A 57671-nucleotide genomic window follows, 5' to 3' on the forward strand; every position below is an offset into this window, starting at 1 on the left:
TCCTTATCAATCTAGGAAAGGTAGGCCAGGAGAGGAAGCCCGACGAAAGCAGCGTATCAGCGGGCGCCGAAGATCGCGGAGCCTACGCGAACGCTGGTCGCCCCGAATGCGATGGCCGTTTCATAGTCCCCGGACATTCCCATCGACAGTTTCTCGACGCCGCAAACCTTTGCGAGCTTGGCAAGCAACGCGAAATGTGGGCCGGGATTTTCGTCTGCTGGCGGGATGCACATCAATCCCTCGATTGCGAGGCCGAGTTCGTCGCGACAGAAAGCGACAAACAGCGCGACGTCATTCGGCGCGATCCCCGCTTTCTGCGGCTCAAGCCCCGTATTGACCTGGACATAGAGGCGAGGAATCTTCGTTTGGCGCCTCATCTCGTCAGCCAGCACACGGGCGATCTTCTCTCGATCGATGGTTTCAATGACATCAAATAGCGCGACTGCCTCTGCCGCCTTGTTTGACTGCAGCGGGCCGATGAGATGAAGTTCGATGCCAGGCGTTTCGGATTTCAGTTCGGGCCATTTTACCTGGCTTTCCTGAACCCTGTTTTCGCCAAAGATCCGTTGACCGGCCTGAAGCGCTGGACCGATTGCGTCTGCGTCGAATGTCTTTGAGACGGCGACAAGCTGAACCGAACCCGCCGATCGCCCGCCCTGCTGCTCGGCTGCAGCGATACGCGAGCGCACATCGTTCAATCGCTCTTGAAGTTCCATCACTTGCCTCGACATGACCGCATGAGAAGATTGCAATGCACTAAACGCCCGGGCTGTGCTTGCCAAGGCCCACACGTCTGAAATCGTGGCCAGCAGACCGAGATCGGACGCTTGCTGCGCCCGTAAAACTTGACGCTACGGTGGTTTCATGGTGAAGGTCACCACCAACTTCCCCTGATTTTTCGGAAATACGAATACCATGGCTACCGAACGTTATAACCCGCGCGATGCTGAACCTCGCTGGCAGCACAAATGGAACGAGGCGAAGGTCTTCGAGGCCGATAACAACGATCCGCGCGACAAGTATTACGTCCTCGAAATGTTTCCGTATCCATCCGGTCGCATCCACATGGGCCATGTGCGAAACTACGCGATGGGTGACGTCGTCGCCCGCTATAAGCGCGCCCGTGGCTATAACGTGCTGCATCCCATGGGGTGGGACGCCTTTGGCATGCCGGCCGAGAATGCAGCAATGGAGCGCGGTGTACATCCGGCATCCTGGACCTACCAGAATATCGCGTCGATGAAGTCCCAGTTGAAGGCGATGGGCCTCTCACTGGATTGGAGCCGAGAATTCGCGACCTGCGATGTCGCCTACTACCAGCACCAACAGCATCTTTTCCTGGATTTCCTCGAGAAGGGGCTCGTCTATCGCAAGCAGTCGAAGGTGAATTGGGATCCGGTCGACAATACGGTCCTGGCCAACGAGCAGGTTATCGACGGACGCGGCTGGCGTTCGGGCGCACTCGTCGAGCAACGCGAATTGACGCAGTGGTTCTTCAAGATCACCGACTTCAGCCAGGACCTGCTCGAGGCGTTGGACACGCTTGACCAGTGGCCTGAGAAGGTCCGACTGATGCAGAAGAACTGGATCGGCCGCTCCGAAGGTATGATGCTGCGCTGGGAGATTGTTGAAGAGACAGCTCCAGCCGGGGAAACCGAAATTACGGTCTATACGACGCGCCCGGACACGCTATTTGGCGCCTCGTTCCTGGCGATCGCGGCCGACCATCCGCTGGCGAAGGATGCCGCAGAGAAGAATCCGACCATCGATGCTTTCTGCGAAGAATGCCGTCGTGCCGGCACGTCGCTCGCCGCGCTGGAAACCGCGGAGAAGAAAGGCATCGATACCGGCGTACGGGTAAAGCATCCGCTTGATCCTTCGTGGGAACTGCCTATCTACATTGCGAACTTCGTCCTTATGGACTACGGGACTGGCGCGATTTTTGGGTGCCCGTCAGGCGATCAGCGCGACCTCGATTTCGCACGCAAGTACGGTCTGCCCGTCGTTCCGGTCGTCATGCCGGCAGATGGCGATGCTGCGACGTTCAGCGTCGCCGATGTTGCCTATGACGGCGACGGCGTCATGATCAACTCGCGCTTCCTCGACGGCAAGACCACCAGCGAGGCACTCGAGCTTGTCGCGGACCGACTGTCATCGATGACGCTTGGCAATGCTCCCCAGGGCGAGCGCAAGGTTAACTTCCGCTTACGTGATTGGGGCATCTCGCGCCAGCGCTACTGGGGCTGCCCGATACCGGTGATCCACTGCGATGACTGCGGCGTCGTTCCAGTCCCGAAGAAGGACCTACCGGTGAAGCTGCCGGAGGACGTAACCTTTGATCAGCCCGGCAATCCGCTCGATCGTCATCTGACATGGCGGCATGTTGCCTGCCCGCAATGCGGCAAGGATGCACGACGTGAAACCGATACGATGGACACTTTTGTCGATTCGAGCTGGTACTTCACGCGCTTTACGGCGCCTTGGGAGGATAAGCCGACCGATCCGAGCGCTGCCAATCGGTGGCTGCCGGTCGATCAGTATATCGGTGGCATTGAGCACGCGATCCTGCATCTGCTCTATTCCCGCTTTTTCACCCGGGCGATGCGCGAAACAGGCCATGTCGACGCGAAGGAGCCCTTCAAAGGTCTCTTCACGCAGGGGATGGTTGTGCACGAGACGTACAGCCGCGGCTCTGGAATGAGCCGGGAATGGGTCGCGCCGGCAGACATTCGGATCGAGGAACTGGATGGAAAACGCCGCGCCTATCTCCTGTCCGATGACGAAGAAGTCGCCATCGGATCGATCGAGAAAATGTCGAAGTCCAAGAAGAATGTCGTCGATCCGGACGATATCATCGCATCTTACGGCGCAGACACCGCCCGCTTCTTCGTGCTTTCGGATTCACCGCCGGAACGTGACGTCATCTGGTCGGAAGCAGGAGTCGAGGGCGCGCACCGGTTTACGCAGCGCCTGTGGCGCCTGATCGCCGAGGCGGCAGAAAACCTCAAGGACGTCACGTCGATGCCGGCTAAGAACGGCGAGGCTCAGGCTATTTCGCAGGTTGCGCACAAGACACTGAAAGCCGTCCAGAATGACTATGACCGCCTATGGTTCAACAAGGCTGTCGCGCGAATTTATGAACTCGTCAATGCACTCGCCTCGCCGCTGACCACGGTTGCCGCGGGCGAGGGTGATCTGGCGTATCGCGCTGCCGTGCGTGACGCTGCAGAAATCCTTATCCAGCTGGTCGCGCCGATGACGCCGCATTTGGCGGAGGAGTGCTGGACAACGCTGGGCAACAGCGCATTGCTGGCGCGGACGGACTGGCCGCACTACGACGAGGCCCTAGTGGTTGAAAACGATGTGGTTTTGCCGGTTCAGATCAACGGCAAGAAGCGCGCCGAATTGACAATTTCCCGCGACGCAGATCAGAATGCTGTTACCCAGGCTGTACTCGCATTGGATGACGTCAAGAAGGTTCTGAACGGTCAGACGCCCAAGAAGATCATTGTGGTTCCGCAAAGGATTGTGAACATTGTCGTTTGATATCGCTTTCAAGCTGGTGCGCGGCACTGGCATTGCCGCAATCCTTGCGTCCACGGCTTTTCTCGCATCCTGCCAGGTTCGCCCTCTCTATTCCGAAAGCTCGGGCGTCGCGGGTAAACTCGCTTCCGTGGGCTTCTCGGAGGCGACTTCCCGGGTTGGACAGGAGGTCCGCAATCGGCTGATCTTCATCGCTTCACGCGGCGCTGGCGAGCCTGCGAACCCGGAGTACAAGGTCGAGTTCAGCGCTCGCTCGAATGTCATCAGCACTCTTCTTGTGCCGTCGTCTGATGAATCACTGGCCGGCCGCGCGACCGTCAGCGTTGACTACACCCTGAAGTCGACGAAAGATGGCCATGTCATCAAGGCCGGCAATCGCTACGCCACAGCCCTGCTTGACTTCCCGGCCCAGGAGTTTGCCAAGCAGCGTGCGATCCGGGACGCAGAAAACCGCGCCGCGCGGCAGGCTGCCGAGTTCGTTGGTGCCGATATTGCGGCTGCGCTCGGCCGCTGAGGAGCGGATCCGTGGCAGAAATCAAATCGCACGAATTTGAAGGCTTCCTCGAGCGCTCCGCCCGCAACTACCGGCTATTCGTCGTCTACGGACCGGATCGCGGCCTTGTCTCCGAGCGCGCGTCCTTGCTGGCCGCCAAGACAGGCGTTTCGCTTGACGATCCCTTTTCCCTGATAAAGCTCGACATTGCAGATTTGCAGCGGGATCAAGGGCGTCTTTTGGACGAGGCCGGCGCGATCGGCCTTTTTGGTGGGGACAAGCTTATCTGGATCCGGGGGGCATCCAACGAAAAATATCTCGTCGATTCCCTACTGGCTCTTTCAGCGAGCATGCCGGAGGCCACCTTCGTTGTCATCGAAGCTGGAGACCTCAAGAAGGGTTCGCTGCTACGCAAGGGCGCCGAAACAGCGCGCAATGTCATGGCAATACCCTGCTATGCGGACGATACCCGCGCACTCAACAGCCTGATAGATAACGAACTCTCCAGCGCTGGCCTTGGCATTACACCCGCTGCGCGCCAAGCTTTACTGGAACTTATCGGTGGGGATCGTATTGCCTCTCGCAACGAGCTGCGGAAGCTCGCGCTCTATTGCCGCGGTAAATCGTCGATCGAAGAGCACCATGTTACGGAAATTATAGGCGACGCCAGCGCAATCTCGGTGGACGACGCCGTCGATGCCATACTAAGCGGCAATCCCAGCAGCTTCCTGCACGCGATGCAGAAGATCATATCGTCGAAGACTGCTGTGTTTCTCGTCATTCAGGCCTGCCTGAAGCAATTTCAGCTACTTGACGCCATGAAGACGGAGATGGAAGAAAAACGCTTGCCGGCCGCACAGGTCATGCAGACACTGGGTCGTCATCTGCATTTTCGACGAAAGCCGATCATCGAGCAAGCGCTACGCACCTGGTCCGCCGAAGCTGTGGCACGAGAGGCAAATCGTCTTCAGGCCGCAATCCTCCAGACCCGCAGGCGCGCATCCCTGGAAGATAGCATCGCACTCCAAACACTGCTTTCAACGACGCTGCAATCGGCGCGTCGATAGCACTCTCAGCGGCGCTCGAGCAGCCGGCAGATTTCTTCCAGTTGTTCCAATGACTTATAGGAAATTCTGATCTGGCCGCCGCTCGCTTTGTGGTTGATCGCCACGTCCAGGCCGAGTGCATCCGACAGCGTGCGTTCCAAGGCGAGCGTATCTGAATCCTTCTGATCCTTTTGATGCGCCAGCGTCTTCGGCTCGGACTGAGCCTTAATGTCGTTCTGGGCCAAACGCTCAGCGTCACGCACAGACATGCCCTTTGATACAATGGCGCGGGCGAGGGCGATCGGGTCAGATGTCGGCACCAAGGCGCGGGCATGGCCAGCCGAGAGGCTGCCAGCTGCCAAGAGGTCTCGAACAGGCTCCGGCAACTTCAGAAGACGGAGTGAATTCGCCACATGACTGCGGCTTTTACCGATAATTTCGCCGAGATCGTTCTGCGTGTAGGCATACTCCGCCATGAGCTGCTCGTAGCCCAGCGCCTCTTCAAGCGGGTTAAGATCCGAGCGCTGAACGTTTTCAACAATCGCAATCTCGAGAGCCGTCTTGTCATCGACATCGCGCACGATGACAGGGATCTCAATGAGGCCGGCGAGCTGCGCTGCCCGCCACCGCCTTTCGCCGGCTATGATCTCGAACTGGCTGATCGCCACTGTGCGAACCACAACGGGCTGCACGATACCGTGCTGCCGGATGGAACTCGCAAGTTCATGCAGTTCGCCGTCATCGAAGAACCGCCGAGGATTGCGTGGGTTGCGGCTGACGAACTCGATCGGCACCATCCGATCGGCACTGACGCCCGGTCTCGCAGTATCAACCGGCATCGGCTGATCCATCTCACCAATCAATGCAGCCAGGCCGCGACCAAGTCTTCTCTTCGAGACGTCATCGTTCATGTCTAACTCGCCATTATCTTCTTCAAATCAAGCCGCGAGACGTTGGCGCTCGCGCTGGATAACCTCCGACGCCAACTGCAGATATGCCTGGCTCCCCGCACACTTCAAATCATACAGGATTGCCGGCTTGCCATAGGATGGCGCCTCTGATACGCGAACATTTCGCGGAATCAACGTGTGGTAGACCTTCTCCCCGAGATGCGTGCGAACATCGTTGACAACCTGCTGCGCCAGATTGTTGCGGGAATCGAACATCGTCAGTACGATGCCTTGGATATCGAGGCGAGGGTTGACGGTGCGCCTAACTTGATCGACGGTCTCAAGGAGCTGGCTCAGACCCTCCAACGCAAAAAACTCGCACTGCAATGGCACAAGCACGGAATGTGCCGCGGCCATAGCGTTCATGGTGAGGAGATTGAAGGAAGGCGGGCAGTCAACGAGGATATAAGAAAAGCGGAAAGCCTCTTCCCTGGCGAGCGCCTTCTTCAGCTTAAAGACGCGATCGTTTTGGGTCGCAATCTCCATCTCGATCCCCAGCAGGTCCATTGTCGACGGCACAATATAAAGGTTTGGAACAGCCGTTTCCTGCGATACCTCATCGATGCCGTAATCACCCAGCAAAAGATCATAGGAAGATAGCCGGCGATGTTTACGATCGATCCCCAGCCCCGTGCTTGCATTGCCTTGCGGATCAAGGTCTACGATCAAGACCCGTTCGCCGATCGCAGCAAGAGCCGTGGCGAGGTTGATGGCAGTCGTGGTCTTCCCGACGCCGCCCTTCTGATTTGCAATGGTGATTATACGATTTCGTTCGCCAGCCATAGCCAAAGCCCGATCTGTTAAGCCACGCGCTGGAGATTGAAGATTTCCAAGACAACGGAATCCTGCTCGACAGCACTCTTATGTTCTAACAGATCGAATCCCCAGCCACCATGCGCTTTCTCAATCTCGGCGCGATAATCCCGGCCTTTATGAAAGTAGGCGCGGAGACCTGCATTCCGTTGTGCCCACGGCTCAATATATGCCAACAGCTTTCCGAGGTCGGCAAGTGCCCGTGCCGAAACGAAGTCGCAATTTTCGACAATCGACGGAGCATCCTCAATTCGAACGGCGTGGATAGAACCCCTACCACCGGTCTCACGAAGAGCTGTCCGCAGGAAGGCTGCTTTCTTGTGATTGCTCTCAATTAGATGGACCCATCCGTCGCCGAGCTCCGCCAACAGAATGGCCGTTACGATACCCGGAAAGCCGCCGCCGCTGCCCAGATCGACCCAGATGAAAGGTGCCGGTTGAAGCTGGAAGATCTGCGCAGAGTCCGCGATGTGCCGGTTCCAAGCATCATCTAGCGTCGAGGGTGCGGTCAGATTGATCGACCTTGCCCATTTTTGAAAGAGGGCCACGAAGTGTTCGAGGCGCTCCTGTGTTTCACGTGAAACACGCCGGCCGTTCAGATGCATGATAGGACTCTCGCAGATTGCAATCAGGTAACGTCAGGCGGATGTCGCAACGTCCATAGACCGGCGTCGCAGGTGCACAAGCAGCAGCGAAATAGCAGCAGGAGTCATCCCATCAATCTTTGTCGCCTGCGCAACGTTGTAGGGGCGGACGCTGCGCAACTTCTGCTTCAGCTCGTTGGATAGGCCAGAAAGCACGTCAAAATCGAAATCGGCCGGTATCAGGCGATCTTCATCCCGCTTCACATGAGCGACATCAGCAGATTGCCGCTGCATGTAAACGGCATAACTCGCTTCGATCTCCAAGGCTTCAGCCACGCGGTTTCCAATCTCTGCCAACTCCGGCCAAATCTGTTTAAGATCCTCCAGGTTATAATCCGGATAGGACAGAAGATCGTAAGCCGAGCGTCGTTGCCCGTCCTGGTTCAGCTTGAGACCAAAACGGCCCGCCTCGCTCGGCGTCACGGAGAGAGCCGTCAGTCTGGCGCGGGCCGCATCCAGCGCATTGCAATATGCCTGAAAGCGATCCCGCCGGGCTGCAGAGGCCGTGCCTATCTGAATTGCCAGCGGAGTCAGACGGATATCCGCGTTGTCCGCTCTCAGCGACAACCGGTACTCGGCACGAGATGTAAACATACGGTATGGCTCCGCCACACCACGAGACGTCAGATCATCGATCATCACCCCGATATAGGAATCGGTCCTGCTAAAGCGCACTTCGTCCTGGCCGCCAGCCAAACGCGCCGCATTGATGCCTGCGACAAGGCCCTGAGCCGCTGCCTCCTCGTAGCCGGTGGTCCCATTTATCTGGCCGGCCAGGAACAGCCCCGGCATCTTTTTCACTTCAAGGGATGGTTTCAACTCGCGCGGGTCCACATGGTCGTATTCGATGGCGTAGCCCGGCTGCAGAATCCGAACACGTTCGAGCCCGGGAATCGTGCGAATGAATGCATTCTGTATCTCAGCGGGCAGGGACGTGGAGATGCCGTTCGGATAGACTGTGTCATCGTCGAGGCCTTCCGGCTCAAGAAACACCTGATGCCCATCGCGCTCGCCAAACTTGACGAGTTTGTCCTCGATTGATGGGCAATAACGCGGTCCAACCCCTTCAATCTGCCCTGAATACATTGCCGAGCGTTTCAGGTTCTCGACGATGATACGATGGGTTGCCTCGGTCGTGCGCGTAACGCCGCATTCGATCTGAGGGTTCGAGATGTGATCAGTCATGAACGAGAAAGGGACGGGCTCTTCATCCGCGCCCTGCCGGCCGACACTTTCCCAATCAATGCTCGTTCCTTCTAGCCGCGCCGGCGTACCGGTCTTCAAACGTCCGAGACGAAGACCCAAACTCAAGAGTGTCTGGGAAAGACCAACGGATGGCTCCTCACCAACGCGACCAGCTGGTATCTTCTGATCGCCGATATGAATGAGCCCTCGTAGGAAAGTGCCGGTCGTCAGTACGACCGATGCGCAGGAGAGAATCCGGCTATCTTTCATGATAACAGCCGCAACCCGACCATCCCTGATGGATAGATCGCACGCATCACCCTCGAGCACGGTGAGGTTTCCAATGCTCTCAACTTCCGCGAGCATTGCCTGTCGATAGAGCTTTCGATCAGCCTGCGTGCGCGGGCCGCGAACAGCTGGTCCCTTTTTCCTGTTCAGCATCCGGAATTGAATACCAGCTGCGTCGGCGACCCGACCCATGAGTCCATCCATGGCATCGATCTCTCGAACGAGGTGGCCCTTTCCAAGTCCACCAATCGCTGGATTGCACGACATGATTCCGATGGTATCGCGCCGATGGGTCACCAACGCCGTCGTAGCGCCAAGGCGCGCTGCGCCGGCAGCCGCTTCGCATCCCGCATGCCCGCCACCGATGACGATGACATCGAACCGTGAGGTGTTCATATTCAAGCTCCTGAGATCGTCAGGTGATGAGCGATGTCATCGGGCGAGTCAAGGCGTTTCACGTGAAACCAAGCGCCAGGGTGGTATTTGGATGTTTCACGTGAATCATTTTCCGATACAGAATTCGCCGAAGATTACATCAAGCAGGTTCTCGACATCGACACGCCCTGTCACATGTCCCAAGGCGTCGCCGGCCGCGCGGAGATCCTCTGCCCGCAGATCCAGGCCTCGATTCGGAGCATACAAGGACGCCCGCAGAGCCATCAATGAGTTCGTCAGCGAATCTCTATGGCGCGCGCGGCTCGGGATCGCCATTGAGTGCGGATGTACTTTCGCCTTGAGATGCTGCACGATCAAGGCTCGAAGCGCATCGAGCCCGGTCCCATCTGCTGTCGAGATGACGAGGTCGTACTGTCTCACACTTCGACGAGGCAGATCGCATTTCGTGCCCACCAACACTGCGCCATTGAGGCTCTCGTCGATTGCGGTATCCACCGAAAGGTCCTCGATATAGATCACCAAGTCCGCTTCCGCGATCGTTTTCTCTGCTCGCCGAATCCCCTCGCGCTCGACGATTTCGTCCGTGTCGCGAAGGCCCGCTGTATCGTAGAGCTTGACAAGGTAGCCGTCCATGTTCAGGTCTACGTGCAGCACATCTCTCGTTGTACCGGCGATATCAGTGACGATCGCTACGTCACGCCTTGCTAGGGCATTCATGAGGCTCGACTTGCCGGCATTCGGCCTTCCTGCGATGACGACCTTGAATCCATCGCGGATGATCTCGCCGGCCTCCAGTTGCTCAAGATGGCTCGCCATCTCCTCTATCAAACCCGCCACGTCCGTCCAGACTTGGTCGGATACAGAGCCTGGTACATCTTCCTCATCTGGAAAATCGAGCTCGGCCTCGATCAGCGCTCTGGCACGCGTCAGTCGGTCGGACCAGCCATAATAGATCGATGAAAGGCCACCGGAGCTCTGCTCCACAGCAAGACGTCGCTGCATCTCCGTTTCGGCTGCGATGAGATCCGCCAGGCCCTCGATCTCGATCAGATCCAGCTTCCCATTCTCAAAGGCTCGCCGCGAGAATTCTCCTGGTGCTGCAAGCCGCAGGTTTTGGAATTCAGCGAGTTCGCGGTGCAAGGCATCAACAACCGCGCGGCCGCCATGAAGGTGCAGTTCTGCTACATTTTCGCCGGTGAAGGAATGCGGCGCCGGAAAGAACAAGACGAGGCCGGTATCGATGACGAGACCATTACGAGTCCGAATCGATCGCAATGCTGCCCGCCGCGGCCGGGGCAACTCACCGACGAGAGAGGCAAGAACTGCTGGCGTATCCTCTCCACTGATTCGAACTACGGCGAGGCCGGCGGGAACCGCGCCACTCGACAGTGCGAATATTGTTTCCTTGTTGGGCAGCATCTTCCTTCTCCAGTTCAAGGCTGAAGAGAACATCTGTTACAAACGACAAAGCCGGCCACACTGTGACCGGCTTGATCTACAGAATCCGGCTAAGCACTACGTATTCATCGAGTCGAAGAAGTCTGGGTTGTTCTTCGTCTGCTTCAGCTTGTCGATCAGGAATTCGATCGCGTCGGTCGTCCCCATCGGAGCCAAAATTCGGCGCAACACGAAGATCTTCTGAAGATCCTGACGCGGCACCAGCAGATCTTCCTTACGTGTACCGGACTTCAGGATATCCATTGCCGGGAAAATGCGTTTGTCGGCAACCTTGCGGTCGAGAACGATTTCAGAGTTGCCGGTTCCCTTGAACTCTTCAAAGATGACTTCGTCCATGCGGCTGCCGGTATCGATAAGAGCGGTCGCGATGATCGTAAGCGAGCCGCCTTCCTCGATATTACGCGCAGCGCCGAAAAAGCGCTTCGGTCGCTGCAGGGCGTTTGCGTCGACACCACCCGTGAGAACCTTGCCAGAGGAGGGGACGACAGTATTGTAGGCGCGACCCAAACGCGTGATCGAATCGAGCAGGATGACAACGTCGCGGCCGTGCTCCACAAGACGCTTTGCCTTCTCGATCACCATTTCAGCCACCTGGACGTGGCGCACAGCAGGTTCGTCGAACGTCGACGAAATGACTTCGCCGCGGACCGAACGCTGCATGTCCGTTACTTCCTCGGGACGTTCGTCGATGAGAAGTACGATGAGATAGCACTCGGGATGATTCGCAGTGATCGAATGCGCGATGTTCTGGAGCAGAACAGTCTTACCCGTGCGCGGCGGTGCCACGATCAGTCCACGCTGGCCCTTGCCGAGCGGTGCGACGAGATCGATGACGCGCGGTGAAAGATCCTTGGACGTCGGGACATCCAACTCCATCCTGAAGCGTTCGTTCGGATAAAGTGGCGTCAGATTGTCGAAGTGCACCTTGTGACGAATCTTCTCGGGATCGTCGAAATTGATCGTATTGACCTTCAGGAGCGCGAAATAGCGTTCGCCTTCCTTCGGCCCGCGAATCGGACCCTCAACAGTGTCGCCGGTCTTCAGCGAGAAACGGCGGATCTGGGAAGGCGAGATATAGATATCGTCTGGGCCCGGAAGATAGTTGGCATTGGCGGACCGCAGGAAGCCAAAACCATCCTGAAGCACTTCAACAACGCCTTCTCCGATGATCTCCACATCCTGGCTCGCAAGCACCTTTAGTATCGCAAACATCAATTCCTGTTTGCGCATTGTGCTTGCATTTTCGACCTCGAGCGATTCGGCAAATGCCAGCAGATCCGTCGGGGACTTACTCTTAAGTTCTTGAAGCTTCATTTCAGCCATGAAGTGACCATTACTCTATAATTCTGGGGGGAGGCGATGTCGAGGCTGTAACCGGTCCTGCGAAGAGATCGCAGACGATCGAACTTTACATACATGCCACAAGGATGAGGTGGAGCGAAAATAGCGAGTAAGGATCACCGCCGCAAGGGGGCTGCTTAAAATGAAGCAAATTTAACCGAACAGCGTTTTCTCAGAAGGGCTTGACCACGACCAGAATGACAATCGCGATCATCAACAGGGTCGGCGCCTCGTTCATGAAACGCCAGTAGCGCGCCGGCCGGCGGTTCTCATCGCACTCAAACGCTCTGGCTGCGCGGGAAAAAAAGACGTGCACGGCCGTTAAGAGCACAACGAGACCAATCTTCGCGTGCAGCCAGCCACCATGAAAGCCATAGACCGACCAAGCAAGATAAAGCCCAAAGATCCAGGTTAGCATCATTGCCGGGTTCATGATCACCTTCAGCAGGCGCCGCTCCATGACCTTGAACGTTTCCGACTGCATGGAACCCGGCTCAGCATCGGTATGATAGATGAAAAGCCGCGGCAGGTAGAAAAGACCGGCCATCCACGAAATCACCGCGATGACATGAAGAGCCTTGATCCAGAGGTAGAGATCATCCGGATTCCAGAGAAACAGCCCCACGGCCAGAAGCGCGAAAAACAGGATCGCGAAATGGGCGCGGCGACGCGCATAGGCGCCGGGCTTCTCATCGGTCTGCTTTTCCATGAGCTAGCGCCTCCGACTGCGGACGTGGTCCACGAGCAGCTGGACATTCCGAGGGTCGGCCTGTGGCGTGATCCCATGCCCGAGATTGAATATCAGCGGACCGTCGCCGAGCTTGTCGAGAATATCGTTGATTCCCTCCGAAAGCGCTGCGCCGCCGGCGACCACACGCATCGGATCGAGATTGCCTTGTACGGCTCCGTCCTTCTGCAGTTCCACAGCAAAATCCAGAGGCACTGACCAATCGAGCCCGATCGCGTCCGCCTTCGTTTTCTGGCGGTAGTCCTTCAGCAGGAACCCGGCTCCCTTGGCGAAGGAAATGACCCGCGCGTTCGGCCGCCGCGCCTTGATAGACGCGATCATCCGCGCAACAGGCTTCACTGCGAATGCCTCAAATTCCCGCTCACCGAGAACACCAGCCCAGGAATCGAAGATCTGGACCGCATCGGCCCCTGCATCGATCTGCGCAACCAGGTAGTCGGCTGACACCTCAGCCAATATCGCGAGCAGGCGTTCGAAGGCCTTCGGATACTTGTAGCCAAAGAGCCGGGCCGGAGCCTGATCGGGCGTACCATGGCCGGCAATCATATAGGTGGCAACCGTCCATGGAGCGCCGCAGAAGCCAAGCAGGGTCGTCTCGACCGGCAACTCGCTTCGCAGGCGCCCAACTGTTTCTAGAACCGGCTTCAGGTAGTCGATGACACGATCGGTCTCGATCCGGGCGATTCCGGCTTCATCGATTGGATCCATCTCCGGGCCATGCCCCTCGGTGAAGCGAACGTTGCGCTTCATCGCATCCGGAATCACAAGGATATCGGAAAAGAGAATCGCGGCGTCAAAGCCGTAGCGGCGGATGGGCTGGAGAGTGACCTCCACTGCATGCTCAGGCGTATAACAGAGGTCAAGGAAACTTCCGGCCTTCGCGCGCGTTTCCCGGTACTCGGGCAGGTATCGCCCCGCCTGTCTCATCAGCCAGATTGGCGGAGGGCTGAGCGTCTCGCCGTCCAACACCCTCATGATTTTCCGGCGGTTTTCACCCACGTGCTTCTTCCCTATAAATAATCAAAGATATTTTAAAAGGTTTCTATTTCTTAGAGTCTGTTTCTATCAAGGATTAAAATCTATCCACGCCCCGAGCGTTTTGTCGCGCCACCGCTGATCCGAAAGGATCGAACGTCGAGTCGTTTGGCATAAATCGTGGATAAGTAAGAAAATGAAAATCATTCCAAGCAGATAGAGGATTGCCGGCTGAGGTTGAACTGTGGAAAAGAGATCGATGTCGGTCGAACTGTCGTCCGTTATCCACACAATCAACAAGGCACGCTCATTGGCTGACACGAAATCCGATTTGTGGAAAAGCTGGCATGTTTTCCCTTGCCTTACCCGTGCCGCGTCTCTTAGCTCTGCTTTGTCCAGTCTTTTCAACAAGTCGCGGAAAATAGCGTGGAGAACCGCACGAACTTCTTCCATCTGCATCTGATTTCTGACTCGACTGGCGAAACACTGATTTCAGCCGGGCGCGCTGCCTCGGCGCAATTCAAATCCGCCCAGCCAATCGAGCATGTCTATCCGCTGGTTCGCAATCGCAAGCAGCTCCTGCAGGTTCTCCAGTCGATCGACAGTCAGCCTGGCATCGTTCTCTATACGATTGTCGACCGCGAGCTCGCGACCCTCATTGATCAACGCTGCTCGGAGATGAGTGTTGCGTCCGTGAACGTGTTGGAGCCTGTAATGAACGCATTCCAGATCTATCTCGGTGCACCCTCGCGTCGCCGGGTCGGCGCGCAACACGTGATGAATGCCGGCTACTTCGCGCGCATCGAAGCCCTCAACTTCACGATGGATCATGACGACGGCCAGATGCCTGATGACTACAATGATGCTGACGTCGTGATCATCGGCATCAGTCGGACGTCGAAGACGCCGACGAGTATCTACCTCGCCAATCGCGGTATCAAGACGGCCAACATCCCAGTCGTTCATGGCGTGCCGCTCCCGGAAAGCCTATTCCTCGCGACCAAACCCTTGATCGTCTGCCTGATCGCCACGACCGACCGGATTTCTCAGGTCCGCGAAAACCGCATCTTGGGAGCAACACCGGGTTTTGACCACGGGCAATATACAGACAGAGCTGCGATCTCGGAGGAGCTGAAATATGCGCGGTCGCTTTGTGCTCGGCACAATTGGCCGCTCATTGACGTGACACGCCGCTCCATCGAAGAGACAGCGGCAGCAATTGTTGCCCTCCGTCCGAAGCTACGATAAGCGCAGCATCAGATATGTTCGAGGCCATATGACACCTAAGCTCATTCTCGCATCCTCCAGCCCGTTTCGCCGCCTGCTGATGCACAATGCCGGTCTCGCTTTCGAGGCGCATGCAGCCCATATTGACGAGCGTGCGCTCGAAGAGCCCCTCGAACGAGAGGGAGCAACCCCGGATACAGTCGCGCTCGTCCTCGCCAAGGCCAAAGCGAAGGAGGTCAGCGACCGGTTTCCGGCGCGCTTCGTCATCGGATCGGATCAAACGATGTCTCTTGGGCCGCAGACCTTCCATAAGCCGAAGGACATGACCGATGCCGAAAATCATCTTCAGGTGCTGTCGGGCAAGACGCACCGGCTGAACAGCGCCATCGCGATTGCTTACGACGGCGATATCGTCTGGGAGCATGTCTCGCACGCCGAGCTGACTATGCGGCCACTAAGTCCTGATTTTATCGCGCGACATTTGAACCGCGTAGGAGAGAGGGCACTTAGCAGCGTCGGCGCCTATCAACTTGAGGGGGAGGGCCTTCAATTGTTTTCGAGAATCGACGGCGACTACTTTACAATTCTGGGGCTGCCGATGCTGCCGCTGTTGCAGAAACTGAGAGAGTTGAGTGCTATTGATGGATGATTCACGTGAAACATTGGGGCCGCAGGCCTTCGTCACGGGCTTTCCTATCAAGCATTCCCGGTCGCCTCTTATCCACGGTTATTGGTTGAAGACGCTTGGATTGCAGGGATCCTATCGCGCCCACGAGGTCGCGCCCGCCGATTTTTCGGTCTTTGTGGATTCTTTGAAGAGCGGCGAAGCCGGCTTCGTAGGCGGCAACGTCACCATCCCGCACAAGGAGATGGCGTTCAAACTCGCCGACGATCCGGACGAACTTTCTGAAGAACTTGGTGCATCCAACACACTTTGGATGGAGGACGGCCGGCTCAAGGCAACGAACACGGATGGACGCGGCTTCACCGCAAATCTGGATGAACGACATTCCGGCTGGGATAGTGCCCAGTCGGCGGTGGTGCTTGGCGCCGGCGGCGCCAGCCGCGCGATCGTCCAGGCTCTGCGCGATCGCGGCGTCAGGGAAATACATCTGGTCAACAGGACGGTCGAGCGGGCACAGGAACTGGCAGATCGGTTTGGCCCCAAAGTATATGCCCATTCGATGGCAGCCTTGCCGGAAGTCATGTGCGGAGCCGGTCTTTTCGTCAACACGACCTCTCTGGGCATGGATGGCGAGGAGGCACCGCGGATTGATTTCTCGCCCCTGCTGCCCGATGCAGTTGTAACGGATATCGTCTATGTCCCCCTGAAGACGCCGTTCTTAACACAGGCTGTTCAGCAAGGATTTCCTGTTGTCGATGGGCTTGGCATGCTGCTGCACCAGGCCGTACCTGGTTTCGAGAAGTGGTTCGGGCGTCGCCCGGTGGTCGACGAAAAGCTGCGTGCGCTTATTATTGAGGACATGGACAAGCACTGATGTTGCGGATTGGACTGACCGGCTCGATTGGCATGGGTAAATCAACGATGGCAAAGTTCTTCGCGGAAGCGGGAGTGCCCGTGAATGATTCCGATGCCGTCGTACATGATCTCTATGCCGGGGAGGCCGCGCCATTGGTCGATGCTGCCTTTCCCGGCACACTGAAGAGCGGTGCCGTCGATCGTCAGGAACTCGGCCGCCAGCTGGCCGGAAGTCCGGATGGCTTCAAGCGTCTAGAAGCAATCGTCCACCCACTTGTCAGAAAACGCGAGGCAGAGTTCATCGAACGCGAGCAGCAACGCAGCGCGGATATGGTGTTGCTCGATATCCCACTGTTGTTCGAGACCGGAGCTGACAGCAGGGTCGATGTGATCGTGGTTGTCAGCTGTGATCCACAGATACAGCGGGAGCGGGTACTTGCGCGGCCGGGTATGACAGTGGAAAAATTCAACATGATTCTTGCCCGCCAGACGCCGGACGCGGAAAAGCGCGCAAGGGCCGACTATGTGATCGATACCGGACACAGCATCGAAATGGCCAGAAGACGGGTCGCGGAGATTGTCTCGGATTTGAGACGGCGGCTCGCCAGTGGGGAATTCCTGAATGCGTGAAATCATCTTCGATACGGAAACCACGGGTTTGGACAACCGCGTGGACCGTATTATCGAGATCGGCGGCATCGAGCTTTTCAATCATTTCCCGACCGGCAATACGATCCACATCTACATAAATCCGGGGGACCATAAGGTACACCCCGACGCACTCGCTGTGCATGGGATTACAGATGAGTTTCTGAAGGACAAGCCTTCGTTTGCTGATGTTGCGCAGCGGATTATCGATTTCTTTGGCGATGCGAGGTGGATTGCGCACAACGCCACATTCGATATGGGCTTTATAAACGCTGAATTCGCTCGACTTGAGCTGCCGCCGATCTTGCCCGACCGGGTGCTCGATACGCTTTCCATGGCGCGCCGCAAGCATCCAATGGGTCCCAATTCGCTCGACGCGCTTTGCCGCCGCTACGGCATCGACAATGCGCATCGAACGAAGCACGGCGCGCTCCTCGACTCCGAACTGCTTGCCGATGTCTACATCGAGATGATCGGCGGCCGCCAGGCTGCACTTGGGCTTGGAAATGCCGCGAGCAACTCGGCCGGTCAGGAAGTGGTAGTCGACGAAATCAACATCGGCACGCTCGAACGGCCACGGCCCCTTGCGTCACGTCTCAGCGAAGCCGAGCAGCAAGCCCATGACGCACTGATCGCCAAACTCGGCGCGAAGGGTGTTTGGGGAAAATACGATCTTGCAAACTAAAATGCCCGGGCGTGACCCGGGCATCTCATTTCGTTTCAGTGCGCTATGTGCGAACTGTTAGTTCGTGGTCGCCTGAACCTTGGCACGCGCCTGTTCTTCGGCAACCCGCTGCGCAAACATCTGAGAGAAATCGATCGGGTCGATCATCAGCGGCGGGAAGCCACCGTTGCGCGTGACGTCGGCAATGATCTGACGTGCGAACGGGAACAGCATGCGTGGGCACTCGATGAAGAGCACCGGCAGCATGTGCTCTTGCGGGAAACCGGCAATCCGGAAGACGCCGCCATAGACGAGTTCGGTATGGAATACCGTCTTGTCGCCATCCTTGGCTTCGGCATTCAGAGACAGGACGACGTCGAAATCCGTATCGGAGAGCGGATTGGCGTTGACGTTGACATTGATATTGATGGCCGGGGCCTTGTCGCGCGCCTGCAGCGAACGCGGAGCGCCCGGATTTTCGAAGGAGAGGTCCTTGGTGTATTGGGCAAGGATGGTAAGACTCGGGCTCGTCGCACCGTTATTGCTGTTTTCGTCGGCCATTGGCTTTTCCTCGAGGGCATTGGATGGTGCCGCATCTATCATTTCGAGGAGGGTGTTACAACCCTGAGCCAATTGGCCGGCTTGCGCGTTGTGTCAGTCGCTAAGATGCTTCCCCGACCACGGCGAATTGCCATTGGGCTCACGTCGATAATCCTCGTCGTCAAGGTCCACGATCTCGGAGTCCTTGGTGCGCCCTGACGCGTTGAAGCCGCTTGCAGGTCCCACAACGACGAAACGCCGGCTGACATATTTCCAGCCGAGATTGCGAACTGCGGGAATGAAGATCAGGAGTGCCATGATGTCGGTGATGAAGCCCGGAACGATCAGCAACAATGAGGCGATCACGAACATCGCCGGACGGAGCAGTTCACGCCCCGGCACCGTACCATTCCGCCCTTCTGCCGACATGCGGCGGAGGATCCCGATGCCTTGGCGCTTGAGCAAGGCCATGCCGAACATAAAGCTCAGGATGACAAGCGCCAGCGTCGGCCAGAGTCCGATCGCCTTTCCGACAAGCACGAAACCGGCAATCTCGGCAAGTGGAAGCAGCAGCAGGAAACCAGGCAGGATCTTCAAGGGCATCGTCTTATTCCGACCTGAGCCGGACCCCGTTGGAGGGTCGCGTTGCCGACCCCATTTGAATCATCTGTATAGGCGGACTATATGGGAGTACAAATCAGAGATGTTAACAGCGGCTGCGGCGGGATATGGGTTCGAACGACTTCATCACATTGTTTTTTCTTGTGGCGGCGGTGCTGATTTTTCTGCAGCTGCGCAGCGTCCTCGGTCGCCGTACGGGAAATGAGAAGCCCCCGCGCGACCTTTATACGCCGCGTGACGCTGCGGGACCTGAGTCTCCGGACGCTGGAAAAGTGGTAACCTTGCCGCGTCGCGACGCGTCGAGCGAAGAAGACGACCGTTTCGCCGCAATCGATGCTTTCGCTCCAGCCGGCACGTCGCTCAACGAATCGCTCCGCGAAATCAACAAGGCCGACGCCTCGTTCGATCCGAAGGAATTCGTGAACGGCGCCCGAATGGCCTACGAAATGATCGTTATGGCGTTTGCGGATGGTGATCGTAAGACACTGAAGAATCTTCTGTCGCGCGAGGTCTATGACGGCTTCGACGCTGCCATCACGGATCGCGAATCGAAGGGTGAGAAGGTGAAATCGACCTTTGTCGGTATCGACAAGACTGAGATCACCAGCGCCGAGATCAAGGCCACGGAAGTCCAAATTACGGTCCGTATCGTCAGTCAGCTGATTTCGGCCACCTACGACAAGGCTGACAAGCTGATTGATGGCGATGCGGAGAATGTCGCTGAGGTCAATGATCTCTGGACGTTTGCGCGTGATACCCGTTCCCGCGATCCCAACTGGAAACTCGTGGCCACTGAATCGGAACATGAGTGAAGACACCCTGGGCTTTGCCCTCCAAGCAATAAGCTTCGATGATCTGGAAGGCTGGAAGGATGACGATCCCTCCGGCCTTTTTGAAGCGATGGAGGCATGCCGGCGGCAGATCATTGAGATCAAGCCGTATCGGACCGGCTCAATCGGACTGACGGCGCAGGATCTGCTGCCGCTGCTCGAAGCAGCGCAGCGTGAGAACCTATCGTCGGCAGCCGATGCCCGAGCCTTCTTCCAGTCCCACTGTCGACCTTTCAGAATTCACCGCACGGATGGCAATCCGGGTTTCGTTACCGCCTTTTACGAGCCTGAAATTATGGTTTCGGCCGTGGCGGATGCTGAATATCGCTTTCCATTTTACCGTCGTCCCGACGACCTAGTCGATCTTGATGAGGGCAATCGTCCCGCCTCTTTGCCAGATAGCTACGTCTTCGGCAGGCTGAACGACAGCCGGATTGAAGCATATCCAGATCGGCGTTCGATCGATGAGGGGAGCCTGGCGGGCAGGGGATTGGAGATTGCGTGGGCAAAGTCCAAGATCGATGTCTTCTTCGTCCACGTTCAGGGTGCCGCGCGCCTGCGCTACCTGGACGGCACGATCGGGCGGATTACCTATGCAGCGAAGGCGGGGCACCCGTTCTCGGCGATCGGCAAGTTGCTCATCGAACGTGGAGAAATCGAACGATCCGAAATTTCGATGCAGGCCATTCGGCGATGGCTGGGCGCGCACCCACGTCAGGTGGATGAGGTTCTTTGGCACAATCGCTCCTACATTTTCTTCCGTGAGGTTCCAACATCCAACCTGAACGCCGGCCCTGTTGCGGCGGCAAAAGTGCCATTGATCCCTGGACGTTCGCTCGCCGTCGATCGGCTCATTCACACGTTTGGCTTCCCGTTTTTCATTTGCTCCGAAAACCTTGTCCATCTCGATGATGGCAAGCCGTTCGCACGGCTAATGCTTGCTCTCGATACAGGCTCTGCCATTGTCGGTCCGGCGAGGGGTGATATCTTCACCGGATCTGGCGATCAGGCGGGAGAGCTTGCCGGAACGGTACGCCATGACGCCGACTTCGCTATCCTGCTTCCCAACGCCGCCGCGGCGAGGTTCGCCTGATGGCACGAGATCGGAAGCTCGACACGGATGAAAGGATACTCTGGGGCAAGGTGGCACGGAGCACGCGTCCAATGCCCGGCAGGAAGGATGAGCTGGCTGAACTCGATGCCTTTCTGACAGAGGCAGAGGTTGAGAAACAAACGGCAGCAAGCCCGAAACGACCTTCCGAAAGTGGGGCCGAGGCGGTTACGCCGGCGTCTCCCAAAACACGATCCGGTGTTCATCACCCGCTCGAAAGGCCGGTCAAGCGTAAGATCGCCAAGGGCCGCCTGCCGCTGGAGGCCCGTATCGACCTGCATGGGCTGGTCCAGAGCGACGCTCACATATTGCTTCTCGAGTTTCTGATGCGAGCCCATGAGCGGGGAATGAGGCATGTCCTTGTGATTACCGGCAAGGGCAGTTCGCTTGGCAGCGAAGGCGCCCTGAAGCGCGCCGTCCCGATGTGGTTTTCGAAGCCCGAGTTCCGGTACTTCATCTCGTCCTATGAAACGGCAGCCCACCATCACGGGGGCGAGGGCGCCCTCTACATCAGGCTGTCGCGTCGCCATGGAGAGCGGTCGTGACGCCGTTCGGTGAGGCTGTTCGCAAGCTGCGCGAGCGCAAGGGCGTATCGCAGAAGCAGATGGCCGCGGCTCTCAATGTCTCCCCGGCCTACCTATCGGCACTCGAACATGGACGGCGCGGCTTGCCGACCTTCGATCTGCTCCAGCGGATCGCCGGCTACTTCAACATCATCTGGGATGAAGCAGAGGAACTCTTCCTTTTGGCCCGTTCTTCGGACCCTCGTGTGGTCGTCGATACGTCGGGTTTATCGGCCGAACATACCGCATTTGCGAACCTTCTGGCGGGTCGCATTCGTGATCTTGATCGTGCGACGCTTGGCGAACTGACGAGCATTATAGAAAACGGCAGAAAAGCGGACGGAAAACGGTCATAATCCCCTGATTTATGGCCAGTTTGAGCGCGCCGGCATTGGGAACTCTGACCAAAAACCCTATATTCTGGCATGTAAAAGGCCGGTGATTCGCAAGTCTCGCTTCAGCCCCGACAACAGGGAAATTCTCGAAAAGTATGACCGATATACCCACGACGGAAAACGGCGTTAGCACCGAATATGGCGCAGACTCGATCAAGGTTTTGAAAGGCCTTGATGCGGTGCGCAAGCGCCCGGGTATGTATATCGGTGACACCGATGATGGCTCGGGCCTTCATCACATGGTCTACGAAGTCGTCGACAACGCGATCGATGAAGCACTCGCAGGCCACGCCGATATCGTGACGGTGACGCTCAATCCCGATGGTTCGGTCACAGTCACCGACAATGGCCGTGGTATCCCAACGGATATCCATACCGGTGAGGGCGTGTCGGCGGCTGAAGTCATCATGACGCAGCTGCATGCCGGGGGTAAGTTCGACCAGAATTCCTACAAGGTTTCCGGCGGCCTGCACGGCGTCGGCGTTTCCGTTGTCAATGCGCTTTCCGTCTGGCTGAAGCTGAAGATCCGCCGTCAAGGCAAGATCCATGAGATGAGCTTCACGCACGGCGTAGCCGATGCGCCGCTGAAGGTGATTGGCGAGGCAGGCGATGAGACCGGCACGGAAGTCAGCTTCATGCCGAGCACCGAAACCTTTACGATGACAGAATTCGACTACGGCACGCTGGAGCATCGTCTTCGCGAGCTCGCGTTCCTGAACTCGGGTGTCCGCATTCTACTCAGCGACAAGCGTCACTCGGATATCAAGCAGGAAGAGATGATCTATGACGGCGGCCTTGAAGCCTTTGTCGCCTATCTCGACCGCGCCAAGAAGCCGCTTGTTGACAAGCCGGTGGCGATTCACGGCGAGAAGGACGGAATTACCGTCGAAGTCGCGATGTGGTGGAATGACAGCTACCACGAGAACGTCCTTTGCTTCACCAACAACATTCCGCAGCGCGACGGCGGCACGCATATGGCCGGCTTCCGCGCCGCATTGACGCGCCAGATCACCTCCTATGCCGATACGTCGGGCATCACGAAGAAGGAAAAGGTGACGCTGACCGGTGACGATTGCCGCGAGGGCCTGACGGCCGTTCTTTCGGTCAAGGTGCCGGACCCGAAGTTTTCGTCGCAGACCAAGGACAAGCTGGTTTCTTCGGAGGTTCGCCCCGTTGTAGAGAACCTCGTCAGTGAAGCGCTAAGCACTTGGCTGGAAGAGCACCCGGCGGAAGCCAAGATTTTGGTCGGCAAGGTGGTTGAAGCTGCCGCGGCGCGCGAAGCTGCTCGCAAGGCGCGGGAATTGACACGCCGCAAGGGCGCTCTCGACATTGCCTCTCTGCCCGGTAAGCTCGCCGATTGCTCCGAGCGCGATCCATCCAAGTCTGAAGTCTTCCTCGTCGAGGGCGATTCGGCAGGTGGTTCGGCCAAGCAGGGACGTTCGCGTGAAAACCAGGCGATCCTCCCATTGCGCGGAAAGATCCTCAACGTCGAGCGCGCCCGCTTCGATAAGATGCTCTCGAGTCAGGAAATCGGCACGCTGATTACCGCCCTCGGTACAGGCATCGGCAAGGACGAATTCAATGCCGAAAAGCTTCGCTACCACAAGATCATCATCATGACGGACGCTGACGTCGACGGCGCCCACATTCGTACGCTGCTGTTGACCTTCTTCTTCCGCCAGATGCCGGAATTGATCGAGCGCGGCCACCTCTATATTGCCCAGCCGCCGCTCTATAAGGTCTCGCGCGGCAAATCGATCCAGTACGTGAAGAACGAGAAGGCCCTCGAGGACTATTTGATCGGGCAAGGCCTGGACGATGCTGCCTTGAAGCTCGGCAGCGGCGAAGTGCGGACCGGCCAGGACCTTGGCGAAGTGATCGGTGATGCATTGCGCCTTCGCGCGCTCCTGGACAATCTGCACTCGCGCTACAATCGCGCTGCCGTCGAACAGGCAGCGATTGCCGGCGCTCTCAATGCCGAGGCGGTCAGCGACCGCTCAAGGGCAGAACAGCTCGTCGGTGAAGTCGCCAGACGCCTTGATCTGATTGCCGAAGAAACCGAGCGTGGTTGGGAAGGCGGCCTGACGAGTGAAGGCGGTCTGAAGCTTGAGCGAATGGTGCGTGGCGTGAAGGAAGTCGTCGTGCTCGACATGGCGTTGATCGGTTCGCAGGACGCGCGGCTTCTCGATCAGCTCTCGGTTCGACTGAAGGAGATCTACCAGACACCCCCGTCACTCTCCCGACGCGACGGTGACCTGGAAATTTCCGGCCCGCGGGCTCTGCTGGACGCGATTTTCGCAAGCGGCCGCAAGGGTCTGACGATGCAGCGTTACAAGGGTCTCGGCGAGATGAATGCCGAACAGCTTTGGGAAACGACGCTCGATCCGAATGTTCGGTCGCTGCTGCAGGTCAAGGTCAACGACGCGACCGATGCCGATGGCTTGTTTGCGCGCCTGATGGGAGACGAGGTCGAGCCTCGCCGGGAGTTCATCCAGGACAACGCGCTGAGCGTCGCAAACCTCGATATCTAAGGTGCGGGACACGAGATGTTGTATCCAAGGCCCCGCGCTTCGACGCGGGGCTTTGCCCATAGAGACTAGTTCACGATAAACTTGCCTCGAAAGGCGACCTCTGAAAGAGGCTTGCGGTGGCTCGGAACTTCCCGTTCTTGGTTCCGCTCCGAGAGCGTGCTCTTGTCTGCGAGGCGCCCCAGCGCCACGCCCGCTTCGACCCGGTAGCCTTCGGGAATGGAAAAGGTTTGCTGGATCTCGCCGTGCTTGATGCCACCCATGCCGTGGGCGTAGAAACCGGAAAGCCGAGCCTGAAGCGCGAGATAGCCCCAAGCGGTGCCGGCGTCGAAGGAATGCGTGTAGCTCGTCCTTCCTTCTGAGAAATCGCCGTTGAAACCCCTTGAGACAACGTAGATCAGTGCCGAAGCGTTCTTCGCCCATTCCTGATTGGATTCGACCAGGAGATCGACGAACTTGTCCCAGTCCTCGGAGCCCTTGAGCGCATAGATGAAACGCCACGGCTGCTGGTTAGCAGACGATGGTGCCCAATGCGCGGCGTCCAGAATTGTCAGGAGATCCGATTCATCGATCACTTCGCCGGTAAAGGCACGCGGCGACCACCGCTCCAGGAACAACGGATTGATCGGGTACTGGGATTCGCGGCTGTTGCTCTTTGTCATGGCTTTTCCGAGTGCGGTTTGTCAGGCATTCCAGGTAATGTCGAGCTCTTCGCGGAAAGCGAATCGCTTCAGATGATCGGCGACGACAGTCTCATATCGCTCAAGCTGTGACGGGTCGGCTGCCGACAGCGTCAGGTGGAGTGCACGGGCATCGGCAGCAAAGGTCAGCTCGGCGGTGTCGCTGAAGGGTACGCGGCCACTCTCTGCGGTGAATTCCACGGCAAACCCATGGCTCCAGTGTTTGCAGAGTTGCTGAAGATACTTGCTGGCGTGTGCGGTGGCGACGGTAGAAGTTGAAACAGGCATATCGAACTCCATCTCGCCTGTCTTAGGCTCCGTCGGATGGAATTGGCAAGCAACCTTCGCTGTGCCGGGCGGTGTACACTCTGTTTCAACAATAGTGGCCTCCCACGCGCGCAAAGGCAGGCTACGTTCTGCCAATATCACAATCGGAGGAAAAGCGTCTTGCTCGTAAATGGTAGGTGGACGGAAGATTGGCAGCCCGTACAGGCCAAGGACGAGAAGGGCGGCTTTGTCCGCCAGACGTCCAGCTTCCGCAATTGGGTAACCCCGGATGGCGCTGCAGGCACGACGGGAGAGGGTGGGTTCAAGGCCGAGGTGGGACGCTATCACCTCTATGTGGCCTATATCTGCCCCTGGGCGTCGAGAACATTGATCGGCAGAAAGTTGAAGGGGCTCGAATCGGCCATCTCGGTTTCTGTCGTCGAGCCGGCGTTGACGAAACAGGGCTGGCGGTTCGGCGACTATCCAGGTGCTACGCAAGATCATATCCTGGGCGCAACCCATATGCACGAGATCTATACCAGCGTTGCGCCCGATTTTACCGGCCGCGCGACGGTGCCTGTGCTCTGGGACAAGCAGTTGCAGACGATCGTCAACAACGAGTCGGCTGACATCCTGCGGATGATGAACGAAGGTTTCGGCGATCTTGCTCGCAATCCGATCGACCTTTACCCCGCCGCTCGCCGCCCTGAGATTGATGCCTTCAACGAGCATATCTATCCGAGCCTCAACAATGGCGTCTATCGCGCAGGCTTTGCCAGCACGCAGCTTGCCTATGAGGAAGCTTTCGCAGGCGTGTTCGAGTGCCTCGATTTGGTGGAGAAAGAGCTTGGCGATCAGTCCTTCCTGTTCGCCGACCATCCGACCGAAGGCGACATTCGCCTATTTGTGACGCTGGTGCGCTTCGATACCGCTTATCACGACCTATTCAAATGCAATCTGAGGCGTCTTTCCGACTACCCCAATCTTCGCCAGTTTTGCCGACGGATGCTCGACTGGCCGGGTGTCGCCGAAACGGTCAATTTCGATCATATCAAGCGCGGTTATTACTCGATCGAACGCCTGAACCCGACGAGGATCGTGCCCGCGGGGCCTAATCTGGCGGAAATTTTCTGAAGCAGCGTACCGCTTCGGCAAAAAGCAATAATGACACCGGTGAATATCTCGTTCATAGGTGATCAAAACGTCGGCCTTGCTGAGGAGGAAATGTTATGAAGCTTATGCGTATTGGAGAGCTCGGTCACGAGAAGCCAGCCTTGCTCGATTCCGATGGCAAGATCCGCGATCTTTCGGCGCACGTCTCGGACATTGGCGGTGACGCGATTTCGCCCGAAGGCCTGTCGAAACTCAAGGCTCTCGATCCGAAGAGCTTGCCGGAACTCGCGTCCGGCCGGATTGGCGCCTGCGTTGCAGGCACCGGAAAGTTCATCTGCATCGGCCTCAATTTCTCCGATCACGCCGCTGAAACCGGCGCGACCGTCCCGCCGGAGCCTGTCATTTTCATGAAGGCGACCTCCGCAATTGCTGGGCCGAACGACAATGTCCTGATCCCGCGCGGTTCCGAAAAGACCGATTGGGAAGTGGAACTCGGCGTCGTCATCGGCAAGACGGCGAAGTATGTCAGCGAAATCGACGCGCTTGATTATGTTGCCGGCTATTGTGTTTCACACGACGTCTCGGAGCGCTCCTTCCAGACCGAGCGCGCGGGCCAGTGGACGAAGGGCAAGTCTTGCGACACGTTCGGTCCGATCGGCCCCTGGCTGGTCACCAAGGACGAAATAGCCGATCCGCAAAACCTCGGCATGTGGTTGAAGGTAAACGGCGAAACCATGCAGAATGGCTCGTCGAGGACGATGGTCTATGGCGTCGCCTTCATCGTGTCTTATCTCAGCCAGTTCATGTCGCTGCAGCCGGGTGACGTGATTTCGACCGGCACGCCTCCGGGGGTTGGAATGGGCATGAAGCCGCCGCGTTTCCTCAAGGCGGGCGACGTGGTCGAGCTCGGTATCGAAGGCTTGGGCACGCAGAAGCAGACCTTCCTGGCGGATCGCTGACGTCCATTCTGCGATCTTTAAGCATTCGCGCGCACCATTATGCCGGGGATAAAACCTCGGCATTTCTTTTTGCGGTGCGGATGGCGATGTTGCTGCGCAACAAAAACCTGTTAATCTCCGTTGAGGTGCCAGCACGTCGTTGGAAAGAATCCGATGCCTTTCAATCGGCGTCGTCTTCCAGATTAGAGAAAGGTGGCGCATCTCATGTTTTACCAGCTTTATGAATTGAACCATGCCGCATTGGCGCCTTATCGTGCTTTCGCCGATATCATGCGCATGGTCTATGCCAATCCGCTCAATCCGATTTCGCAGACGCCCTGGGGGCGGACGATGGCGGCAAGTCTCGAAATGTTCGAGCGCACCACCCGCCGTTACGGCAAGCCGTCGTTTGATCTGAACGACACCGTGATCGGCGACCGAAAGGTTGCCGTGCGGGAAGAGATCGTATGGTCACGCGCCTTCTGCAATCTACTCCATTTCGCGCGCAACATTCCAAGCGGCCATGCGGCCGACCCACGCATTCTCATCGTTGCGCCGATGTCCGGCCACTATGCGACGCTGCTGCGCGGTACGGTCGAAGCGCTGTTGCCTAGCGCCGACATCTACATCACGGACTGGATAGATGCGCGCATGGTGCCGATGACGGAAGGCACCTTCGATTTTGACGACTACGTTGACTATGTCATCGAGATGCTCCGCTTCCTCGGTCCGGACACACATGTGATTGCCGTCTGTCAGCCGTCCGTGCCGGTCCTGGCCGCCGCTGCCGTCATGGAGGCGGAAAACGACCCGTTCTCGCCCTCGTCGATGACGCTGATGGGTGGGCCGATCGACACGCGCATCAACCCGACAGCCGTGAACCAACTCGCCAAGGAACGGTCGCTGGAGTGGTTTGCCGATAATGTGATCATGAATGTGCCGTGGCCGCAGCCGGGCTTCATGCGCCCGGTCTATCCCGGCTTCCTGCAGTTGTCCGGCTTCATGTCGATGAACCTCGATCGACACGTGATCGCCCACAAGGAATTCTTCATGCATCTGGTGAAGAACGACGGCGAGCCGGCCGAGAAACACCGCGACTTCTACGACGAATATCTCGCGGTCATGGATCTGACCGCCGAATTCTATTTGCAGACGGTCGATCAAGTCTTCATCAAGCACGCGCTGCCGAAGGGTGAGTTGCTCCACCGTGGTAGGCTTGTCGACCCCGCTGCGATCCGCAATGTGGCACTTCTCACTGTGGAGGGGGAGAACGACGATATATCCGGCGTCGGCCAGACAAAGGCCGCCCAGACGATCTGCGTCAGCATTCCCGAGAACATGCGCATGCACTACCTGCAGCCCGATGTCGGCCACTATGGCGTCTTCAACGGATCGCGCTTCCGTCGCGAAATCGCGCCGCGCATCGTTAACTTCGTAAGGGAACATGCGCGGACGGGAAAGCCTGTGGTAAAGAGGGTTATCAAGGGCGGAAAGTCCGGCTGATTTCGGCGCGTCTGAATTAGTGATTTCATTTCAAAGCGTTGTCCGATTTGGGGGCAGGCTGCCTTGAAGCTGGCTGGGGGTGTAACCACATCGATTCCAGCGTTCGGCATCTCGCCGGGCGCGGAAAATGCGAGGACACCGCACGATGAACCAGTCAGCATTGCTTCGGCCGGATTGGACTCCGGCTACCATTGCCCTGATGATCCTCGGCTTCGTGGTTTTCTGGCCTCTGGGTCTCGCCATGCTCGCCTACATCATCTTTGGGGAGCGTTTGCGCGGTTTCAAGCGTGACGCAAACAGCACCGCCGATGGATTCTTCGCCGGCTGCCGACGTTCGCATGGCCGTTATCGCCCTCATTTCTCGACAGGCAATGTTGCCTTCGACGATTGGCGGAAGGCCGAGCTCGACCGGCTGGAAGAAGAGCGTCGCAAGCTTGATGAAATGCGCGAGGAATTCGATTCCTACGTACGCGAATTGCGCCGCGCTAAGGATCAGGAAGAGTTCGACCGCTTCATGCGCGATCGCAAGAACGCCAAGCGCGACGACAACGGTCCGGTAGCAGAATACCAGACTCCGTGATCCCCAGGACTGTTCAGCACTGAAACTTCGAACCGGCATCCTCGATGCCGGCTTTTCTTTGCAAAGAATTCCCGCGAATCATATAGAAAATGCCTATGTTCCCGCTCCTCGCAAATTCACGCCGTAGCGTTCGAAAACCGGCTCCGCCCGAGACGCGAACGCTTGACGTGGCTGGGCGCCTGATGCCGCTTACGATCAAGCAGCACGAGCGAGCGACCCGCATCACCTTGCGGATTGAACCAGGCGGCCGGGGCCTGAAAATGACGATCCCGAGTGGGTTGGCGCAGCGTGAAGTGAACGCCTTCCTCGACCGCCATCAGGGCTGGCTGCTCACCAAACTTGCGAAATTCTCGAGCGACTGTGGCCTGCGCGACGGTGGCACCATACTATTTCGTGGCGCATCTCATCGCATTCACCACACGGGCAGCCTTCGCGGGCTGACGGAAGCGATCGTTGTTGATGGCAAGCCGGTCTTGAAGGTCAGCGGCATGCCTGAGCATCTCGGGCGCCGGATTGCGACGTTCCTGAAAAAGGAAGCGCGGGCCGATCTCGAGAGGCTGGCAACACTGCATGCCCGCTCGATCAATGCACCGATCAGGTCGATCGCCATGAAGGATACCCGCAGTCGATGGGGTTCCTGCTCGTCTGAGGGAAATCTGAGCTTTTCCTGGCGCATCGTGATGGCGCCACCGTCCGTCGTCGACTATCTCGCGGCACATGAAGTCGCGCATCTCAAGGAGATGAACCACGGACCACGCTTCTGGGCGCTCTGCAAGAAGCTCTGCCCTGACATGGAAGAGGCGAAGGCCTGGTTGAAGCGCCACGGCAGCCAGCTGCACGCCATCGATTTCGACTGATCGAAGCCTCGCGAAATTCAGCTTCTGTCGCGATTTGGCTCGACTCCAAGCGCATTTCGTGTCACTTCGCTGCCATGAAACCGGATATCAAAATCTGCGGGCTGAAGACGGCTGAAACAATCGATCGCGCCCTGGCGCGGGGTGCCACGCATATCGGCTTCATCTTCTTTGAGAAGAGCCCTCGCTACGTCGAGCCCGACATTGCCGGCAAGCTTGCGGAGCCGGCACGCGGCAAGGCAAAGATCGTTGCTGTCGTCGTCAACCCGACCAACGACGATCTCGATGAGATCGTGGCGCTGTTGAAGCCCGATATCTTACAGTTGCATGGCGACGAAAGCCCGGAGCGCGTTTTGACCATAAAGGCGGTCTACGGGCTACCTGTCATGAAGGCGTTTTCTGTGCGGACGGCCGATGATCTGAAGCGGGTCGAGGCCTATATCGGCATCGCCGATCGGTTCCTCTTCGATGCGAAACCGCCGAAAGGATCGGATTTGCCCGGTGGCAATGGCGTTTCCTTCGATTGGAGCCTCCTCACTTGGCTTGACGACAATGTGGATTACATGCTTTCCGGTGGCTTGAACAAAGGTAACATTGCCGAGGCGCTTGCCATTACGAAGGCGCCGGGGATCGACGCGTCCTCCGGTGTCGAAAGCGCACCCGGCGTCAAGAACGTCGCAATGATCGATGAGTTTTTCGATGCGGTCGAGAGGGCCAATCAACCCGAAACGGCCTCAGGGAGTTGAGAGTGAACCAGACGCCAAAACCGAATTCCTTCCGCTCCGGCCCTGATAAAGACGGCCGTTTCGGTATCTACGGCGGCCGTTTCGTCGCCGAGACGCTGATGCCTTTGATCCTCGACCTGCAGGACGAGTGGAACAAGGCGAAGGACGATCCGGAATTTCAGGCTGAACTGAAGCATCTCGGCGCTCACTATATCGGCCGCCCGAGCCCGCTGTATTTCGCCGAGCGCCTGACGGCTGAACTCGGTGGCGCGAAGATCTACTTCAAGCGCGAGGAGCTGAACCACACGGGTTCGCACAAGATCAACAATTGCATCGGCCAGATCCTGCTTGCCAAGCGCATGGGCAAGACCCGGATCATCGCTGAAACCGGTGCCGGCCAGCATGGCGTTGCATCTGCGACGGTCGCTGCCCGTTTCGGTCTTCCCTGCGTCGTTTACATGGGCGCAACCGATGTCGAGCGCCAGGCGCCGAACGTGTTCCGCATGAAGCTGCTCGGTGCCGAAGTGAAGCCCGTGACTGCCGGCCACGGCACGCTCAAGGACGCCATGAACGAGGCGCTGCGCGACTGGGTCACGAACGTCGACGACACTTACTACTTGATCGGCACGGCCGCCGGCCCGCATCCCTACCCGGAAATGGTTCGCGACTTCCAGGCCGTCATCGGCACCGAAGCCCGTCAGCAAATCTTGGAAGCCGAAGGGCGCCTGCCGGATCTCATCATCGCTGCCGTCGGCGGTGGTTCAAACGCGATCGGCATTTTCCATCCGTTCCTCGATGACGCGGGCGTCAAGATCGTCGGTGTCGAAGCCGGCGGCAAGGGCCTCAATGGCGACGAGCACTGCGCCTCGATCACGGCAGGTTCGCCTGGTGTCCTGCATGGCAATCGCACTTACCTGCTGCAGGATGGCGACGGCCAGATCAAGGAGGGCCATTCGATTTCCGCGGGTCTCGACTATCCCGGCATTGGCCCCGAGCATTCCTACCTGAACGACATCGGCCGCGTCGAATACGTGCCGATCATGGACCATGAGGCACTGGAAGCCTTCCAGACGCTCACCCGCCTTGAAGGCATCATTCCGGCACTGGAGCCGTCGCACGCTCTGGCCGAAGTCATCAAGCGGGCCCCGAAGATGGGCAAGGACGAGATCATCCTGATGAACCTCTCCGGCCGCGGCGACAAGGACATCTTCACTGTCGGCAAAATTCTGGGAATGGGTGAGTAAGTCATGACCGCACGTATGGATAAACGCTTCGCCGATCTGAAGGCGGAAGGCCGGCCGGCACTCGTCACCTATTTCATGGGCGGTGATCCGGACTACGAAACCTCGCTCGGGATCATGAAGGCTCTCCCGGAGGCCGGCTCCGACGTTATCGAACTCGGCATGCCGTTCTCCGATCCGATGGCCGACGGTCCTGCGATCCAGATGGCAGGCCAGCGCGCTCTGAAGGGCGGCCAGACGCTGAAGAAGACGCTGCAACTTGCCGCCGATTTCCGCAAGACCGACGACGCCACGCCGATCGTGATGATGGGGTACTACAACCCGATCTACATCTACGGCGTGGACAAGTTTTTGGACGACGCGCTGGCGGCCGGCATCGACGGGCTCATTGTCGTCGACCTTCCGCCGGAAATGGATGACGAACTCTGCATCCCCGCCCTCAAGAAGGGGATCAATTTCATTCGTCTGGCGACCCCGACGACTGACGAAAAGCGTCTGCCGACCGTTCTGCGGAACACCTCCGGCTTCGTCTATTATGTCTCGATGAATGGCATAACCGGCTCGGCCCTGCCGGACCCCTCTCTCGTATCGGGTGCCGTCAAGCGTATCAAGGAGCACACCAAGCTGCCCGTCTGCGTCGGTTTCGGCGTCAAGACCGCGGACCACGCAAAGGTCATTGGCAGCTCGGCGGATGGTGTTGTTGTCGGTACTGCAATCGTCAATCAGGTGGCAACGAGCCTCACCAAGGACGGGAAGGCAACCGCCGATACCGTTCAGGCCGTCGCCACGCTCGTTCGTGGACTGTCAACGGGGACACGTTCGGCGCGCCTTGTTGCTGCCGAATAGTTTCCCCACATTGACAAGAGTCAATCAGGAGTTTTCGACTTGAACTGGATCACCAACTACGTCCGCCCCCGCATCAATTCCATGCTGGGCCGCCGCGAAGTGCCGGAGAACCTCTGGATCAAGTGCCCGGAAACGGGTGAGATGGTCTTCCATAAGGATCTGGAAGACAACAAGTGGGTCATCCCGGCCTCCGGCTATCACATGAAGATGCCCGCGAAGGCACGACTTGCCGATCTTTTCGATGACGGCGCTTATGAAGCGCTCGTACAGCCGAAGGTCGCGCAGGACCCGCTGAAGTTTCGCGATTCCAAGAAGTACACGGATCGCCTTCGCGACAGCCGCATCAAGACCGACCAGGAAGACACGATCGTGGCCGGCGTCGGCAAGGTTCGCGGTCTGAAGCTCGTCGCTGTCGTACATGAGTTCAACTTCATGGGCGGCTCACTCGGCATTGCCGCTGGCGAGGCGATCGTCAAGGCATTCGAGCGCGCCATCGCCGAGAAGTGCCCGCTGGTCATGTTCCCGGCTTCGGGTGGCGCTCGCATGCAGGAAGGCATCCTGTCGCTCATGCAGCTGCCGCGCACGACCGTTGCCGTCGACATGCTGAAGGAGGCGGGGCAGCCTTACATCGTTGTGCTGACAAACCCGACCACTGGCGGCGTCACGGCATCCTACGCGATGCTCGGCGACCTGCATCTGGCCGAGCCCGGCGCGGAAATCTGCTTTGCCGGCAAGCGCGTCATCGAGCAGACGATCCGCGAAAAGCTGCCGGAAGGCTTCCAGACGTCGGAATACCTGCTGGAGCACGGTATGGTCGATATGGTGGTCAAACGCCACGATATTCCGGATACGCTGGCACGTGTCCTGAAAATCCTGACGAAGAAGCCTGCGGCGAACCTCTCCAAGGAAAACAGCGGGACGCTTGCGATAGCCGCTAGCGCCTGACAGAAACCGTCACAGGCGGGTTGAGCGATGATACCCAGGGGCCAAGCCGCAGTGAGTGAAGCAGCGCAGGAAATCGACAAGCTTATGGGATTGCATCCCAAGGGCTTCGATCTGTCCCTGGATCGCATCACCCGGCTCCTTTCCATCCTCGGCGATCCGCAGAGGAAGCTGCCGCCCGTCATTCACGTGGCGGGCACAAACGGCAAGGGCTCTGTGACAGCCTTTTGCCGGGCCTTGCTGGAGGCTGGCGGTTACAGTGCTCATGTCCACACCTCTCCGCATCTCGTAAACTGGCATGAACGCTACCGAATCGGCGTCAAGGGCGGCCGCGGGCAGCTCGTGGATGATGCCGTTTTCGCCGAGGCGGTGCGTCGCGTCGCAGCCGCCAATGACGGGCAGAAGATCACTGTTTTCGAGATCCTGACGGCTGTCACCTTCATTCTGTTTTCAGAGCATCCCGCCGATGCCGCTATCATCGAGGTTGGCCTCGGCGGACGTTTCGATGCGACGAACGTCATTTCCGATCCTGCCGTCTCGGTCATCATGCCGATCTCTTTGGACCACCAGCCCTATCTCGGGGATCGGGTCGAACTGATCGCGGCCGAAAAGGCCGGCATCATGAAGCGCGGGCACCCCGTTGTCATCGGCAAGCAGGAGTATGATGCTGCGCTCGACGTTCTGATGTCGACCGCTGAACGGCTGAACTGCCCGACGGCCGTCTTCGGTCAGGATTATATGGCGCACGAGGAATATGGGCGCCTCGTCTATCAGGACGAGTTCGGTCTCGCCGACCTGCCATTGCCGCGGCTTCCGGGCCGCCACCAATATGCCAACGCCGCCGCGGCGATCCGTGCCGTCAAGGCTGCGGGCTTCACGGTGACCGAAACGATGATGGAAAAGGCGCTGCTTTCAGTCGAGTGGCCGGGCCGCCTTCAGCGTCTGAACGACGGGCATCTAATGGCCAATGCTCCGGCCAAGGCGGAAATCTGGGTCGATGGCGGCCATAATCCCGGTGCCGGCGAAGTCATCGCCGAAGCCATGGCGAATTTCGAAGAAAAGCAGCCGCGGCCCCTCTTCCTGATTATAGGCATGATCAACACCAAGGATCCGGTTGGCTACTTCAAGGCTTTCAAGGGATTGGCGGAGAAGGTCTATTGCGTACCGATTCGCGGCAGCGACGCGATGGTCGACCCGGTCATCCTGGCAAACGCTGCCTATGATGCGGGCCTCGTCGCAGAACCGATGTCGACTGTCAGCGAAGCGTTGGAGGCAATCAAGGAGGGTGCTTTTGAACAGGCCCATCCGCCGCGCATCCTGATAGGTGGCTCTCTCTATCTCGTCGGCGATGTGCTTGCAGACAATGGCACGCCCCCGACATGAAAAAAGCCCGGTCAATGCCGGGCTTCTTCGTATCTGCTTATGGGTGAATTAAGCGGCGCTTGAGATCCAGCTCGAAAGAGCGGTCTTCGGGGCAGCGCCAACCTTGATGTCAGCAACTTCGCCGGCCTTGAATATGGCAAGTGTCGGAATGGAACGGACGCCAAACTGGGCGGCAAGTTCCGGGTTCTCATCGATATTGAGCTTGGCGACTTTCACCTTGCCCTGAAACTCGACGGCGAGTTCTTCGAGGCTGGGGGCGATCATCTTGCACGGGCCGCACCATTCAGCCCAGAAATCGACGACGACGGGTTCTGCGGATTCCAGAACTTCCGACTGGAAGTTGTTGATATCGACTTTTACGGTAGCCATAGGCTGCTCCTTTACGGATTCCTGTTGAAACACATGTGAGCGTGCGGTGCGGGAATTTCAATGCCCGGTATTTCACTTTGTCTCGAGTCGCGCAAGCGCCGAGGCCAATGCGTCCGGCGTCAGCGTGTGAACGAAGCCGCTTTCCGTGTAGACGAGGACGCAATCGACACGCTTGCCGGGGTAAAGCGGCGTCAGGATTTCACGATAGATGGCTAGCTGCGCCTTGTGGGCAAAAGGGATGACCTCTGCCGTCTGCGGCGGGACACGATTGGTCTTATAGTCGAGTACGACAACGCGATCGTCGAAGACCGCCATTCTATCGACGCGGCCCGAAACGGCGTGGTCGACTCCGCCGATCGTCAGCGTGCCCATGACCGAGACTTCCGCCTGTGCATGGGTTGAGAACACGGGTTCAAGGCTCGGGTCTCGCAATAGTCTCAATACCGAATCGACGAGTTGCTGCCGCTCCGCTTCCGGCCAGAACGACGCGGCGCGTTTGGCGTAGCGCACGGCCGCATCCGCCTGCTCGCCGCGCGGAACATCCGGCAGCGTCTGCAGCATGCGGTGGAGAAGCCGACCCTTTTGCAGCGAACGATCCGCCTTGTCCCTTTCGGCGAAAAGCGGAGAGGCGACAAGGAGGTCATCTGCGCCGTCATCAACGATCGTTCCGGCACCGGACGGGCTAAGCGGGCGAGGTAGCTGCTTGCGCGGCGGCAGCGGCCTGCCGAGGCTGGGTGGGATGGACGCTTGCCTGGAAGTCTGTTCTGTGCGTCCAAGACGCTCAAAACTGCGCGCGATCCGTGGAACCCGCCATTTGATACCAGTCCAGGTACCGTCCGGCCCGGAAAATGTCGCAGCCGACACATGCGGATGGCTGTCCGTCATCGCAGTGGAAATCATCGTATGCCAGGTGTCGGTGTTCGGCCGGATGCCTCTGTAGCCGCAAACTGTTAGCCGGTCGGCAGCCCGGGTCATCCCGACATAGAGTAACCGCCGATACTCCTGTTCCGCCAGCAACTGGATGCGCGTCGCGTCGGCCTGGGTGAGGGAGTTGCTGAGATCGCCGAGCGGAACCCATGCGGGCAGGCTTGGTTCGCCAGGCTCCTGCTCAAGCAGCCGAAGCTTTGGCATATGCGAATGGGTAAAGGCCTTGGACCCGCCATCGACCAGGAACACGATCGGCGCCTCCAGACCCTTTGACGCGTGGACGGTCATGATCCGGACTTCGTTGCGTCCCTTGTCCTGCTCGCGTTTTACCTCCGGCGCTTCGATCTCGAGCGTCGAAATGAACGACTGCAGTCCAGGCAGGCCCGAGCTTTCATGGTCGAGCGCGAAAGTCAGGAATTCATCGAGGATATCGCTGACCTCGGTTCCGAGCCGAGCAAGGAACTGTCGTCGGCCGCCGTGGCACCCCAGAACGCGGGCATAGAAGTCGTGAACCGACAGCGTCTTGGATTCATCCAGGAAGAGCTTGAGGCGTGAGACGGCCGTTTCGAAGCGCGCATTGCCGTCGTCGGCGAACTTCTGCAGGTGAGCCCAGGCACTCTCGCCCTCCGTACGAAGGGCGGCAACTGCGAACACGTCGTCTTCACTCAGATCGAGTAGCGGGCTCTTCATGAGCGCAGCCAAGGAGAGGTCATCCTCGGGCAAAAGCAGTAAGCGGCCGAGCGCTACCAGGTCCTGCACTGCGATGTGGCTCGTCAGGCGCAGGCGGTCGGCGCCGGCCACAGGTATGTCGCCGCGTCGCTTCAGGGCGCGCGTCAGAGCGTTAACGAAGGCGTCGCGCTTGCGCACAAGCACGAGGATATCGCCGGCTTCGATGAGGCGCTCCTTACCCTTCTCCACGATCGTTTCCTTGCCGACCAGATCGCCGATCGTGTGGGCAATGCGACGCGCGAGAATGGACGCGGGCGCACTCTCCGGCGTGGCGTCAAAAGGTGCGGTCCAGTCCTCTTCCTTTGTTATTGCCTCAGGCGCCACCATCTCCCAGAGATCAACGGCGCCGGGATGCCCAATGCGATTGGAACGGTGAACCACGGGCTCGCCTGTCGCGCTCAGTCCACGGGCATTCTCGGCGGGCGTGAAGACATGGTCGACGGCGGCTAGGACATCCGAGGTCGATCGGAACGAGAGTGGTAACCGCACCGTCGAGAAGGCAAGCCCGCTCTGGGCGACGCGCCGGCGCGTCCGCTGGCTTTCTTCCGAAAAGCGTTCGGGACGGGCGCCCTGGAACGAATAGATGGATTGCTTTTCGTCACCAACGGCAAAAAGGGTCCGCACCGCATGGCGGGCGCTTTCGCCCGAAAAGAAATCCCCAGCCAGCGACTGGATGACACTCCATTGGATCGGGCTCGTATCCTGCGCCTCGTCGACGAGAATGTGGTCGATGCCCTGATCGAGCTTGTAGTGGATCCACGGGCCAACGTCGCTCTTGTTCAAGAGTTCGGCAGTTCGCGTTATGAGATCCTCGAAGTCGAGTTGGCTGCGTTGCTTCTTGAGGTCGTCGTAGTCTTTGTTGAGGCGGTCGGCGAGCATCAGTGCAGCGCGGGTGGCCTCGTACATGCGCGCCGTCTTCAGCCGATCTCGGCATAGCACAACATGCGCTCGTGCTGTTGCTACTGCGTCTGGGAGTCCGGGGGCTTCGCTTAGCATCCCCTTCACGAAGAACTGCGAGTCGGCCTTTGGATCCCCCTTTACAGTAAGGAAGATCTTCTCCAGCAGCGACGCACGGCGCGCATGGTCACGTTCGCGCGCAGCCGACCGTAAGCCGGTTGCAGTATCATGTGCCTTGGCGCCACCCTTCTGGTCAGCGACGTCTAGATATTGGTCGAGTGCACTGCCACGCAGACCAGGGAGCGGCCAATACTCCTCGGTAATTCCAATTGTGGTGGCATTGGCGGAGAGGCGAAGTTTCTTCCGCAACACGGCATCGACGCCACCCTTGCGTTCCGAATCTTGCGTAAAGGCTCGAATTGCATTGCGATTGGCGATGATCTCTTCCAAAAGATTTTCCAGACCCGCCTCATCGCCCAGATTGAGTACGTAGCCAAAGGCCTCTGCGAGCGTCGGATCGTCCTCTGGCGTCGTCGCCGTGAGGAGGGACCGCCGTGCATCCGCCAGAAGGGTCGCGGCGGCGCGATCGTCGAGCACGGAGAAATGCCCCGCGACGTTCGCTTCCAGCGGAAACTGGTGCAGGAGCGCTTCGCAGAAGGCGTGGATCGTCTGGATCTTCAGACCACCCGGCGTCTCGAGCGCCTTCGCAAAGAGCCGTCTCGCTTTCGCGAGTTTTGACGCATCCGGCGCCCTGCCTTCGACCCGCGCGATGCGCTCTTCCAATTCCGCGTCGGGCAGGACGGCCCACTCGGCCAGCCGCTCGAACACGCGATTGGACATCTCTGAGGCTGCCGCTTTCGTATAAGTCAGGCAGAGGATTGCTGACGGGCGTGCCCCGGCCAGCAGCAGCCGAATGACGCGCTGCGTCAGGACGTGCGTCTTTCCGGAGCCGGCGTTGGCCGAAACCCAGGCCGAGCGTTGCGGATCGGATGCGATCGATTGCTGTATGGTCGTCCAACTCGTCCAGGCGAGGGGATCGTCGCCCTCGGGCAGTGTTGCTTCGTCATTCATCGCCGGTTGCCTCATCGCTCTCTGCGGCAGACCATTCGGAAACGCGTGCCAGATGATCGTAGTCGCCACCAAAGTCGAACTGCTGTGCCGGCACAAGCCGCGAGGTGAAGCCCTTCTCGCCCGACTGCAGAAGCGAGACAAACTTTATCAATTGATCGATCGAGTCCGCGGCCAGGTCCATGGCTGACTTCGCCTTGTCGTTTCTGGTCGATGTCTCGTTGTTGACGGTGTCGACCTTGAAGCGATCTCCCGGCCGCAGACGCACATAGAGGAGATCCTGCGGAACGAGACTGCCTGCCTCCCGGAAAGCGCCCGCGTGGAGCGCGGCTGCCTCCAGCGCCAGTTGGGGATCGAGGAGGGTGCGCGCCTGAGTCGGAGAAGGATTGTGCCCGGTCTTGTAGTCGATGATGTCGGCGATGCCCGTTCCGGTGATGTCGATCCGGTCGGCAACACCGCTTAGCCGGACATTGATGGGCTTTAGCTCCACACCGCCCCGCACCTCTGTCAGCGTTCTTCGAATGCCCGGCTGTCGTTGCGCCTCCCACTCGAGAAACGAACGGGCAACCTCCCGAAAGCGCAAACGCCAGACGGCATCGACGTGCGCCGGAAGTTGCTCAATATCAAAGAGCTCGGTCAGAATGACCTCCATCGCCGTTTCCGCCGCCTGTGTTCCGGCAATGTGGCCTTCACGCACGAAGCGGTCGATGATCTTGTGATAGAGCGTTCCCCGCTCTGCGGCGCCGGGGTCTCGGTTGAAGGGAGCCACCGGATCGAGGCGGAGAACGCGCCGCGCATAGATCGCATAGGGGTCGCGACGGAGACGTCCAACCTCGCTGAACGAGTACGACTTCGGCTGCATTTCCAGTGGCGGCGTTGGGCTTGGACGCTGCGCAGACGCCTGGCGGTCGCCTTGGTCGATCAGGTTTGCCCACTGCACAAAGTTGTCGCCGCGGCCCTTGAGTTCGGCCTCGAACTCCTTCCCGCCGAACGCAAGCAGCCGCTGCAGCCAGCGTGATGCAACGGTCGGTGTCGAACCTTGCCGGAGTGCCCGCGAATAGATGAGGTGACGCGTGCCGTTGGCCATTTCGAAATCGTGAGCCAGCTGGCCGATTCGCCGCTCCGGTGGCTCCAGCCCAATCTCCGTCTTCATTGTGCGAGAAACGAAAGGGTTGTTGGATGTTTGCCCCGGCCATGATCCTTCGTTTAGCCCTCCCAAGATGAGAGTATCTACGCTCTGGAGGCGCGCTTCCAACGTGCCGAAGATGAACAGTCTTGGATGGCTCAGCGCCCGCGGTTTTGCCGCCTGGCCGGCCAAGAGCGCTGCTATGATATCGATCCACTGTGGACCGTCGGCGTCGATCCGTCCTTCGGTTTCGATGACTTCGCCGAGCATTGACGCCAGCGTGTCGCCTGCCTCCCCCGACCAGAGCCCGGCAAGGTCACCACGCTCGTCGCCTGCCACTGCCTCCAGTGCGCGCCCGGTGCGCCTGGCCCAGTCGGAAAGTGCAAAGCTGGTCGTCCGGCCTCGCTCTTCGGATAGGTTTCGAACAAGCGCGGAGGCAAGCGATTCAGTGGCTCCGGCAACGCGGCGGGCAAGATCCCGCGCGCGATCGACTGCATCGGCGGGGAGCGCCTTGCGCCATTGCGGCGCGTGACGATCCAGGGCCTGCTCCGACAATTGTTGTTCAAGGAGCGGTTCTAGCGCGGCGATGTCGACGTCGGCGACGCCACCCCGCAGCGCCAGCAGCTCGAGTGCCGCGACTGCCGCGACAAGTGCGCTGCGCTCCAGGCCGAAGCGCGCTAGGGGATGCTTGAGCAAGCCTACGATCGCGACGGGATCACCCGGGCGAAGTGTTGCTTCGAGCAGCAGTTGCAGCAATGTTCCCTGTGGCGTCGCGGAAAGCGGCGTGCCTGCGGAGTCATCAGCAACGATGCCGAAACGCGATAACTCCGTGGTCACGCGGCGAGCTAGATTTCGATCAGGCGTTATCAGCGCCGCCCGGCTTTCACCGTCCTTGCCGGGACGCTCAAGAGCCAAGCGCAGGGCAATTGCGATGGCTGTGGCTTCCTCTCGCTCATTGCCCGCCTCGATCAGCGACACATCTGCGAATGCCGTTGAAATGGCCACATCGGATAGCCTTGCCTTCCACGCGCCCCAATCGCTGGTGGCTTCGGCTGGCGACAGCGCATGCGAGAGGATTTCGCTGCGCTGCTGCAACGCCTCGGCTGGCTCTGCAAGCGGCACCACATCCTCGCGGGTGCGGTTCAGTCGCCTCAGCAGCTGAGCGAGGCCATATTGCGAGTGGCTGCGGCTCGCCGGATTTGCAGGCTGATCTTTCCGATCGTCCGGCGCTACCATCCGCCAATGCTCATCCGGCATGCCGAGGTCCAGGCCCGGCAGAATGATGACGCCTTCCCTAAGGTTGGCGACTGCCGCGATCAGATCGGCCGTCGCCGGCACCGAGCCCGTCGATCCTGCAATGATGATGGGTCCCATCGGCGGGACTGTCGCAAGACGATTTGCTTCGGCACGAAGGATGGCGTTGCGGTGCCTTGCTGGCGACGATTTGCCGAGCTCATTCAGTCGCTCCGGCCAGAAGGCGCTGGCGATCTGCAGGAATTCGGCCGTCAGCTGCCACCAGAGCGCATAGTCTTTCGCGTTCAGGCGGGACAGTTCGCTCCAGTCTCGATCCTCAGTCTCGATGGCGTCGATCAATTCCGCGAGGTTGCGGGCAAGCCAAATGGCGTCGGCGGGGCTTGCGGGTGCGACGAGCGGCGAATCGGAGTGGATGCTGCGCACGATCTCCGGCAGCCTGTTTCGCCAGGCAAGGATAAGGCGCGCGAGTTCCAACAGGCGGGCGGTGTTTGATAGCGGCTGCGCAAGATCCAATGTCGCTGGCAGGGCTTCGTCGAAATACCCGCTGTCGTCGTCGGTTTCACCAAGCGGGCGGATGACCGGCAAGATTGCTGATCGCCCACCAAGAAGGTCGACGAATTCGGAGCGGAGCACGCGTGCGGCACGCCTTGTCGGCAGATAGATCGTGGCTTTTGAAAGCGATAGGGGATCGCCGGGGTCGTACCGGAAATGCGGTGTCAGCCTGCCGTCACAGAGGCTTTCGGCAAGGGTCTTCAGGAAGGGAAGCCCTGCGGGGATGCTCAAGACCCTCGGCCAGTGCTGCTCGGCCATCCGTCATGCAAACGTCCGGTAGCGCCGGATCGTTTCCTCAGCTTCACCGATAGCCTCGGGCGTGCCGATTGTAAGCCAGTGTCCTTCGAGCACCGTGCCGTACAGCCGCCCGCGGGCGATTGCCTTGTCGAAATAGATATTGAGGTTGAACGGATCGGCCGGAGCGTCATCCAGGAACGACGTGTCCATGGCAATGGCGCCGGCGTAGACGACGGGGCTCGGCCCGGAATCGGCAAAGCGCGTCAACCTGAAATCCTTTGCCATATTGAAATCGTTCTTGCCGTTGTGCCCGGTGGTGTCTTCCAATTTCACGCAAAGCATGGCCATATCCATGCTTTCCGGTTGGAAGAATCCGGCTAAGCGTGTCAGGTTGTTCGGAACGCCTGGACGTTCTCCGATCCAGAAAAGGTCGGCATTCGTGACAAAAACTTTGCCAGGAGCAAGAAGCTTCAGGCCCTTTGCAAGGCCACCGCCGTTGTTCATCAGCTTTTCGCGTTCGTCGGAGATAATGATCTCGAGGTCTTTGTATGATGCCAAATGGGCGAGCATCTGGTCGGCGTGGTGATGAACATTCACCACCACCCTTTCCACACCGGCTTCTACAAGCGAATCCAGCGCGTAGTCGATCATCGCCTTGCCGCCGATCGTCACGAGCGGTTTCGGGATGGTGTCGGTGATCGGCCGCATGCGGGTTCCAAGACCCGCAGCGAGTATCATGGCTTGCTTGATGCTCATCTGATCCGAAAAATTATGATTCGCTTGTCACTATTCCAGCCCTTACGCACCACTCGCGCAAGGGGGCAAGCGTTTCGTGTTGCAGCGCCACGGAAAGATAGGACAGCGTGCGGGGCATATGCTTCATGTAGCCAGGCTTTCCGTCTCGTTGCATCAAGCGAACCCAGAGGCCGGCGAGCTTGCAATTGCGCTGTGCCGACATGATCGCCCAACTCTTCAGGAAGCGCGCCTCATCGAAGCCGCGTTCCGCTCTGCGCAGCGACAGATAGTCGTCCATCAATTGCTGAAATAGCTCGGGGGCGATTGTGACACGCGCATCCTGTACGATCGAAGCCAGGTCATAGGCCGTAGGACCGATCATTGCATCCTGGAAATCGATCAATCCGACGCGCGCGATACCGGTCTCGCTCTCGCGCCAGATGATGTTCGGCGAGTGGAAATCGCGAAGGAGGAGGTTCTTCTCGGAGGTCTCCAATTCGTCGATCAGGCTGTCCCAAATGGCGAGGTATTCGTTGCGCTCGGCATCGCTGGCAGCGACGCCCCCACGCTTCCAGGGCAGATGCCAGTCTAGAACGAGACGCGCTTCCATCTTCATCGCCGTCCGGTCGAAATCGGGGATGTGATGGACATGGCTATCCGTGACGCGGATGTCCTGCGGGATCGCGTGCTTGTGGAGATGCGCCAAGCAAGCGACGCTCGCCCGGTAACGCTCGGAGATGGCCTGACCTTGCGCGTCCAGAACGCCGTCGGCGCCAAGGTCCTCCAGCAGCAGAATGCCTCGGTCGTAGTCGACCTGGTAGACCTCAGGTGCAGCAAAGCCCTCCTGTCGGAGCACATTCGCAATGGCGACGAAGGGATAGGCATTCTCCGCGATATGCGCGACCTTCGGATATGGCTTGCCGTCCAGGACCGGCGGCCCTTCCGGCAGCGGCGGCCAATCCATCAGAATCCGTCGTTTCTCGTCATCGGCATAGACGGCCTCGTAGGCTCGAAGAGATGCGTCTCCTGTCAGGAAACGACGTTTCGCCCGGGGATACCCTGCATCGCCAAGAAAAGCCCGAATGGCAAGGACGCGGCCGATTCGGGCCGCCTGCTTTTCCGGCGCCGCAATGGTCACACGTCGACCCGCGCCCTCCTGCTCCAGCTTGACGGCGATGCGGTCTGCCGGCAGTTCGTCACGCGCCACCTCAGGCCATTCCACGAGGCAGATGCCGTCCTCGAGCGCTTCGTCGAAGCCGAGTTCGGTCAGTTCGGCCGGATCGCCGAGACGGTAAAGGTCGAAATGCGCGACCGGTATGCGCAGGTCATAGGCCTGCACCAGGGTGAAGGTGGGACTCGGCACCTCGAGCTCGTCGTCATCCGCCATCGCGCGCAGGAATGCGCGGGCAAGTGACGATTTCCCGGCGCCGAGGTCGCCCGACAGGGCAAGGCAGTCGCCTCGCTTCAGCGCCAGCGCCAGATCTTCACCAAAGCGGATTGTTTCCGCCTCGTCCTTCAGGAAGAGAGAAATGACAGGTGTGCCCGTCATCATTCGGCTGCGACGGACGTCGGGAGATCGACCGAAGGAATCCGGCAGGTCACGATCGTGCCCTTGCCTGGCTGACTGTCAATGGTGACCGTCCCGTGGTGAAGACTGACGAAGCTGTCGACGATCGAGAGCCCTAGTCCGGCGCCGCCCCTCTTCCCACTCTTTGCACCGGTGGCGAATCGGTCGAACACGTTGGCGATCATCTCCTGCGAAATACCCGGGCCGCGATCGCTGACGGAGAAGACGAAATCCGTCCCTTCGCGCCGGCATTCGAGCGAGACTGACGAGCCTTCCGGTGAAAAGTTGGCTGCGTTGGAAAGCAACTTCACCAGTATCTGTTTCAGTCTTTGCGGGTCGGCAACAATCGAGCCCAGATGCGCCGGTGCGGTAATCTCCAGCGTCACACCGCTTTCCTGTAGCCTGTCTGCAATCTGCATCGATACGTCGTCGAGCAAGTCGCCAAGATCGATTGGCGAGTAATTGAGCCGCATGATGCCGGCGTCGACCGTGGCAAGATCGAGGATATCGTTGACCAGCGTCAGCAGTACCGAAGAGGAGGTCGAGATGTGATCGATGTATTCCGCCTGCCGGTCGTTCAGCGGTCCGAGTCCCGGGGTGCGCAGCAGGTCGGTAAAGCCGATGATGTTGGTCAGCGGCGAGCGTAGCTCATATGAAACATGCTGGACGAAGTCGTTCTTGAGCTCGTCCGCCTTGCGCAACGCTTCGTTCTTTTCCGTCAACGCGCGCTCAGCACGGACGCTGTCAGTCATGTTGACGAAGGTCAGCATCGTCTGTGCATTCGGCAACGGAATGACGGCATAGTCGAGCACGAGACCCGAGAACAGCTCGAGCGTTCCCTGGCTCGAACGTCGCTCGTCGTCGAAGCTGGTGATCAGCTCGGCGAAGGTCTTCCATCCGTCCGGACGGTCATAGGACTGAGAGCATGCCTCGCCAAGGGCGCGGATATGCGTGCTGGGCTTCGCCTCGGCCTCAGTGATTCCCCAGAGTGCGCGAAATGCAGGATTCGAGAGGCGAATACGCCCGTCGGGGCCAAAGACGGCAACACCCTCCGAGAGATGGTCAATCGTCTCGCCCTGAACCTTGAGAAGCGTATTGTAGCGTGTCTCAAGGTCGACCTGCTCGGTCAGGTTCTCGAACACCCACGTGGCGCCGCCTTGCGGATGCGCTGTTGCGAAGACCCGCAGCGTCTGGCCGTTTGGCAAATGCCAGAGGTCCGACTGGGTATCGAGCGCCCGATAGACCGAAAGTGCGGTTTCCTTCCAGGATTTCCAGTTCAGCTGATCGGGCAGCTTCTTGGCAGCGCGCAGGCGCTCCAGCAGTTCAGCATTGTCGGGCCGGCTTTCGAGGAAGGCGATGTCGAGTTCCCAGAGAGAAACGAAGGCCTGATTGTAGAACTGCAGGCGGCGGTCGCCATCGAAGATCGCGACGGGCGTTGCGAGATGATCGAGTGTCTCGGCGTGGCTCTTCAGCGTCCGCTCGAGCTCTGCGCGAACAGCTTCGATGCCTGAAACATCGACGGCTATGCCGGCGGAGCCGCCCGGGACTTTCACATCGACAACGTCAAAGAAGGTGCGGTTTCCGCGCACTACGGTCGAAATCTTGTCGTGGAAAGGCGACTCGGTGGTGGCCGTGGCGCGGATGCGCTCGCGGGCAACTGTCGTCAGGAATTCCCGCCCCTCGTCGACGGCTTGCTCCGGCGTGGCTGCCTCGACAGCTTCGCCGTAGGCGTGGTTGGCCCAGGTCAGCCGACCTTCGGTATCACGCTGCCAGGCTGGGAGATCGATTGCATCGAGCATGCTCTGAAACGCCGAGATCGAGGACAACAATCTGTCCCGCTCGATCTTAAGCTCGGCAAGCTCGGCTCGAAGATTGTTCAGCGCCACAAACCGGACGAATGCGCGGCCGCCGGAAACCCGGCCCTGCGCTTCAAGGATTTCCTCGCGGTGGGTTTCAACGACCATGTCGAAGCTATGGGCTGACCCACGCAGGCGGTCGATTGCACGCTCAAGTTCGGATGCAGAGCGCGGCTTCAGCCACAGCCCGAAGGCAAGGAACTCGCTATCCTGCGGCGCTCCGGTTTCCGCCGGCAGCTGACCGATCAGCTCAGGGCGCTCATTTCCATCCCAGATGACGATCCGGCGATTCTTGTCCGCAATCAGCGCCTGATATTGCGAAATGCGCTGTTGCGCGTCGGAGAGAGCCGAGCGGATCTCGCGGCTTTCGCTTTCAAGATTGCCGCGCTGGCGCACGACCCAAAGGGTCGAAAGTAACGCGGCCGAGATCACACCGATAACGACGGAGAGGCCGACAACCTGCGATGATGTGAAAAGATGCGCGGACGCGATAGCCTCGGCTTCGACCTGGGCGAACACCGGAGGCGCAATCGCTGCCATTGCGGTGCCGGCAGCAAAGACTCGCGCCACGCGAGCGAGTATGCCCGGCTTCTCGGTCGTGGCCTTTGAGCTGCCGACGGGTTTCAGTTCACCTGAATAGAGCGGGCAGGAGTCAGCGTGAGTGCCGCCCTCCGCCTGTTCGACCAGGCTGTGCATCATTTCCGACATGCGCGGTATGTCTCCGTCCTTTAATGTGCCGCATCACGACAAGACATCCCATTTTCGAAGCAAACGGACACGTCCGTGGCCACGAATCGAGTGTTAAAACAATACTTCGGAAGGGAATCGGCGGGAAGGTGTGTGTCAAAAAATAAGGGCGCCGCATTTGTCAATGTGGCGCCCTCTAGATGTTGTGGATATTGATCTAGCGATTAATATCTGTAGTGGTCAGCCTTGAACGGACCTTGCGGCGTGACGCCGATATAGGCAGCCTGTTCTTCAGAAAGCTGCGTCAGCTTCACGCCTAGCTTGTCGAGATGCAGGCGCGCAACCTTCTCATCGAGGTGCTTCGGCAGGATGTAGACCTGGTTCTGGTACTGGCCGGGCTTGGTGAAGAGCTCGATCTGCGCCAGCGTCTGGTTGGTGAACGAAGCCGACATGACAAACGACGGATGGCCGGTAGCATTGCCAAGGTTGAGCAGACGACCTTCGGAGAGAAGGATGATGCGGTTGCCCTTCGGGAATTCGATCAGGTCGACCTGCGGCTTGATGTTGGTCCACTTCAGGTTACGCAGCGCCGCAACTTCGATTTCGTTGTCGAAGTGGCCGATGTTACCGACGATCGCCATGTCCTTCATCTGACGCATGTGGTCGATGCGGATGACGTCCTTGTTGCCGGTCGTGGTGATGAAGATGTCTGCGGAAGACACGACGTCTTCAAGCGTGACGACTTCAAAACCGTCCATGGCAGCCTGAAGTGCGCAGATCGGGTCGACTTCCGTCACCTTAACGCGGGCGCCAGCACCCTGAAGCGAAGCGGCCGAGCCCTTGCCAACGTCACCGTATCCGCAGACGACGGCGACCTTGCCGGCCATCATCACGTCCGTGCCACGGCGGATGCCGTCGACCAGAGATTCCTTGCAGCCGTACTTGTTGTCGAACTTCGACTTGGTGACGGAATCGTTGACGTTGATCGCCGGGAAGGGCAGGAGGCCCTTCTGGCTGAGCTGGTAGAGGCGGTTGACGCCTGTCGTGGTTTCTTCGGTCACGCCCTTGATGGCGTCGCGCTGCTTTGTGAACCAGCCCGGCGATGCGGCCAGACGTTTCTTGATCTGTGCGAAGAGGATTTCTTCCTCTTCAGAATGCGGGTTTGACAGCACGTTCTCGCCGGCTTCAGCACGCGCACCCAGCAGGATGTACATCGTCGCGTCGCCGCCATCATCGAGGATCATGTTGGAAAGGCCGCCGTCAGCCCACTGGAAGATCTTGTCGGTGTAAACCCAGTAATCTTCCAACGACTCGCCCTTGATGGCGAAAACCGGAACGCCGGCGGCAGCGATTGCGGCTGCGGCATGATCCTGCGTCGAGAAGATGTTGCACGACGCCCAGCGGACTTCGGCGCCGAGCGCGACCAGCGTTTCGATGAGAACGGCCGTCTGGATCGTCATGTGCAGCGAACCGGTGATGCGCGCGCCCTTGAGCGGCTTTGCTTCGCCGAATTCGGCGCGGCAGGACATCAGGCCCGGCATCTCGGTTTCTGCGATCGTGATTTCCTTGCGGCCGAAATCCGCGAGGCCGATGTCGGCGACGACATAGTCTTTTTCAGTGCTCATTGGGTTCTCCAGGCTGAAAAGCGGCTCAAAATTCGAAAGCGCAAGTGCATGCGCCAGATAGCGTCCACGCGGCATGCGCGGCTATGATGGCCGTTTAGCAGGCTTCTATGACGAAGGCAATAATGATATAAAGAAGTCTTTATATGTTTATATGAGTCGCGAAAGGCTCACATTTCCTCGCCGAACCGGTTCTGGATCAGCTCGTCGAGCGCGTCGAGCGCCTGGGCTGCCTGGTTGCCGCTGGCGGAAACAAGGACGCTTGAACCGGGACTCGCCGCCAGCATCATCAAGCCCATGATCGAAGTCCCGCCGACCGTCATCCCGTCTTTCGAAACGGTAATCGCGGCATCGAAATTCTCGACCAATTGAACGAATTTGGCCGAAGCGCGCGCGTGTAGGCCGCGCTTGTTGATAATCAGAATTTCTCGGGAGAGTGCCGTCATGGGCGCGATGTGCTCACTATTTGCCACTGAGGACGCGGCTCGCGACGTTAATGTATTTCCGTCCGGCTTCGGAGGCTTCGACGAGAGCCTTTTCCATGTTGTTCTCACCGCGTACGCCGGCAAGCTTGATCAGCATCGGCAGATTCATGCCAGCGATGACCTCCGTGTGGCCACTGCTCATGACGGATATTGCCAGGTTGGAGGGGGTGCCGCCGAACATGTCGGTCAGGATGACGACCCCATGGCCGTCGTCGGCGCGGGACACTGCTTCCAGAATATCTTGTCGTCTCTGATCCATGTCGTCTTCGGGACCGATACAGACCGTTTCGATGAATTTCTGAGGACCGACGACGTGTTCGACCGCATGACGAAACTCTTCAGCCAGCTTGCCATGAGTGACAAGCACAAGTCCGATCATGATATTACTGCTCCTAGTGGCGTATGCAAACGATGGGCCAATATCGCAATGCAGCAATCGCGTCCACCGTGGGGGCACATCTTGGCGATGAAAAGCCGAAGTGCAAGACAAAAATACGACTTTTAGGGCGGGATTTGCCGATTTCGCAGGCATTACTGTCCGATATCGGGCACTTTTGCCATCAACACCGCCAGCGGCAACGGCGTGTTTGCCAGCAACCGAATGATCGGCAGATCCATACCGTTGGCAATAGTCATTCGCTCACCCTCCGGCGGCAGCCGTTTCTCTCCGGACACGCTTCCCGGAAGGACAGCATAATGCATCGCCGCCCTTGCGACGTATGGCACGCGGACGATGCCGGTGCCGCGCAATTCGATCAAACCGGCAATCGAGGTGGGGCAAGTGGCAATCACGGCTCCATCCTGTTTGGAGATTAGCACTTGATCGTCGGCAACCAGCATCGCCGGCATGCCGATGTGCTGTGCTTGGGCGATGCAGGCAAAGGCGAGCATCGACTTTCCCCATCCCGAAGGCCCCATGAAAAGAAGACCGGTGCTGCCGACGACGATAGCGGTTGCGTGGATGTTCGAAGGCGCGTCCGTCATGCGGTGGTATTGGCGGGAAGGGCGAGGATGAAGCGCGCTCCGAGCAGCCTTTCGCTCTCCGGATCGATGATATTCTCCGCACGCAGCGAACCGCCATGCGCCTCGGCGATCTGGCGGCTGATCGACAGACCGAGGCCAGAATTCTGCCCGAAGCCCTCTGATTCCGGTCTGTCGGTATAGAAGCGCTCAAAGATACGATCGATATTTTCGGCCTGGATGCCCGGCCCGTTGTCCTCGACGTAAACGATGCAGCGGGAGCGTGTTCTAACCAGTCGCACCGTGATCCTGCCGTCGTGCTCCGGTACGAAGGAGCGCGCGTTCTCTATCAGATTCGTAACGATCTGGCCGATGCGCAGGTCGTGGCCGTTCACTACGAAGCGCGTCTTGACGCCCGGCTTGCGCTCGATGGCGAACTCAATCTGCACTTCTTTCTTGCGACTGCGGATTTGCCGAGATACGTCGATGAGGTCGCGAAGCAGGATTTCCAGATCGACCGAACCTGCATCCACCCGCGCCAACTCGGCATCGAGACGGGAGGCGTCGGAAATATCGCTGATCAGGCGGTCGAGGCGGCGAACGTCATGTTGGATGACATCAAGCAGCCGTTTCTTCGAATCGTCCGTTTTGGCGAGTGGCAGTGTCTCGACGGCGCTGCGCAGCGATGTCAGGGGATTCTTCAGTTCGTGGCTGACGTCGGCCGCAAAGCTTTCGATCGAATCGATACGGTCGTAGAGAGCCGTTGTCATCTCGCGCAGCGCAATTGAGAGGTTGCCGATCTCGTCCTGACGTGCGGAAAAGTCCGGAATTTCCTCGCGTTCCTTTGCGCCGCGGCGAACACGGATGGCGGCGGCGGATAGACGCCGCAGTGGGTTGGCGATTGTCGAAGACAGAACAAGAGACAGCAGAACGTTGACAAGCGTCGCGACCCCGAACACGCGCATGATGCCGAGGCGCTCGGCGTGGACGATATTATCGATATCGCCCGCTTGCGTCGACAACAGCAGCACACCGAGAACAGCGCGGAAGCGCTGGATCGGAACGGCGACCGAAACGATCAGCTCGCCCTTCTCGGTGGTGCGAACCACGGCGCCGCGCACCCCGGTCAGCGCGTTCATCACCTCGGGATAGATGGAGCCATCACCGCCTGGCGCTTCCTTGTACAGCGGCAGGTTTCCAGGCTGCAGAACCTTGTTGAAGATCGTCGTGAACCACTGGCTCCAGGTCTGCTCCTCGTCATCGACCGGCGGTAGATCAAAACGCAGGACCTGGCCGCGCGAATAGAGGTGGCGAGAGTCGAGTAGCAGGTTGGCGTCGGCATCGAAAATGCGCGCACGGGTTCTCGTCGGTGAAATCAAGCGGCGCAAGACCGGCGCGACCTTTTCCGGGTCGATCGGGAACTCGAGGTCCTCGTCGTTCGGCACCGGGGTAATGCTCTGACCAGCCTGCAGTTCGAGCAGCTTTTCCGGGTCGATGGTGATCGAGTTCGTGTCGACCGAAGCGGAAGCCGAGACGGCGCCCGCGATGATTTCCCCCTGCGTCAGAAGGCTTTCGACGCGGGCGTCGATCAGCCCTTCGCGGAACTGATTGAGGTAGAGAATGCCGCCGACGAGAACGACAAGCGCCGCGAGATTGAAGAAGAGGATGCGGCGTGTCAGGCTCGAAAAGACGGCATTGCCGAAGATGCGGCGGATGATCGTGAAGGGATGCGACCAGCGTCGTCCCCTGACGCGGCGACTACTTACGCCTTCCGCCTCATCCAGATCCCTTTCCTGCACCAACTGTGCCAACGACAGGCCCTTTCGGAGAGCGGACTGCTTTCGCGATCACCAGCTCTCGACAATTCTCAGATGCCGCGCCGCTTCGGCGTCAGGCTGCTTCGCGGAAGCGGTACCCCACTCCGTAGAGCGTTTCAATCATATCAAAGTCGGTATCGACCATCTTGAATTTCTTGCGCAGCCGCTTGATGTGGCTGTCGATGGTGCGATCGTCGACATAGACCTGCTCGTCATAAGCCGCATCCATCAATGCGTCACGGCTTTTGACGACGCCCGGACGTTGGGCCAGCGAATGCAGAATGAGGAATTCGGTCACCGTCAGCGTCACCGGCTCACCCTTCCAGGTGCAGGTGTGGCGTTCCTGGTCCATGACCAGCTGGCCGCGCTCCAGCGAGCGAGCAAGCTGCTGTGCGGTGCCCGGTTTTGGAACAGCACCGCCGGCCGCGGCGGCAGCCTCGCGGCTCGATGCGCGGCGCAGGACAGCGCGCACACGCTCGACCAGCAGACGCTGCGAGAACGGCTTGGTAATAAAGTCGTCGGCGCCCATCTTCAGGCCAAACAGCTCATCGATTTCCTCATCCTTGGAGGTGAGGAAGATAACCGGCATGTCAGATTTCTGTCGCAGACGGCGCAGGAGTTCCATGCCGTCCATGCGCGGCATCTTGATGTCGAAAATGGCAAGATGCGGCGGGCGGGCGAGGAGACCGTCGAGGGCAGAGGCGCCATCGGTATAGGTCTCGACCTTATATCCTTCGGCCTCGAGTGCGATCGATACCGAGGTGAGGATATTGCGGTCGTCGTCAACGAGCGCGATTGTCGGCATGGTATTCGTCTCCGTCATCTATGCGCGTCTCCAGGTATTTAGAAGGTCCCCAGGCGGCCTTTGTGAACCGGATGCGCTTATGGGGATAAAGGTGGAACAAATTGTGGCAAAGATAAAGGGTGAGATTGCTGTAAAGTTTTGATGGCAACCAAAAGTGGTGTCGCCATTTGATCCGGCCACTTCTGATTCAAACGATTTAAAATATCACGGGAAAATTTAAATCGATTAATAGTTTGATATTACTACGTTTTATTGATTTTCTGCTATTGCGTTTTAAAAAAACCGCCCGTACGGTCACCCTCAGTTCTTAACGGCACGAGCCTCAAGGGAAGGGAAAGACCATGGAGCTGTTCGGAGTCCACAACCCGGCGATAGAGCTGGCGACGATCGGTTTGGGGAGTGCAAACAGCGCTCGCTATAACTTTACGGCCGCCTCCCTCTATGAAGAATCGATTCGCCGGGGTGAGGCTGAACTCACCGCCCATGGTGCATTGCGCGCCTTGACGGGTCAGCACACCGGTCGCTCGCCGAGGGACAAGTTCGTCGTTCGTGATGCCAACACCGACGGTCAGATCTGGTGGGACAACAACAAGCCGATGTCGCCGGAGAACTTCGCGCTCCTGAAGCAGGACATGCTCGCGCACGCCGACGGCAAGGACCTGTTCGTTCAGGATCTCATCGGCGGTGCCGATGAGATCAATGCGCTGCCGACGCGTGTCGTGACCGAGCTGGCCTGGCATTCGCTGTTCATTCGCAACCTGCTGATCCGCCCGGAGCGCTCGACCCTCGAATCTTTCGTTCCGAAGCTGACGATCATCAACCTGCCGACCTTCAAGGCCGACCCCGAGCGCTATGGCTGCCGCACGGAAACCGTCATCGCTTGCGACCTGACAAATGGTGAGGTGCTGATCGCCGGCACCTTCTACGCCGGCGAAATGAAGAAGTCGGTCTTCACTGTGCTGAACTATCTGCTCCCGGCAAAGGGTGTGATGCCGATGCACTGCTCGGCCAATGTCGGCCCGGATGGCGATGCCGCGGTCTTCTTCGGCCTCTCTGGCACCGGCAAGACGACGCTCTCGGCCGATCCAGCCCGTACGCTTATCGGCGACGACGAGCATGGCTGGGGCGAGGACGGCATCTTTAATTTCGAAGGCGGCTGCTACGCCAAAACCATCCGTCTGTCGGCGGAAGCGGAACCGGAAATCTATGCAACGACGCAGCGCTTCGGCACCGTTCTCGAAAACGTCGTTCTGAACGATCAGCGTGAACCTGATTTCAACGATGGCTCGCTGACGGAAAACACGCGTTGCGCCTACCCGCTGGATTTCATTCCGAACGCCTCGAAGACCGGTCTTGCCGGTCACCCGAAGACGATCATCATGCTGACCGCGGATGCCTTCGGCGTCATGCCGCCGATCGCCAAATTGACGCCGGATCAGGCCATGTACCACTTCCTGTCGGGCTACACCGCCAAGGTGGCCGGCACCGAGCGGGGCGTGACCGAGCCGGAAGCGACCTTCTCGACCTGCTTCGGCGCGCCGTTCATGCCACGCCATCCGTCAGAATACGGCAATCTCCTGAAGGATCTCATCGGCCGCCATGGGGTCGAATGCTGGCTGGTCAACACCGGCTGGACCGGCGGGGCCTACGGCACCGGAAAGCGCATGCCGATCAAGGCGACACGCACGCTGCTTGCCGCAGCGCTCTCGGGCGAACTCGGCAAGGCGGATTTCCGCGTTGATCCAAATTTCGGCTTCGCGGTTCCCGTCGCGGTGCCGGGCGTCGAGACGGCCATCCTCGATCCGCGTTCCACGTGGCAGGATCCGATCGGCTATGACGCACAGGCCGGCAAGCTCGTGACGATGTTCATCGAGAACTTCGCCAAGTTCGAAGGCCACGTCGATGGCGGGGTGCGCGATGCGGCCCCGGGGTTTCGTGCCGCGGCTGAGTGACGCGCCAAAACATTGATGATTCACGTGAAACCCGGCGGCGTTCGCCGGGTTTCTTTGTCTGTTCCCAAGCGCCGGCCGATATGAGATAGAAATCGCATGGCCAGCGACCCGCTTTACATCAACGATCGAATCACCATCGCCGGATGGGAGCTGACGGAGCAGTTCGTCCTGGCGGGTGGCCCCGGCGGACAGAACGTCAATAAGGTCTCGACATCAGTCCAGCTGTTCTTCAACATTCCCAACTCACCCTCCTTGAACGAGCGCGTGAAGGTGAATGCCGTGAAGCTTGCTGGCAAGCGCCTGTCGAAAGAAGGTGTGCTGATGATCGAGGCAAGCCGCTTCCGCAGCCAGGATCGCAACCGCGAAGACGCGCGTGAGCGGCTGAAAGAGCTGATTCTCGAGGCGGCAAAACCACCGCCGCCGCCCCGCAAGAAAACCAAGCCGACAAAAGGATCGATCGAACGCCGGCTGAAGGCGAAATCGGGCCGCGCCGAGGTGAAGAAGATGCGGGGGCGCCCGCTCGGAGATTGATATGCTGAAGCTGCCGAACGGCGTCAGTCACCTTCCGGACTATCTGGACCGACCGCGGCAGCAGGGATTGGTCGATATTATCCGGTCGATCGTGGCGGACGCGCCGCTTTTCGTGCCCGTCATGCCCGGCACCGGCAAGCCGATGTCGGTGCGCATGACGAATTGCGGGCCTCTCGGCTGGGTCACGGACAAGGAGCGCGGCTATCGCTACCAGCCGACCCACCCTGTCACGGGCAAGCCTTGGCCGGATATGCCCGCGGAGTTGCTGGAAATCTGGAACGACGTGTCCGGCTACGGCAAGCCTCCACAGGCCTGTCTTGTCAACTTCTATTCCGACGAGGCGCGCATGGGCCTGCATCAGGATAAGGACGAGCAGGATCTCGCCGCGCCCGTCGTGTCGATATCGCTTGGCAATGGTTGCCTCTTCCGCGTCGGCGGCCTCGCGCGCAACGACCGCACACTCTCCTTCAAGCTGTCGAGTGGCGATGTCGTTGTCTTGGGTGCGGAAGGGCGGCTATGTTTCCACGGCGTCGACAAAATCTATCCGTCGACCTCGACGCTGCTAAAGAATGGCGGTCGTATCAACCTGACGCTTCGTCGGATAACACCTTAGAGCTTTCTCAGGGCCACCTGTTCGATCAGGTGATTGTTGCCCTTGCGCAGGATCAGGTCAGCGCGCGGACGCGTCGGCAGGATGTTCTCCCGCAGATTCTTGAGGTTGATGTTTTCCCAGAGGCCTTCGGCGATCGACAGCGCTTCCTCCTCGCTGATCGAGGCGTAGCGGTGGAAGAAGGAATGAGGATCGCGAAACGCCGTTTCGCGGAGCCGCATGAAGCGCGTCACGTACCAGTCGTGAATCCGGCTTTCTTCCGCATCTATGTAGATCGAGAAGTCGAAGAAGTCGGAGACCATCGGCACGATCTTACCGCCGGCCGGCAGGTCGCGTGACTGCAGGACGTTGATGCCCTCGAAGATCAGAATGTCCGGCCGATCGACGATCTTGTATTCGTTTGGCAGGACGTCATAGACCAGATGCGAGTAGGACGGGGCCTTGACGTTCGGCTGCCCGGCCTTGATCGCCGCCAGGAAGCGCAGGATCGCGCCGGTGTCGTAGCTCTCGGGGAAGCCCTTGCGCTGCATCAGATTTTCACGCTGCAGCACGGCGTTCGGATGCAGGAAGCCGTCGGTGGTCACCAGATCCACCTTCGGGCTGGAAGGCCAGCGCGTCAGCAGCTCTTTCAGGATACGGGCGGTCGTCGACTTGCCGACGGCCACCGAGCCGGCGATGCCGATGACGAACGGCGTTTTCGCGACATTCGAGAGACTGAGAAAGCGGTTGCGCTGCTCAAAAAGCAGCTGCGACGATTCCACGTGGGCTGAGAGAAGGCGCGAAAGCGACAGATAGATCCGCCGCACTTCATCAAGGTCGATCGGGTCGCCCATGGAGCGTAGCCGCTTGACCTCGTCCCCCTTCAGAGTCAGGGGCGTATCCGCGCGGAAGCGCGCCCATTCCTCGGAAGAAAAAAAGTGATAGGGCGAATAGGCATTCGCCTGGAAATGATCGAGCGCCTCGGGCGCTCCGATGAGCTGTCTTGCGATACTCATGAACTTTGCCGGCTCGCCTTTTCTGTCAGGCCGGATTGAGCGGTACGCCGCTCAAGCTCCGCCATGACACTGTGCAACGGAACGCCCGCCACCTTCAATACGACCAATAGGTGATAAAGCAGGTCGGCGGCTTCATAGGTGAGGTTCTCCCGGTCGTTGGCGATTGCTGCCATCACGGTTTCGATTGCCTCTTCGCCGAGTTTCTTGGCAGCTTTCGGCTGGCCTGCGGAAACGAGTTTTGCGGTCCAGGATTCATCCGGCGAGGCTTTCGATCGCGCATCGACGATCTTTTCCAGGTCGGCAAGGGTGAATTCGCTCATGATTCTGCTTT

54 protein-coding genes are annotated in these 57671 nt (G+C 58.9%); 26 read left to right on the forward strand and 28 right to left on the reverse strand.

Going from position 1 to position 57671, the window contains the following annotated elements; translation table 11 throughout:
• Positions 1–56: 56 nt before the first annotated feature.
• On the reverse strand, positions 57–716 hold the full coding sequence (locus ACSQ9D_RS18750) for a YggS family pyridoxal phosphate-dependent enzyme (protein WP_436283415.1): 660 nt from the start codon (positions 714–716) through the stop codon (positions 57–59).
• Positions 717–915: 199 nt separating this feature from the next.
• On the opposite strand from ACSQ9D_RS18750, the gene leuS reads away from it, so the two are divergent.
• The 3 genes from leuS to holA are packed head-to-tail and all read left to right on the forward strand — an operon-like array spanning position 916 to position 5103.
• On the forward strand, positions 916–3546 hold the full coding sequence (leuS, locus tag ACSQ9D_RS18755) for a leucine--tRNA ligase (RefSeq protein ID WP_436283416.1): 2631 nt from the start codon (positions 916–918) through the stop codon (positions 3544–3546).
• Positions 3536–4057 (forward strand): LPS assembly lipoprotein LptE, encoded by a 522-nt coding sequence (gene lptE, locus ACSQ9D_RS18760; protein ID WP_436283417.1) that lies wholly within the window; start codon positions 3536–3538, stop codon positions 4055–4057. The genes leuS and lptE overlap by 11 nt, the downstream gene beginning before the upstream one ends.
• An 11-nt stretch (positions 4058–4068) precedes the next feature.
• The gene (holA, locus tag ACSQ9D_RS18765; protein ID WP_436283418.1) at positions 4069–5103 is read left to right on the forward strand and encodes a DNA polymerase III subunit delta; all 1035 of its coding nucleotides are present in this window, start codon (positions 4069–4071) and stop codon (positions 5101–5103) included.
• A 5-nt stretch (positions 5104–5108) separates the two neighbouring features.
• Here holA and ACSQ9D_RS18770 read toward each other — a convergent pair whose 3' ends face one another.
• The 9 genes from ACSQ9D_RS18770 to ACSQ9D_RS18810 form a co-directional block, all read right to left on the reverse strand.
• The gene (locus ACSQ9D_RS18770; RefSeq protein ID WP_436283419.1) at positions 5109–5993 is read right to left on the reverse strand and encodes a ParB/RepB/Spo0J family partition protein; all 885 of its coding nucleotides are present in this window, start codon (positions 5991–5993) and stop codon (positions 5109–5111) included.
• A 27-nt stretch (positions 5994–6020) separates the two neighbouring features.
• Positions 6021–6815 carry a ParA family protein gene (locus ACSQ9D_RS18775; protein ID WP_024313217.1) on the reverse strand — a complete coding sequence of 265 codons (795 nt, stop codon included), beginning with the start codon at positions 6813–6815 and terminating at the stop codon, positions 6021–6023.
• Between the two features lie 17 nt (positions 6816–6832).
• A complete protein-coding gene (gene rsmG, locus ACSQ9D_RS18780) occupies positions 6833–7450 on the reverse strand; it encodes a 16S rRNA (guanine(527)-N(7))-methyltransferase RsmG (protein ID WP_436283420.1) in 618 nt (205 codons plus the stop codon).
• Positions 7451–7483: 33 nt separating this feature from the next.
• Entirely contained in the window at positions 7484–9358 is a 1875-nt protein-coding gene (gene mnmG / locus ACSQ9D_RS18785) for a tRNA uridine-5-carboxymethylaminomethyl(34) synthesis enzyme MnmG (protein WP_436283421.1), read from the reverse strand.
• Between the two features lie 105 nt (positions 9359–9463).
• Entirely contained in the window at positions 9464–10777 is a 1314-nt protein-coding gene (mnmE, locus tag ACSQ9D_RS18790) for a tRNA uridine-5-carboxymethylaminomethyl(34) synthesis GTPase MnmE (RefSeq protein ID WP_436283422.1), read from the reverse strand.
• Positions 10778–10873: 96 nt separating this feature from the next.
• Positions 10874–12139, reverse strand: coding sequence for a transcription termination factor Rho (gene rho / locus ACSQ9D_RS18795; protein WP_007528691.1), 1266 nt, complete (start codon positions 12137–12139; stop codon positions 10874–10876).
• Between the two features lie 190 nt (positions 12140–12329).
• Complete coding sequence (hemJ, locus tag ACSQ9D_RS18800) at positions 12330–12866, reverse strand: protoporphyrinogen oxidase HemJ (RefSeq protein ID WP_436283423.1); 537 nt, start codon at positions 12864–12866, stop codon at positions 12330–12332.
• Between the two features lie 3 nt (positions 12867–12869).
• Positions 12870–13904 (reverse strand): uroporphyrinogen decarboxylase, encoded by a 1035-nt coding sequence (hemE, locus tag ACSQ9D_RS18805; protein WP_436283424.1) that lies wholly within the window; start codon positions 13902–13904, stop codon positions 12870–12872.
• Between the two features lie 66 nt (positions 13905–13970).
• Positions 13971–14339, reverse strand: a complete 369-nt coding sequence (locus ACSQ9D_RS18810) for a hypothetical protein (protein WP_436283425.1) — start codon at positions 14337–14339, stop codon at positions 13971–13973.
• Here ACSQ9D_RS18810 and ACSQ9D_RS18815 point away from each other — a divergent pair.
• From ACSQ9D_RS18815 to dnaQ, 5 genes are read left to right on the forward strand one after another with little or no spacing between them, the layout of a single operon-like run.
• Complete coding sequence (locus tag ACSQ9D_RS18815; protein ID WP_436283426.1) at positions 14307–15128, forward strand: pyruvate, water dikinase regulatory protein; 822 nt, start codon at positions 14307–14309, stop codon at positions 15126–15128. The genes ACSQ9D_RS18810 and ACSQ9D_RS18815 overlap by 33 nt on opposite strands.
• A gap of 28 nt (positions 15129–15156) precedes the next feature.
• Complete coding sequence (locus ACSQ9D_RS18820; protein ID WP_436283427.1) at positions 15157–15756, forward strand: Maf-like protein; 600 nt, start codon at positions 15157–15159, stop codon at positions 15754–15756.
• Positions 15749–16606, forward strand: a complete 858-nt coding sequence (locus ACSQ9D_RS18825) for a shikimate dehydrogenase (RefSeq protein WP_436283428.1) — start codon at positions 15749–15751, stop codon at positions 16604–16606. The genes ACSQ9D_RS18820 and ACSQ9D_RS18825 overlap by 8 nt, the downstream gene beginning before the upstream one ends.
• Positions 16606–17217: a dephospho-CoA kinase gene (gene coaE, locus ACSQ9D_RS18830; protein ID WP_436283429.1), complete on the forward strand. Its 612-nt coding sequence runs from the start codon at positions 16606–16608 to the stop codon at positions 17215–17217. Before ACSQ9D_RS18825 ends, coaE begins: the two co-directional genes overlap by 1 nt.
• Positions 17210–17920 (forward strand): DNA polymerase III subunit epsilon, encoded by a 711-nt coding sequence (gene dnaQ / locus ACSQ9D_RS18835; protein WP_436283430.1) that lies wholly within the window; start codon positions 17210–17212, stop codon positions 17918–17920. Before coaE ends, dnaQ begins: the two co-directional genes overlap by 8 nt.
• Before the next feature lie 57 nt (positions 17921–17977).
• Here the strand turns inward: dnaQ and secB are convergent, their stop codons facing one another.
• Both secB and ACSQ9D_RS18845 read right to left on the reverse strand, forming a co-directional pair.
• A complete protein-coding gene (secB, locus tag ACSQ9D_RS18840) occupies positions 17978–18460 on the reverse strand; it encodes a protein-export chaperone SecB (RefSeq protein WP_016556856.1) in 483 nt (160 codons plus the stop codon).
• 93 nt (positions 18461–18553) lie between these two features.
• Complete coding sequence (locus ACSQ9D_RS18845; RefSeq protein WP_436283431.1) at positions 18554–19042, reverse strand: FxsA family protein; 489 nt, start codon at positions 19040–19042, stop codon at positions 18554–18556.
• A 125-nt stretch (positions 19043–19167) separates the two neighbouring features.
• Between ACSQ9D_RS18845 and ACSQ9D_RS18850 the strand changes: the two genes are divergently transcribed.
• The 5 genes from ACSQ9D_RS18850 (at position 19168) to gyrB (ending at position 24490) form a co-directional block, all read left to right on the forward strand.
• Positions 19168–19872: a Tim44/TimA family putative adaptor protein gene (locus tag ACSQ9D_RS18850; RefSeq protein ID WP_436283432.1), complete on the forward strand. Its 705-nt coding sequence runs from the start codon at positions 19168–19170 to the stop codon at positions 19870–19872.
• Positions 19865–20983 (forward strand): murein transglycosylase A, encoded by a 1119-nt coding sequence (mltA, locus tag ACSQ9D_RS18855; protein ID WP_436283433.1) that lies wholly within the window; start codon positions 19865–19867, stop codon positions 20981–20983. The genes ACSQ9D_RS18850 and mltA overlap by 8 nt, the downstream gene beginning before the upstream one ends.
• The gene (locus ACSQ9D_RS18860) at positions 20983–21546 is read left to right on the forward strand and encodes a Smr/MutS family protein (protein WP_436283434.1); all 564 of its coding nucleotides are present in this window, start codon (positions 20983–20985) and stop codon (positions 21544–21546) included. Before mltA ends, ACSQ9D_RS18860 begins: the two co-directional genes overlap by 1 nt.
• Positions 21543–21920 carry a helix-turn-helix domain-containing protein gene (locus ACSQ9D_RS18865; protein WP_024313201.1) on the forward strand — a complete coding sequence of 126 codons (378 nt, stop codon included), beginning with the start codon at positions 21543–21545 and terminating at the stop codon, positions 21918–21920. Before ACSQ9D_RS18860 ends, ACSQ9D_RS18865 begins: the two co-directional genes overlap by 4 nt.
• A gap of 134 nt (positions 21921–22054) precedes the next feature.
• The gene (gene gyrB, locus ACSQ9D_RS18870) at positions 22055–24490 is read left to right on the forward strand and encodes a DNA topoisomerase (ATP-hydrolyzing) subunit B (protein WP_436283435.1); all 2436 of its coding nucleotides are present in this window, start codon (positions 22055–22057) and stop codon (positions 24488–24490) included.
• A gap of 65 nt (positions 24491–24555) precedes the next feature.
• Here the strand turns inward: gyrB and ACSQ9D_RS18875 are convergent, their stop codons facing one another.
• Positions 24556–25149, reverse strand: a complete 594-nt coding sequence (locus tag ACSQ9D_RS18875; RefSeq protein ID WP_037116740.1) for a nitroreductase family protein — start codon at positions 25147–25149, stop codon at positions 24556–24558.
• Between the two features lie 21 nt (positions 25150–25170).
• Positions 25171–25467, reverse strand: a complete 297-nt coding sequence (locus tag ACSQ9D_RS18880) for a DUF2218 domain-containing protein (protein WP_436283436.1) — start codon at positions 25465–25467, stop codon at positions 25171–25173.
• A gap of 147 nt (positions 25468–25614) precedes the next feature.
• On the opposite strand from ACSQ9D_RS18880, the gene ACSQ9D_RS18885 reads away from it, so the two are divergent.
• From ACSQ9D_RS18885 to ACSQ9D_RS18930, 10 genes are all read left to right on the forward strand, one after another.
• The gene (locus tag ACSQ9D_RS18885; protein ID WP_436283437.1) at positions 25615–26568 is read left to right on the forward strand and encodes a glutathione S-transferase family protein; all 954 of its coding nucleotides are present in this window, start codon (positions 25615–25617) and stop codon (positions 26566–26568) included.
• 95 nt (positions 26569–26663) lie between these two features.
• Positions 26664–27506 carry a fumarylacetoacetate hydrolase family protein gene (locus tag ACSQ9D_RS18890; protein ID WP_436283438.1) on the forward strand — a complete coding sequence of 281 codons (843 nt, stop codon included), beginning with the start codon at positions 26664–26666 and terminating at the stop codon, positions 27504–27506.
• A 204-nt stretch (positions 27507–27710) separates the two neighbouring features.
• A complete protein-coding gene (locus tag ACSQ9D_RS18895) occupies positions 27711–28988 on the forward strand; it encodes a polyhydroxyalkanoate depolymerase (protein ID WP_436283439.1) in 1278 nt (425 codons plus the stop codon).
• A 145-nt stretch (positions 28989–29133) separates the two neighbouring features.
• Complete coding sequence (locus ACSQ9D_RS18900) at positions 29134–29568, forward strand: DUF2852 domain-containing protein (protein ID WP_007798075.1); 435 nt, start codon at positions 29134–29136, stop codon at positions 29566–29568.
• Positions 29569–29663: 95 nt separating this feature from the next.
• Positions 29664–30425 (forward strand): M48 family metallopeptidase, encoded by a 762-nt coding sequence (locus ACSQ9D_RS18905; protein ID WP_436283440.1) that lies wholly within the window; start codon positions 29664–29666, stop codon positions 30423–30425.
• 74 nt (positions 30426–30499) lie between these two features.
• Positions 30500–31168 (forward strand): phosphoribosylanthranilate isomerase, encoded by a 669-nt coding sequence (locus ACSQ9D_RS18910; protein WP_037116754.1) that lies wholly within the window; start codon positions 30500–30502, stop codon positions 31166–31168.
• A 2-nt stretch (positions 31169–31170) separates the two neighbouring features.
• Positions 31171–32391, forward strand: coding sequence for a tryptophan synthase subunit beta (gene trpB, locus ACSQ9D_RS18915; RefSeq protein ID WP_436283441.1), 1221 nt, complete (start codon positions 31171–31173; stop codon positions 32389–32391).
• 3 nt (positions 32392–32394) lie between these two features.
• Positions 32395–33234, forward strand: coding sequence for a tryptophan synthase subunit alpha (trpA, locus tag ACSQ9D_RS18920; protein WP_024313191.1), 840 nt, complete (start codon positions 32395–32397; stop codon positions 33232–33234).
• Between the two features lie 39 nt (positions 33235–33273).
• Positions 33274–34179, forward strand: a complete 906-nt coding sequence (gene accD / locus ACSQ9D_RS18925; protein ID WP_037116758.1) for an acetyl-CoA carboxylase, carboxyltransferase subunit beta — start codon at positions 33274–33276, stop codon at positions 34177–34179.
• A 27-nt stretch (positions 34180–34206) separates the two neighbouring features.
• A complete protein-coding gene (locus tag ACSQ9D_RS18930) occupies positions 34207–35559 on the forward strand; it encodes a bifunctional folylpolyglutamate synthase/dihydrofolate synthase (protein ID WP_436283442.1) in 1353 nt (450 codons plus the stop codon).
• 48 nt (positions 35560–35607) lie between these two features.
• On the opposite strand, the gene trxA is transcribed toward ACSQ9D_RS18930, so the two are convergent.
• The 12 genes from trxA to ACSQ9D_RS18990 all read right to left on the reverse strand — a co-directional run bounded on the left by trxA (position 35608) and on the right by ACSQ9D_RS18990 (position 53252).
• Positions 35608–35928 carry a thioredoxin gene (gene trxA / locus ACSQ9D_RS18935; protein ID WP_024313188.1) on the reverse strand — a complete coding sequence of 107 codons (321 nt, stop codon included), beginning with the start codon at positions 35926–35928 and terminating at the stop codon, positions 35608–35610.
• A 72-nt stretch (positions 35929–36000) separates the two neighbouring features.
• Entirely contained in the window at positions 36001–39552 is a 3552-nt protein-coding gene (addA, locus tag ACSQ9D_RS18940) for a double-strand break repair helicase AddA (protein ID WP_436283443.1), read from the reverse strand.
• A complete protein-coding gene (addB, locus tag ACSQ9D_RS18945) occupies positions 39545–42739 on the reverse strand; it encodes a double-strand break repair protein AddB (protein WP_436283444.1) in 3195 nt (1064 codons plus the stop codon). The genes addA and addB overlap by 8 nt, the downstream gene beginning before the upstream one ends.
• 3 nt (positions 42740–42742) lie before the next feature.
• Positions 42743–43474, reverse strand: a complete 732-nt coding sequence (locus ACSQ9D_RS18950) for a nucleotidyltransferase family protein (protein ID WP_436283445.1) — start codon at positions 43472–43474, stop codon at positions 42743–42745.
• Positions 43475–43487: 13 nt separating this feature from the next.
• Positions 43488–45002, reverse strand: coding sequence for a tRNA (adenosine(37)-N6)-threonylcarbamoyltransferase complex ATPase subunit type 1 TsaE (tsaE, locus tag ACSQ9D_RS18955; RefSeq protein WP_436283446.1), 1515 nt, complete (start codon positions 45000–45002; stop codon positions 43488–43490).
• Positions 45002–47584 carry an ATP-binding protein gene (locus tag ACSQ9D_RS18960; RefSeq protein WP_436283447.1) on the reverse strand — a complete coding sequence of 861 codons (2583 nt, stop codon included), beginning with the start codon at positions 47582–47584 and terminating at the stop codon, positions 45002–45004. Before ACSQ9D_RS18960 ends, tsaE begins: the two co-directional genes overlap by 1 nt.
• 203 nt (positions 47585–47787) lie before the next feature.
• The gene (ahcY, locus tag ACSQ9D_RS18965; protein WP_037116771.1) at positions 47788–49188 is read right to left on the reverse strand and encodes an adenosylhomocysteinase; all 1401 of its coding nucleotides are present in this window, start codon (positions 49186–49188) and stop codon (positions 47788–47790) included.
• A gap of 167 nt (positions 49189–49355) precedes the next feature.
• Entirely contained in the window at positions 49356–49631 is a 276-nt protein-coding gene (locus tag ACSQ9D_RS18970) for an HPr family phosphocarrier protein (RefSeq protein WP_007798031.1), read from the reverse strand.
• A 16-nt stretch (positions 49632–49647) separates the two neighbouring features.
• Positions 49648–50049 (reverse strand): PTS sugar transporter subunit IIA, encoded by a 402-nt coding sequence (locus ACSQ9D_RS18975; RefSeq protein WP_007528763.1) that lies wholly within the window; start codon positions 50047–50049, stop codon positions 49648–49650.
• A 152-nt stretch (positions 50050–50201) separates the two neighbouring features.
• Entirely contained in the window at positions 50202–50654 is a 453-nt protein-coding gene (locus tag ACSQ9D_RS18980) for an HPr kinase/phosphorylase (RefSeq protein ID WP_436283448.1), read from the reverse strand.
• Entirely contained in the window at positions 50651–52441 is a 1791-nt protein-coding gene (locus ACSQ9D_RS18985) for a stimulus-sensing domain-containing protein (protein WP_436283449.1), read from the reverse strand. The genes ACSQ9D_RS18980 and ACSQ9D_RS18985 overlap by 4 nt, the downstream gene beginning before the upstream one ends.
• A gap of 79 nt (positions 52442–52520) precedes the next feature.
• Positions 52521–53252 (reverse strand): response regulator transcription factor, encoded by a 732-nt coding sequence (locus tag ACSQ9D_RS18990; protein WP_197065970.1) that lies wholly within the window; start codon positions 53250–53252, stop codon positions 52521–52523.
• A gap of 341 nt (positions 53253–53593) precedes the next feature.
• Here ACSQ9D_RS18990 and ACSQ9D_RS18995 point away from each other — a divergent pair, with 341 nt between their 5' ends.
• The 3 genes from ACSQ9D_RS18995 to ACSQ9D_RS19005 all read left to right on the forward strand — a co-directional run bounded on the left by ACSQ9D_RS18995 (position 53594) and on the right by ACSQ9D_RS19005 (position 56348).
• Entirely contained in the window at positions 53594–55204 is a 1611-nt protein-coding gene (locus tag ACSQ9D_RS18995) for a phosphoenolpyruvate carboxykinase (RefSeq protein WP_436283450.1), read from the forward strand.
• A gap of 96 nt (positions 55205–55300) precedes the next feature.
• The gene (arfB, locus tag ACSQ9D_RS19000) at positions 55301–55735 is read left to right on the forward strand and encodes an alternative ribosome rescue aminoacyl-tRNA hydrolase ArfB (protein WP_436283451.1); all 435 of its coding nucleotides are present in this window, start codon (positions 55301–55303) and stop codon (positions 55733–55735) included.
• 1 nt (position 55736) lies between these two features.
• The gene (locus tag ACSQ9D_RS19005; protein WP_436283452.1) at positions 55737–56348 is read left to right on the forward strand and encodes an alpha-ketoglutarate-dependent dioxygenase AlkB family protein; all 612 of its coding nucleotides are present in this window, start codon (positions 55737–55739) and stop codon (positions 56346–56348) included.
• Here ACSQ9D_RS19005 and coaA read toward each other — a convergent pair.
• Positions 56345–57340, reverse strand: coding sequence for a type I pantothenate kinase (coaA, locus tag ACSQ9D_RS19010; protein WP_024313175.1), 996 nt, complete (start codon positions 57338–57340; stop codon positions 56345–56347). The two genes, ACSQ9D_RS19005 and coaA, sit on opposite strands and share 4 nt — an antisense overlap.
• A complete protein-coding gene (locus ACSQ9D_RS19015; protein WP_436283453.1) occupies positions 57337–57660 on the reverse strand; it encodes a phosphoribosyl-ATP diphosphatase in 324 nt (107 codons plus the stop codon). Before ACSQ9D_RS19015 ends, coaA begins: the two co-directional genes overlap by 4 nt.
• Positions 57661–57671: the final 11 nt, after the last annotated feature.

This window comes from Rhizobium sp. LjRoot258 (assembly GCF_964254185.1).
GTDB lineage: Bacteria > Pseudomonadota > Alphaproteobacteria > Rhizobiales > Rhizobiaceae > Rhizobium.

Bases quoted from the DNA above. Each gene is read 5' to 3' on its own strand.
- ACSQ9D_RS18970 (WP_007798031.1), bottom strand. From the start codon at position 49,631: ATGACGGCACTCTCCCGAGAAATTCTGATTATCAACAAGCGCGGCCTA.
- ahcY (WP_037116771.1), bottom strand. From the start codon at position 49,188: ATGAGCACTGAAAAAGACTATGTCGTCGCCGACATCGGCCTCGCGGAT.
- ACSQ9D_RS18995 (WP_436283450.1), top strand. From the start codon at position 53,594: ATGGAGCTGTTCGGAGTCCACAACCCGGCGATAGAGCTGGCGACGATC.
- ACSQ9D_RS18960 (WP_436283447.1), bottom strand. From the start codon at position 47,584: ATGTCGGAAATGATGCACAGCCTGGTCGAACAGGCGGAGGGCGGCACT.
- coaA (WP_024313175.1), bottom strand. From the start codon at position 57,340: ATGAGTATCGCAAGACAGCTCATCGGAGCGCCCGAGGCGCTCGATCAT.
- ACSQ9D_RS18850 (WP_436283432.1), top strand. From the start codon at position 19,168: ATGGGTTCGAACGACTTCATCACATTGTTTTTTCTTGTGGCGGCGGTG.
- addB (WP_436283444.1), bottom strand. From the start codon at position 42,739: ATGGCCGAGCAGCACTGGCCGAGGGTCTTGAGCATCCCCGCAGGGCTT.
- arfB (WP_436283451.1), top strand. From the start codon at position 55,301: ATGGCCAGCGACCCGCTTTACATCAACGATCGAATCACCATCGCCGGA.
- ACSQ9D_RS18750 (WP_436283415.1), bottom strand. From the start codon at position 716: ATGGAACTTCAAGAGCGATTGAACGATGTGCGCTCGCGTATCGCTGCA.
- ACSQ9D_RS18775 (WP_024313217.1), bottom strand. From the start codon at position 6,815: ATGGCTGGCGAACGAAATCGTATAATCACCATTGCAAATCAGAAGGGC.
- ACSQ9D_RS18810 (WP_436283425.1), bottom strand. From the start codon at position 14,339: ATGCAGATGGAAGAAGTTCGTGCGGTTCTCCACGCTATTTTCCGCGAC.
- ACSQ9D_RS18900 (WP_007798075.1), top strand. From the start codon at position 29,134: ATGAACCAGTCAGCATTGCTTCGGCCGGATTGGACTCCGGCTACCATT.
- trxA (WP_024313188.1), bottom strand. From the start codon at position 35,928: ATGGCTACCGTAAAAGTCGATATCAACAACTTCCAGTCGGAAGTTCTG.
- mltA (WP_436283433.1), top strand. From the start codon at position 19,865: ATGAGTGAAGACACCCTGGGCTTTGCCCTCCAAGCAATAAGCTTCGAT.
- ACSQ9D_RS19005 (WP_436283452.1), top strand. From the start codon at position 55,737: ATGCTGAAGCTGCCGAACGGCGTCAGTCACCTTCCGGACTATCTGGAC.
- addA (WP_436283443.1), bottom strand. From the start codon at position 39,552: ATGAATGACGAAGCAACACTGCCCGAGGGCGACGATCCCCTCGCCTGG.
- mnmG (WP_436283421.1), bottom strand. From the start codon at position 9,358: ATGAACACCTCACGGTTCGATGTCATCGTCATCGGTGGCGGGCATGCG.
- secB (WP_016556856.1), bottom strand. From the start codon at position 18,460: ATGGCCGACGAAAACAGCAATAACGGTGCGACGAGCCCGAGTCTTACC.
- ACSQ9D_RS18905 (WP_436283440.1), top strand. From the start codon at position 29,664: ATGTTCCCGCTCCTCGCAAATTCACGCCGTAGCGTTCGAAAACCGGCT.
- rsmG (WP_436283420.1), bottom strand. From the start codon at position 7,450: ATGCATCTGAACGGCCGGCGTGTTTCACGTGAAACACAGGAGCGCCTC.
- ACSQ9D_RS18975 (WP_007528763.1), bottom strand. From the start codon at position 50,049: ATGATCGGACTTGTGCTTGTCACTCATGGCAAGCTGGCTGAAGAGTTT.
- leuS (WP_436283416.1), top strand. From the start codon at position 916: ATGGCTACCGAACGTTATAACCCGCGCGATGCTGAACCTCGCTGGCAG.
- dnaQ (WP_436283430.1), top strand. From the start codon at position 17,210: ATGCGTGAAATCATCTTCGATACGGAAACCACGGGTTTGGACAACCGC.
- ACSQ9D_RS19015 (WP_436283453.1), bottom strand. From the start codon at position 57,660: ATGAGCGAATTCACCCTTGCCGACCTGGAAAAGATCGTCGATGCGCGA.
- ACSQ9D_RS18825 (WP_436283428.1), top strand. From the start codon at position 15,749: ATGGATGATTCACGTGAAACATTGGGGCCGCAGGCCTTCGTCACGGGC.
- rho (WP_007528691.1), bottom strand. From the start codon at position 12,139: ATGGCTGAAATGAAGCTTCAAGAACTTAAGAGTAAGTCCCCGACGGAT.
- ACSQ9D_RS18990 (WP_197065970.1), bottom strand. From the start codon at position 53,252: ATGCCGACAATCGCGCTCGTTGACGACGACCGCAATATCCTCACCTCG.
- gyrB (WP_436283435.1), top strand. From the start codon at position 22,055: ATGACCGATATACCCACGACGGAAAACGGCGTTAGCACCGAATATGGC.
- ACSQ9D_RS18845 (WP_436283431.1), bottom strand. From the start codon at position 19,042: ATGCCCTTGAAGATCCTGCCTGGTTTCCTGCTGCTGCTTCCACTTGCC.
- coaE (WP_436283429.1), top strand. From the start codon at position 16,606: ATGTTGCGGATTGGACTGACCGGCTCGATTGGCATGGGTAAATCAACG.
- ACSQ9D_RS18930 (WP_436283442.1), top strand. From the start codon at position 34,207: ATGATACCCAGGGGCCAAGCCGCAGTGAGTGAAGCAGCGCAGGAAATC.
- mnmE (WP_436283422.1), bottom strand. From the start codon at position 10,777: ATGCTGCCCAACAAGGAAACAATATTCGCACTGTCGAGTGGCGCGGTT.
- ACSQ9D_RS18875 (WP_037116740.1), bottom strand. From the start codon at position 25,149: ATGACAAAGAGCAACAGCCGCGAATCCCAGTACCCGATCAATCCGTTG.
- ACSQ9D_RS18950 (WP_436283445.1), bottom strand. From the start codon at position 43,474: ATGAGCATCAAGCAAGCCATGATACTCGCTGCGGGTCTTGGAACCCGC.
- hemJ (WP_436283423.1), bottom strand. From the start codon at position 12,866: ATGGAAAAGCAGACCGATGAGAAGCCCGGCGCCTATGCGCGTCGCCGC.
- tsaE (WP_436283446.1), bottom strand. From the start codon at position 45,002: ATGACGGGCACACCTGTCATTTCTCTCTTCCTGAAGGACGAGGCGGAA.
- ACSQ9D_RS18910 (WP_037116754.1), top strand. From the start codon at position 30,500: ATGAAACCGGATATCAAAATCTGCGGGCTGAAGACGGCTGAAACAATC.
- ACSQ9D_RS18980 (WP_436283448.1), bottom strand. From the start codon at position 50,654: ATGACGGACGCGCCTTCGAACATCCACGCAACCGCTATCGTCGTCGGC.
- trpA (WP_024313191.1), top strand. From the start codon at position 32,395: ATGACCGCACGTATGGATAAACGCTTCGCCGATCTGAAGGCGGAAGGC.
- ACSQ9D_RS18895 (WP_436283439.1), top strand. From the start codon at position 27,711: ATGTTTTACCAGCTTTATGAATTGAACCATGCCGCATTGGCGCCTTAT.
- ACSQ9D_RS18890 (WP_436283438.1), top strand. From the start codon at position 26,664: ATGAAGCTTATGCGTATTGGAGAGCTCGGTCACGAGAAGCCAGCCTTG.
- ACSQ9D_RS18820 (WP_436283427.1), top strand. From the start codon at position 15,157: ATGACACCTAAGCTCATTCTCGCATCCTCCAGCCCGTTTCGCCGCCTG.
- ACSQ9D_RS18770 (WP_436283419.1), bottom strand. From the start codon at position 5,993: ATGAACGATGACGTCTCGAAGAGAAGACTTGGTCGCGGCCTGGCTGCA.
- ACSQ9D_RS18860 (WP_436283434.1), top strand. From the start codon at position 20,983: ATGGCACGAGATCGGAAGCTCGACACGGATGAAAGGATACTCTGGGGC.
- ACSQ9D_RS18880 (WP_436283436.1), bottom strand. From the start codon at position 25,467: ATGGAGTTCGATATGCCTGTTTCAACTTCTACCGTCGCCACCGCACAC.